General features: G+C 41.6%; 44 protein-coding genes, 3 pseudogenes and 1 other annotated feature. Of the genes and pseudogenes, 18 read left to right on the forward strand and 29 right to left on the reverse strand.

From position 1 onward, the window contains the following. Positions 1 to 121 precede the first annotated feature (121 nt). Positions 122 to 328: pseudogene (locus FTU91_RS03610) on the forward strand (type IV pili twitching motility protein PilT); the annotation flags it as partial. Positions 329 to 483: 155 nt separating this feature from the next. On the opposite strand, the gene gcvH reads toward FTU91_RS03610, so the two are convergent. The 13 genes and pseudogenes from gcvH to plsB form a co-directional block, all read right to left on the reverse strand. After that, positions 484 to 858 (reverse strand): glycine cleavage system protein GcvH, encoded by a 375-nt coding sequence (gcvH, locus tag FTU91_RS03615; protein WP_086196973.1) that lies wholly within the window; start codon positions 856 to 858, stop codon positions 484 to 486. Positions 859 to 929: 71 nt separating this feature from the next. After that, positions 930 to 1,958, reverse strand: coding sequence for an AraC family transcriptional regulator (locus tag FTU91_RS03620; RefSeq protein WP_180042582.1), 1,029 nt, complete (start codon positions 1,956 to 1,958; stop codon positions 930 to 932). Between the two features lie 108 nt (positions 1,959 to 2,066). Next, positions 2,067 to 2,516: a MaoC family dehydratase gene (locus FTU91_RS03625; RefSeq protein ID WP_180081005.1), complete on the reverse strand. Its 450-nt coding sequence runs from the start codon at positions 2,514 to 2,516 to the stop codon at positions 2,067 to 2,069. Then, on the reverse strand, positions 2,516 to 4,369 hold the full coding sequence (locus tag FTU91_RS03630; protein WP_180081007.1) for an ABC transporter ATP-binding protein: 1,854 nt from the start codon (positions 4,367 to 4,369) through the stop codon (positions 2,516 to 2,518). Before FTU91_RS03630 ends, FTU91_RS03625 begins: the two co-directional genes overlap by 1 nt. 201 nt (positions 4,370 to 4,570) lie before the next feature. Then, positions 4,571 to 4,833: pseudogene (locus FTU91_RS03635) on the reverse strand (IS5/IS1182 family transposase); the annotation flags it as partial. Positions 4,834 to 4,947: 114 nt separating this feature from the next. After that, complete coding sequence (locus FTU91_RS03640) at positions 4,948 to 6,369, reverse strand: deoxyribodipyrimidine photo-lyase (RefSeq protein WP_180081009.1); 1,422 nt, start codon at positions 6,367 to 6,369, stop codon at positions 4,948 to 4,950. Between the two features lie 92 nt (positions 6,370 to 6,461). After that, positions 6,462 to 7,718, reverse strand: coding sequence for a mechanosensitive ion channel family protein (locus FTU91_RS03645; protein WP_180081011.1), 1,257 nt, complete (start codon positions 7,716 to 7,718; stop codon positions 6,462 to 6,464). Between the two features lie 214 nt (positions 7,719 to 7,932). Further along, positions 7,933 to 8,469 carry a DUF2058 domain-containing protein gene (locus FTU91_RS03650; protein ID WP_180081013.1) on the reverse strand — a complete coding sequence of 179 codons (537 nt, stop codon included), beginning with the start codon at positions 8,467 to 8,469 and terminating at the stop codon, positions 7,933 to 7,935. Between the two features lie 14 nt (positions 8,470 to 8,483). Then, entirely contained in the window at positions 8,484 to 9,158 is a 675-nt protein-coding gene (locus FTU91_RS03655) for a YoaK family protein (protein WP_180042577.1), read from the reverse strand. A gap of 32 nt (positions 9,159 to 9,190) precedes the next feature. Next, on the reverse strand, positions 9,191 to 10,384 hold the full coding sequence (gene sstT, locus FTU91_RS03660) for a serine/threonine transporter SstT (RefSeq protein ID WP_180081015.1): 1,194 nt from the start codon (positions 10,382 to 10,384) through the stop codon (positions 9,191 to 9,193). Positions 10,385 to 10,697: 313 nt separating this feature from the next. Next, positions 10,698 to 12,422, reverse strand: coding sequence for a SulP family inorganic anion transporter (locus FTU91_RS03665; protein WP_180081017.1), 1,725 nt, complete (start codon positions 12,420 to 12,422; stop codon positions 10,698 to 10,700). Positions 12,423 to 12,523: 101 nt separating this feature from the next. Further along, positions 12,524 to 12,841 (reverse strand): metalloregulator ArsR/SmtB family transcription factor, encoded by a 318-nt coding sequence (locus FTU91_RS03670; RefSeq protein ID WP_086196964.1) that lies wholly within the window; start codon positions 12,839 to 12,841, stop codon positions 12,524 to 12,526. A gap of 184 nt (positions 12,842 to 13,025) precedes the next feature. Next, the gene (gene plsB, locus FTU91_RS03675) at positions 13,026 to 15,527 is read right to left on the reverse strand and encodes a glycerol-3-phosphate 1-O-acyltransferase PlsB (protein ID WP_180042574.1); all 2,502 of its coding nucleotides are present in this window, start codon (positions 15,525 to 15,527) and stop codon (positions 13,026 to 13,028) included. A gap of 266 nt (positions 15,528 to 15,793) precedes the next feature. Here plsB and cysK point away from each other — a divergent pair, with 266 nt between their 5' ends. Both cysK and FTU91_RS03685 read left to right on the forward strand, forming a co-directional pair. Then, complete coding sequence (cysK, locus tag FTU91_RS03680; protein ID WP_180042573.1) at positions 15,794 to 16,792, forward strand: cysteine synthase A; 999 nt, start codon at positions 15,794 to 15,796, stop codon at positions 16,790 to 16,792. A 350-nt stretch (positions 16,793 to 17,142) separates the two neighbouring features. Next, the gene (locus FTU91_RS03685; protein WP_086196961.1) at positions 17,143 to 18,078 is read left to right on the forward strand and encodes a LysR substrate-binding domain-containing protein; all 936 of its coding nucleotides are present in this window, start codon (positions 17,143 to 17,145) and stop codon (positions 18,076 to 18,078) included. A gap of 22 nt (positions 18,079 to 18,100) precedes the next feature. Here the strand turns inward: FTU91_RS03685 and FTU91_RS03690 are convergent, their stop codons facing one another. Then, a complete protein-coding gene (locus FTU91_RS03690; RefSeq protein ID WP_086196960.1) occupies positions 18,101 to 18,700 on the reverse strand; it encodes a TetR/AcrR family transcriptional regulator in 600 nt (199 codons plus the stop codon). 686 nt (positions 18,701 to 19,386) lie between these two features. On the opposite strand from FTU91_RS03690, the gene FTU91_RS03695 reads away from it, so the two are divergent. The 6 genes from FTU91_RS03695 (at position 19,387) to FTU91_RS03720 (ending at position 27,997) form a co-directional block, all read left to right on the forward strand. Next, positions 19,387 to 21,168, forward strand: a complete 1,782-nt coding sequence (locus FTU91_RS03695) for an acyl-CoA dehydrogenase C-terminal domain-containing protein (protein ID WP_086196959.1) — start codon at positions 19,387 to 19,389, stop codon at positions 21,166 to 21,168. A 105-nt stretch (positions 21,169 to 21,273) separates the two neighbouring features. Next, entirely contained in the window at positions 21,274 to 22,443 is a 1,170-nt protein-coding gene (locus FTU91_RS03700; RefSeq protein WP_086197079.1) for a thiolase family protein, read from the forward strand. A gap of 119 nt (positions 22,444 to 22,562) precedes the next feature. Continuing rightward, positions 22,563 to 24,062, forward strand: a complete 1,500-nt coding sequence (locus tag FTU91_RS03705) for an acetyl-CoA hydrolase/transferase family protein (RefSeq protein ID WP_180042572.1) — start codon at positions 22,563 to 22,565, stop codon at positions 24,060 to 24,062. Between the two features lie 226 nt (positions 24,063 to 24,288). Then, positions 24,289 to 24,630, forward strand: coding sequence for a hypothetical protein (locus FTU91_RS03710; protein ID WP_180042571.1), 342 nt, complete (start codon positions 24,289 to 24,291; stop codon positions 24,628 to 24,630). A 953-nt stretch (positions 24,631 to 25,583) separates the two neighbouring features. Further along, positions 25,584 to 26,084, forward strand: a complete 501-nt coding sequence (locus FTU91_RS03715) for a pyridoxamine 5'-phosphate oxidase family protein (RefSeq protein WP_166170009.1) — start codon at positions 25,584 to 25,586, stop codon at positions 26,082 to 26,084. Between the two features lie 722 nt (positions 26,085 to 26,806). Then, entirely contained in the window at positions 26,807 to 27,997 is a 1,191-nt protein-coding gene (locus FTU91_RS03720; RefSeq protein ID WP_180042570.1) for an MFS transporter, read from the forward strand. 89 nt (positions 27,998 to 28,086) lie between these two features. On the opposite strand, the gene FTU91_RS03725 is transcribed toward FTU91_RS03720, so the two are convergent. The 3 genes from FTU91_RS03725 to FTU91_RS03735 all read right to left on the reverse strand — a co-directional run bounded on the left by FTU91_RS03725 (position 28,087) and on the right by FTU91_RS03735 (position 31,748). Next, positions 28,087 to 29,529: a trehalose-6-phosphate synthase gene (locus FTU91_RS03725; RefSeq protein ID WP_180081019.1), complete on the reverse strand. Its 1,443-nt coding sequence runs from the start codon at positions 29,527 to 29,529 to the stop codon at positions 28,087 to 28,089. Beyond that, positions 29,517 to 30,365, reverse strand: coding sequence for a trehalose-phosphatase (gene otsB / locus FTU91_RS03730; RefSeq protein ID WP_180042568.1), 849 nt, complete (start codon positions 30,363 to 30,365; stop codon positions 29,517 to 29,519). Before otsB ends, FTU91_RS03725 begins: the two co-directional genes overlap by 13 nt. 942 nt (positions 30,366 to 31,307) lie before the next feature. Continuing rightward, positions 31,308 to 31,748, reverse strand: a complete 441-nt coding sequence (locus tag FTU91_RS03735) for a DUF2147 domain-containing protein (protein WP_180042603.1) — start codon at positions 31,746 to 31,748, stop codon at positions 31,308 to 31,310. A 583-nt stretch (positions 31,749 to 32,331) separates the two neighbouring features. On the opposite strand from FTU91_RS03735, the gene FTU91_RS03740 reads away from it, so the two are divergent. Together FTU91_RS03740 and FTU91_RS03745 are read left to right on the forward strand one after the other, a co-directional pair. Then, positions 32,332 to 34,530 carry an OsmC domain/YcaO domain-containing protein gene (locus tag FTU91_RS03740; RefSeq protein ID WP_180042567.1) on the forward strand — a complete coding sequence of 733 codons (2,199 nt, stop codon included), beginning with the start codon at positions 32,332 to 32,334 and terminating at the stop codon, positions 34,528 to 34,530. Between the two features lie 577 nt (positions 34,531 to 35,107). Then, a complete protein-coding gene (locus tag FTU91_RS03745; protein WP_180042566.1) occupies positions 35,108 to 35,995 on the forward strand; it encodes a DMT family transporter in 888 nt (295 codons plus the stop codon). 64 nt (positions 35,996 to 36,059) lie between these two features. Here FTU91_RS03745 and pcaD read toward each other — a convergent pair whose 3' ends face one another. The 12 genes from pcaD to FTU91_RS03805 all read right to left on the reverse strand — a co-directional run bounded on the left by pcaD (position 36,060) and on the right by FTU91_RS03805 (position 47,264). Further along, complete coding sequence (gene pcaD / locus FTU91_RS03750) at positions 36,060 to 36,839, reverse strand: 3-oxoadipate enol-lactonase (RefSeq protein ID WP_180081021.1); 780 nt, start codon at positions 36,837 to 36,839, stop codon at positions 36,060 to 36,062. A gap of 67 nt (positions 36,840 to 36,906) precedes the next feature. After that, positions 36,907 to 38,109, reverse strand: a complete 1,203-nt coding sequence (gene pcaF, locus FTU91_RS03755) for a 3-oxoadipyl-CoA thiolase (protein ID WP_180081023.1) — start codon at positions 38,107 to 38,109, stop codon at positions 36,907 to 36,909. 148 nt (positions 38,110 to 38,257) lie between these two features. Further along, a complete protein-coding gene (locus FTU91_RS03760; RefSeq protein ID WP_180081025.1) occupies positions 38,258 to 38,914 on the reverse strand; it encodes a 3-oxoacid CoA-transferase subunit B in 657 nt (218 codons plus the stop codon). A 19-nt stretch (positions 38,915 to 38,933) separates the two neighbouring features. Beyond that, on the reverse strand, positions 38,934 to 39,605 hold the full coding sequence (locus FTU91_RS03765) for a 3-oxoacid CoA-transferase subunit A (RefSeq protein ID WP_180081027.1): 672 nt from the start codon (positions 39,603 to 39,605) through the stop codon (positions 38,934 to 38,936). Positions 39,606 to 39,625: 20 nt separating this feature from the next. Further along, positions 39,626 to 40,855 (reverse strand): benzoate/H(+) symporter BenE, encoded by a 1,230-nt coding sequence (benE, locus tag FTU91_RS03770; protein ID WP_180081029.1) that lies wholly within the window; start codon positions 40,853 to 40,855, stop codon positions 39,626 to 39,628. Between the two features lie 56 nt (positions 40,856 to 40,911). Further along, positions 40,912 to 41,697 carry a benzoate diol dehydrogenase BenD gene (gene benD / locus FTU91_RS03775; RefSeq protein ID WP_180042561.1) on the reverse strand — a complete coding sequence of 262 codons (786 nt, stop codon included), beginning with the start codon at positions 41,695 to 41,697 and terminating at the stop codon, positions 40,912 to 40,914. 13 nt (positions 41,698 to 41,710) lie between these two features. Beyond that, positions 41,711 to 42,727, reverse strand: coding sequence for a benzoate 1,2-dioxygenase electron transfer component BenC (gene benC / locus FTU91_RS03780; protein WP_180081031.1), 1,017 nt, complete (start codon positions 42,725 to 42,727; stop codon positions 41,711 to 41,713). Positions 42,728 to 42,814: 87 nt separating this feature from the next. Next, positions 42,815 to 43,306 (reverse strand): benzoate 1,2-dioxygenase small subunit, encoded by a 492-nt coding sequence (benB, locus tag FTU91_RS03785; protein ID WP_180042559.1) that lies wholly within the window; start codon positions 43,304 to 43,306, stop codon positions 42,815 to 42,817. Beyond that, positions 43,303 to 44,685 carry a benzoate 1,2-dioxygenase large subunit gene (gene benA / locus FTU91_RS03790; RefSeq protein ID WP_166169983.1) on the reverse strand — a complete coding sequence of 461 codons (1,383 nt, stop codon included), beginning with the start codon at positions 44,683 to 44,685 and terminating at the stop codon, positions 43,303 to 43,305. The genes benB and benA overlap by 4 nt, the downstream gene beginning before the upstream one ends. A gap of 95 nt (positions 44,686 to 44,780) precedes the next feature. Further along, a complete protein-coding gene (gene catA, locus FTU91_RS03795; protein ID WP_180042558.1) occupies positions 44,781 to 45,701 on the reverse strand; it encodes a catechol 1,2-dioxygenase in 921 nt (306 codons plus the stop codon). A 149-nt stretch (positions 45,702 to 45,850) separates the two neighbouring features. Further along, entirely contained in the window at positions 45,851 to 46,141 is a 291-nt protein-coding gene (gene catC, locus FTU91_RS03800; RefSeq protein WP_180081033.1) for a muconolactone Delta-isomerase, read from the reverse strand. 13 nt (positions 46,142 to 46,154) lie between these two features. Beyond that, the gene (locus FTU91_RS03805) at positions 46,155 to 47,264 is read right to left on the reverse strand and encodes a muconate/chloromuconate family cycloisomerase (RefSeq protein WP_086196938.1); all 1,110 of its coding nucleotides are present in this window, start codon (positions 47,262 to 47,264) and stop codon (positions 46,155 to 46,157) included. A 115-nt stretch (positions 47,265 to 47,379) separates the two neighbouring features. Between FTU91_RS03805 and FTU91_RS03810 the strand changes: the two genes are divergently transcribed. From FTU91_RS03810 to FTU91_RS03840, 7 genes and pseudogenes are all read left to right on the forward strand, one after another. Continuing rightward, positions 47,380 to 48,291, forward strand: coding sequence for a LysR family transcriptional regulator (locus FTU91_RS03810; RefSeq protein ID WP_166169976.1), 912 nt, complete (start codon positions 47,380 to 47,382; stop codon positions 48,289 to 48,291). 257 nt (positions 48,292 to 48,548) lie between these two features. Next, positions 48,549 to 49,922, forward strand: a complete 1,374-nt coding sequence (locus FTU91_RS03815; RefSeq protein ID WP_180042556.1) for an MFS transporter — start codon at positions 48,549 to 48,551, stop codon at positions 49,920 to 49,922. A gap of 168 nt (positions 49,923 to 50,090) precedes the next feature. Continuing rightward, complete coding sequence (locus FTU91_RS03820; protein ID WP_180042602.1) at positions 50,091 to 51,359, forward strand: DcaP family trimeric outer membrane transporter; 1,269 nt, start codon at positions 50,091 to 50,093, stop codon at positions 51,357 to 51,359. Positions 51,360 to 51,974: 615 nt separating this feature from the next. Next, the gene (locus FTU91_RS03825; protein ID WP_180042555.1) at positions 51,975 to 53,201 is read left to right on the forward strand and encodes an efflux RND transporter periplasmic adaptor subunit; all 1,227 of its coding nucleotides are present in this window, start codon (positions 51,975 to 51,977) and stop codon (positions 53,199 to 53,201) included. Next, the gene (locus FTU91_RS03830) at positions 53,198 to 54,421 is read left to right on the forward strand and encodes an ABC transporter permease (protein ID WP_180042554.1); all 1,224 of its coding nucleotides are present in this window, start codon (positions 53,198 to 53,200) and stop codon (positions 54,419 to 54,421) included. Before FTU91_RS03825 ends, FTU91_RS03830 begins: the two co-directional genes overlap by 4 nt. Then, entirely contained in the window at positions 54,414 to 55,121 is a 708-nt protein-coding gene (locus tag FTU91_RS03835) for an ABC transporter ATP-binding protein (RefSeq protein ID WP_180042553.1), read from the forward strand. The genes FTU91_RS03830 and FTU91_RS03835 overlap by 8 nt, the downstream gene beginning before the upstream one ends. A gap of 868 nt (positions 55,122 to 55,989) precedes the next feature. Next, positions 55,990 to 56,723, forward strand: a pseudogene (locus FTU91_RS03840) (IS3 family transposase); the annotation flags it as partial. After that, positions 56,265 to 56,381: a sequence feature (AL1L pseudoknot), on the forward strand. Its footprint overlaps the pseudogene before it by 117 nt. Positions 56,724 to 57,253: the final 530 nt, after the last annotated feature.

Genomic DNA, 57,253 nt, shown 5'->3' on the forward strand with positions numbered 1-57,253 from the left:
GCCCGGACTTAAATCCTATAGAAAAAATGTGGTCACGAGTAAAAATGATTCGCAATAAGTTTAGAGTTAAAGATATTGATAAATTGTTTAAAGATTACTGTAATGATTTATTTGGTATTTAGCTATATATGATTTATATAATGAGGGTGCGATCAGTTATGAAGAAGCATTGCGTAATGCCGACTCCATGAATGAATTGCGCTTGCAGATTAAATTGAAAAGTAACCGACAGGATCAAACGGTTCCAGGTTCAGCTGCATCATTCAGTATGCTGCAAGATAAAGATCCGGAAGAGAATCAAGCTAAGACAGGCCCGGAAACACCTTAATCATAAATGTCTTAAGTCAGATACTTTTTTATTAAAAAATTTGAGCTTTCTTTTTCAATTTGCTTTTTCAAAGATTATTTTTTTAAAGAGTACTGCATTTTTCTGACGATAAAAAAAATCAGCCATACAGGCTGATTTTTTTATTTAAAGCAGTATTACAAACCTGCTTCATATTCACTACTGGAAAGCAGTTTCTCTACATCCGCCATGTTGTCTGGCTTGATTTTATAAATCCAGCCTTTGCCATAAGGGTCATCATTGACAAAATCAGGATCATCTTCAAGTGCTGAGTTTACTTCAACCACTTCACCTGAAACAGGTGCATGAATATCAGAAGCCGTTTTCACCGATTCAACTACGCCTGCCTGTTCACCGGCAGTGATTTTCTGACCCACTTCTGGCGCTTCAACATAGACCAGGTCGCCCAAAGCATCTTGTGCATGGTCGGAAATCCCAGTAATAACCAGATCACCTTCAATTTTGACCCATTCGTGTGTACTTGCGTACTTTAACTCTGAAGGGTGATTCATGGATGACTCCTTTAAAATATTCAAATCATTTTTGCCATGTTTTATACATGTTTTTTGATAAAAACAAAAGTTTATAGATAAGGATCTTTACGCCAATTGCTTGGACTACGCCCACTCCAACGCTTAAATGCACGGCTGAAATTGGCGACATCGCTATAACCAATTTCATCGGCAATCTGCTCAAGCGTGTAATCAGTACGTGACAGCAGGGAAGTGGCATGCCGATAACGTACTTCATCTACCAATGTAGAAAATGAGGTGCCTTCGGCTGCCAGTTGACGTTTTAAAGTGCGATCCGACATATGCAGCCGATCTGCCACATTTTCAATACTTAAATAATGCTGTTCAGAATTGGTCAAAATGTCACGCACCCGCATGGCTAGGCGGCGACGTTCGCCCAAGGCAGACAGTTCCGCTTCACACTGGTTAATCGCAATCTGGCTGGCAATTGGGTCAGCATTGACCATTTTCAAGCTCAGATATTTTTTATCAAAACTGCTTAATAGATGTGGCTGTTCGAAACGGAACTGATGCGATGGAAATTTTGCCATGTAACGTTCAAAACCGGACGGTTTGGGAAAATCAAAATCAATCTCCCCGGACAGGTCCTCACAACCGGTCAGGGCTTTGGCCATGGTAATAATGCCAAAGGTCAGGGCAATGGCAATTTCAGTACGTAAGGGTTCAATATCAAAATCACACTGCAACTGTAAGGTCGCTTTTTCACCAAAGGTGGAAAAATAAAGTTGTAAAAATGGCATACGTAGCTGGATAAACCGGTTCGCCAGTATCAGGGCATCAGTAATGTCATGTGCCGTCATAATGGCATAACCAATAAAACCATGAATCGAGATACGCATCTGGGTGCCCAAATGGAAACCCAGTGTCGGCTCGCCAGTTAAACGTAGTGCATGCTTGACCAGTTCATTGGCAACTGGTGTCGGAATACGAAAGTTGGGGTCTGCCAACTGTTCACTGTTTAAATGAAATGGGGTGAAGAGTGCTTCAGCAGTGTAACCCCAACGGGATACCACATCTAACAGCAGCAGTCCATAAACACCCGGTATGCCTTGATCCTGTCTTGGAGAAATCGTTTTCATGCGCCATCCATTGCATTCATTCGTTTTTCTATTTGTAGATGCCATATTGGCATGAGTTGAAACAGTATTCGATTAAAATTGTTGGACAATATTTTTAAAGCCTGAAAATTATTCAGGCTGAACATCTTTTTTAAAGACCACAATTTTAGTGGTTGAAATAAGTAATACATCATGGTTCTGATTGAATGCCTGAGTCACATAACTGACTATAGCTCGGTCATTTTTACTTTTTGATGGCGTAATTGCCACAATTTCGATCTCGACATGAATCTTATCGCCAGGACGGGTCGGACGCGGCCAGCGCAGGCTGGACTCTGAACCAATCAAACCATAAGCGACCGGAAAACACTCAGTCCATAAACGCATGGTAACTGCACAGGTGTGCCAGCCACTGGCAGCAATGCCATGAAAAACAGGATGTGCTTTGGCCTCATGTTCATCAGTATGAAAAACTTGAGGATCATAAGCATGTGCAAACTGTTTGATTTCTTCTAAGGTCATTTCATATTCACGGCTAATGAAACGATCACCCACTTTTATATCTTCTAAATACAGCATCAATACATATCCTTTTTCTTCAATGCCTGTTGTTCGATTAAAAAACTGCCCGTCTGTCTTTGCCACAAATGTGCATAAATACCACCCAGCGCAACCAGTTCTTCATGCGTGCCTTGCTCTACAATGTTACCTTCATCCAGCACAATCAAACGGTCCATTTGTGCAATGGTGGATAGTCGATGGGCAATCGCAATCACGGTTTTACCTTGCATCAATTCATCCAGACTGGATTGAATTGCCGCCTCTACTTCAGAATCTAAGGCACTGGTGGCTTCGTCTAAAATCAGAATTGGCGCATCTTTTAAAAACACCCGGGCAATGGCGATACGCTGGCGTTGACCACCCGATAGTTTAACACCGCGTTCCCCCACATAGGCTTCATAGCCAGTTTTGCCACGCAAATCAGTGAGCTGTGGAATAAAATCTTCCGCCTTGGCTTTGCGCACGGCTTCAAACATCTCTTCATCTGTTGCATCGGGACGGCCATATTTAATATTTTCAGCCACGGTACGATGTAACAAAGAGGTATCCTGAGTTACAAAAGCAATATTTTTACGCAAACTGTCCTGAGTCACATCTTGAATATTTTGACCATCGATCGAAATACGACCTTGGTTAATATTATAAAAATGCAATAACAGTTGAATCAGGGTCGATTTTCCTGCACCAGAGCGGCCGACAATGCCAATTTTTTCTCCCGGTTTAATGGTTAAATTAAAATGATCAATCACATTTTTATTCTGATAAGCAAAACTGACATCTTCAAATTTAATTTCACCATGCTGTACCTGTAAAGGTTGTGCATCCGGTTTGTCCTGAATGTGAATTGGCCGTCCCAAGGTTTTCATACCATCCTGAATGGTTCCGACATTTTCGAACAGTGCGGATGACTGCCACATCATAAATTCGGCAATACTGTTGAGTTTTAAAATCATGGCGGTCGTTGCAGCAATAATACCGAGTTCGGCCTGACCGTTGATCCATAACCAGATGGCGGTACCTAAAACGCCACCATATAAAACCACACTGAGTAAATTGATGCTGATCTCATACTGTGTGCCCAGGCGCATTTGTTTATATACCGTGATCATGAAATCTTGCATGGATGCTTTGGCATACTTGCTTTCACGCCCAGCATGTGCAAATAGTTTCACGGTTTGAATATTGGTGTAAGCGTCGGTAACACGACCAGTCATGACTGCACGGGCATCGGCCTGCTGGCTTGAAATCTGGCTTAAACGTGGAATAAAAAAGCAGGCAGCACAAATAAACAGTACCAGCCAAAGCAGCAGAGGCAAAATCAGCAACGGAGAAATTGCCCCCAGAACCAGACTGATCGTGACAAAGTAGATCAGAACATAGGCAAGCATATCACCCAAAATCACCCAAAATTCACGTACCGCCAGTGAAGTCTGCATTACTTTGGCAGATAAACGTCCGGCAAAGTCGTTGTGAAAAAAGTCTAGACTTTGCTGTAACAGTAAATTATGGAAACGCCAGCGTAAACGCATGGGAAAAGTACTGTATAAAATTTGATGCTTGATAATAGACTGTATATTGGCAAATAAGATATTGGCCAGCAGAATGCAGCTCAAGATCGTAAGATTTTGGCTATGTTCAGCCAAAAAAATGTCTGGTTGACTCTTGCTTAGCCAGTTCACCAAATCACCAATTTTAGAATAAAGAAAGGCTTCAAAACTTGCAGCAGCTGCGGTAAACAGCACCAGCAACAATAAATAAGGGCGCACACCTTGAGCGGCTTGCCAGACAAAAGGGAAAAAACGGGTAGGAAGTGGTTCGTTTAAACCTTTGGATGGATAAGGATCGACGAGTTTTTCAAACCACTGCAACATGCGAATTTCCTTGAGTAAATGGCTGTTAGGTTGAATATTATTGCAACTTCAATAGTATAAATAATAATTTAATGAATATCTAAAAGTCTGATTAAATCAGTAAACTTTTCATTTTAACGGCTTTGTTACATAAATATTTAAAAGCTGAATTTACTCCAAATCATTAAAATTTAGGAGATCACTTGGGTATGAAGGTCTACCTCACTGGGTAAATTTGTTCAGTACAGCCACACATACATGAATTTCATTAACCTGGCTTTGAAAATGTCTTGAAGTTAATTGATCACCTAACAATTTGATACAGTGCATTTTGGCGTCATCTAAACTTCGTCGATGATAGCCCCCGATCATTTTTTTCAGAAAGTTCTACCTGAGAAACACTGCTTCGCAAGATTAATGGTTTGAATTAATTCATTTCGATCAATTGAACTGATTTTAGAATTTTTTTAGGGCTTGGCATTCTTTTAGGTGGATTCTCCTCAGCACCTTAGAGCAGCATTCAACTGAAACGATTTGTAGATTGCAGTAGTTTTGGGTCTCGCCCTGATTGAACAGGGCGATTCTTTAATATTTCCAAGTCAGATTGCCTTAAACGCCTCTATGGCACGCTTGCGCGATAAGCTTAAATCCACAATTGCCCGTGGGTAATTTAATTTTCGCACCTGTGGGTAAGCATAAGGATCATGGATTTTTTTTGCATCCAGATGTGCCAGTTCCGGTACCCATGTTCGGATATAATCGCCGTTTTTATCAAACTTTTGCGATTGGGTGATTGGGTTGAAGATTCGGAAATAGGGTACTGAATCGGTTCCCGTTGAAGCACACCATTGCCAGCCACCATTATTTGCGGCCAAATTGCCATCAATTAAATGCTGCATAAACCATTTTTCACCCAGACGCCAGTCAATCAGCAGGTTCTTGGTTAAGAACATTGCTGTAATCATACGTACCCGGTTGTGCATCCAACCGGTTTGCAGCAACTGACGCATACCCGCATCTACAATGGGAATTCCAGTCTGACCTTGTTGCCAGGCATGCAGGTCTTGCTCAGCATTACGCCATTGAATCTTCTCAGTATTGCTTTTAAAAGGTTTATGTTTGGAAACGGCAGGAAACTGATAAAGAATGTGTTGATAGAACTCACGCCACAACAATTCATCCAGCCAGGTTTGTTGTCCCGCATTGTCTATATGAAAATGACCATTTTGTTTTCTAAACACGGCTCGTAAGCACTGCCTGATTGAAACCGCACCGATATTTAAGTAAGCAGACAATCGGCTGGTTGAATTAAGATCAGGAAAATCCCGTTCCTGTTGATACTGCTGTATTTTAGAGTCAACAAAATGATTCAAAATATTCAGTGCATAGTCTTCCGTTACCGGCCAAAGCTGCTGTAACTGATCTGATACAGAGCTTTGCATATATGTTGATGCACTGTTTTTCGTTTTTTCTGATTCCAGGTTCAGCGCTATTTTTTCCTGCTTTGCCACTGCTGGATAACATTGCTGTAGGCCAATGCCAAGTAATTCATAACAGCGTTTTTTAAACGCACTAAACACCTGATAAGGCTGATTAGATTTATTTGTGATTGAACCGACAGGAAAAATCGTCTGGTCATGATAAAGCTCAAGCGAAATCTGATGCTTTTCCAGATTTTGTTGCGTTTGGGCATCTCGTTTTAATTCATTCACTCCAATTTCAATATTGGCATGTACAGCGTCAATACCAAGTCGCAGACAAAGCTGTAGCATCTCGTTGGGGACATCTTTCCATAAAGGAATGTGCTTGATCAGCAGTGGAATATTTAGCTGATTGAGCTGTGATTTTAGCGTTTCCAGTTGGCGTAAATAAAATATTTGTTTGGCAGGGCTGTCATCATGTTGTTGCCATTGCTCAGGTGAGAGAATCACCAAGGCAACACAGTTTCCAGATTGAGCTGCATGCCAAAGTGCAGCATGGTCTTGTATACGCAAGTCCTGTCGAAACCATATTAATTGCATGAACGGGGGATGCCTTATTTTCAGTTGAATCATTCAAGTACAAATAAGAATAATAGCAATACGTTTTAACTATTGCATCAGCCCGTTTATTTTTAAAGTTCGGCTTGATCTGCTGAACGTGCCGTGAATTGCCTGAAATCGGCACCGGATGGTGCCTGATAAACTCTTAAACCAAATTCCGGGACAATTGCAATCAAATGATCAAAGATATCAGACTGTATCGCCTCATAATCTTTCCATACTGTCGTATTTGCAAAAGCATAAATTTCCAGGGGCAAACCTTCACTGGTCGGCTGTAATTGTCGAATAATCAGCGATTGATTTTGCGCGATACCTGAATGCTGTTTTAAGTAAAACTCAACATAGGCGCGGAAGGTACCTAAATTGGTTAAACGGCGCTGATTGTATAAAGATTGGTTCGATAGTTGCTGGTTAAAGCTTTCCAGCTCATCATGTTTGCTATTTAAATATTGATCCAGCAATAAAAAATCTTTTAGTTTTTGCTGCTCATCCGGTGTCATAAAATGCACACTACTTTGATCAATAAAGATGGACCTTTTGATGCGGCGCACTCCAGCATACGCCATACCGCGCCAGTTTTTAAAAGTATCTGTTACCAGCTTATTGGTTGGAATAGTAGTTAAGGTTTTGTCAAAATTTTGCACGGTAATGGTATGTAATGACATATCAATGACATCACCGTCGGCATTCAGTGAAGGCATTTCTATCCAGTCACCAATTCGCACCATGTCATAAGATGAAATTTGTACTGAGGCTACCAAGGAGAGAATGGTATTTTGAAATATCAACATCAATACTGCTGCCATGGCACCAAAACCTGCCAGCAAAGTAAAGACATCTTTTTTGAGGAAAGTACCTAAAATCATCAAGCCACAGACAATAAAGATAATCAGCTTAACCAGCTGTAAATAACCTTTAATCGGTTTATTTTTTGATTTGGGATTACGTTGATAAACCAGATTGAAAATACTTAAAAATTCACTGATGGCTAAAGCAAGTGTGAGAAAAATAAATGCCTGTGCCGCCATCTGAACCAAAACAGTTACTTTTTCTGAAAGATGCGGAACAGTGACAATACCGTTCATAATCACAATCGCTGGCACAATGTTTGAAACCCGGCGGATAACACTATGCTGGGCAAAAATGTCCTGATTGACAAATTTCATCTTGGAAATCAGTTGGCGGATACCACGAACCACTACTTGCTTGGCAATAAAATTTGCCAGGAATGCCAGTAAAATTAAAATACTGAGAGAGGTGAACATTTCTAGCCATGGATAGTGATCTGACCAGTCCTGAATATTTTGTATGAATGCCAATTGTTCCAAAAACTTACCTTGAATTTTTTAAATTATGGAATAGTGTATAGCGTTATTTTTTGATTATTATAAAGATAACGTTTTATATACACGAACTCAAATAAAATTCACCAGCTGGGCTGATGCTGAAATTACTTAATTTCTTATCATTATTCTGTTCTTGTTATCTATGCCAATACGAATACTGGCATAGTGAATTCCTTCAATAATTGATGAGCTGGACTTACCACATTAAATCATCTGGAATGACGTAGGCTGCATATGGATCGTCTTCATCGGTGGTCTGTTCATTCTTTTCAGAATTGTTGACAATAATGAAGCCTTCCATCTTGTCGTTAATGCGCTCTGCCAAGGCTTTAGGCAAAACGGCATAACTATCTGCTTCTTTGGCAATAATGAGTGAACCTGCAACCAGCGCATTGTAAATCTGCTGATTGAGATAAATCTTTTTGACTTTATTGTCATCAATAAACTGGTAGGCCACTTCGCCATCGGTATCTTTAATTTTGTGCTGATTGATCATTTGCACAATGGCAGCTTTTAATTCTTTACCCTGTAACAGGCGTTTTTTTTCTAAATCCAGCGCCTGATCGCGAGCCAGCTTTTCTTTCTGGTCTTGAGCAATTTTGGCCTTTAATTCAGCTTCATTGCTTTGTCCGGTACGTTGCTCATGTACGGCCTGTTTTGACAGTTTTTTAGCCTTTTTATTATCGACTAAACCCGCTTTTAGCAATTGAGCCTGTAATGCATTTTTGACCATAATAAATTCCGATATTACTCTTGAGTCTGCCGATAACGATAATAAATAACCCAATAAATCAAGCTAAGTGTCCAGCTTAACATCACTGGGACAAGGTAGGCATGCAATTTTAAATAAGGATAAATCACGCTGGCAAGTAGACCGCCAATGAAAAATCCAAATAAAATGAGCAAGTGCAGAATAATACGTCTACGTTCTACTTTTAGTCCCCGTAACCTGTAGCCTAAAGCCAAGCCTAAATCGGTCAAAACACCCGATAAGTGGGTTGTACGAATAATCGTACCTTTATAATGACTGACCATAGCATTCTGGATACCCATGGCACCACATGCCCAAAGTAAGGCATAACGCGGGAAATAGGGAAGTAAAAGCCAACATAACAGGATAAAAAAAGCCACCAGACTTAAGGGCAAACCGTAGCGGTGTCCTAACTTAAACTGACTATTTCCTAGTATAAATCCACTATAAAATGAGCCAATGACATAGCATAGAATAACCAGGATTAAGTAAAGGATGTGTTCAGGTTCCCACTTGAGTAAAGCCATGGCCAACATGCTGACATTTCCGGTCATATGGGAAACGGACTGATGCAGCACGGTCACCAGTCCGAGAACGTTAATCATTCCTGCATTGACTGCAAGAAAAAAAGCCCCTAATTGAACCCAGAGCGGTAAAGTTTGAAAAGGCATAACGTCACAAAAAAAACTTAATAATGACTATCTTAATCCAAACCGCGGTCAACGGCAGCAGTAAATAGCACATCTGTTGAAGAATTTAATGCAGTTTCTGTTGAATCCTGCAATACGCTAATCACCATACCAATAGCTACCACTTGCATGGCGACATCTGAACTGATCCCAAACAGGCCACAAGCGACAGGAATCAGCAATAAAGATCCCCCGGCAACACCGGAAGCACCACAGGCTGAAATGGTTGCCAGTACCGATAAAACCAGCATGGTGGTGAAATCCACCGAAATACCCAGTGTATTTACAGTGGCTAAGGTGAGGACGGTAATGGTAACAGCAGCCCCCGCCATATTAATCGTTGCTCCTAAAGGAATGGCAACGCTGGCTGTAGATTCAGCAACACCTAAACGTTTGGCCAAATCCAGATTCACAGGAATATTGGCTGCCGAACTGCGAGTAAAAAACGCCGTAATGCCACTTTCGCGTAAACATTGAAAAACCAGTGGATAGGGATTTGCACGGGTCACAAAGGCCACCATCATTGGATTGACTACCAATGCCACAAACAACATGGTGCCAATCAATACTGCTAACAATTGTGCATAGCTCTCACACGTACTTAATCCAGCTTCTGCAAAGGTCACGGCAACCAGACCAAAAATACCCACTGGGGCAAAATTGATGACTAAACGGATCACGGTATTTACGGCATTTGCAGCATCGGTGAGCAATACTTTTGTTGAGTCATGGGCATGACGGAATGCAACCCCCAAAGCAACAGCCCAGGCCAAAATACCAATAAAGTTGGCTTCACTAATCGCAACCACAGGATTGGCCACAAAACTTAAAAGCAGGTTTTTTAAGATTTCAATCAGACTACCGGGTGGTTGCAAGTCTGCATTTGCGGGAATATCCAAAAACAAGGTACTTGGAAAAATGATACTGGCAATTACGGCACTTAATGCAGCCAGTAACATTCCAATTGCATACATTAGTATGATGGGTTTAATTTTCGCGCTATGTCCGACTTTAAAATTAGCAATAGAGGCTAAAACCAGCACAAAAACTAAAATGGGTGCAACAGATTTAAGTGCTTTAATAAACAGGTCACCTAACAGGCTTAAATAAGGAGCCAGATTCGGGAACAAAACAGCAACACCAATACCCAGAATAATGGCGATAATAATTCGGGAGACTAAACTCAAACGCATTAAAGCAGAAAACATAAAGGTGCCTTGTTACAAATACGAGGACTAAAAAATCACAAAAAATATTCGGCATTTTATACCTAAAAGTGATATGGCTAAAAAATAATTTCCATATAAAAACTAACTGCTTATTTTTAAAGTTGATATTTTTAGTTTTTCATCAAATTTTTGCCATATTTTTTAAATATTCAAATAATACAAATGCTTCCGATTATTCTGCTGTGTTGTACTCTGTTAAAAGATTCTATTTTCAAGCTCTTAATAAAATATCAAAGGCAGTCTCAAAAAACCACAGCAGAAATTGAGTGAGATCATTTATATCTGATTTGTCTTAAAATACTTCCGGGGAAAGTTCTTGCATGGCCTGAAAATGAGACAGATAAATCCGGCCACTTAAGTGATGCAGCAGTTTTGAATGTTGTAATTTATCCATCACTGGACCCTTAATTTCGGAAAAATTCAGTTTAATGTTCAGTTTATTTAACTCGGCATTCAGGTCTTCCAGCATTTCCAGCGCGCTCAGATCGATGGCACTAATACTGGAGCAGTTAATGACCACATGCTCTAAATCTGTATACTGACTCACGGCATTAATCAGAAAACCTTTAAAGGTATTGGCATTTAGAAAGGTCAGATTTTCATCTATCCGCATGGACAGGACTGTGTCTGAGGTCAGTACCTGATGACGCTGTATATTTCTAAAATGCTGGGTTCCTTCAACCAGACCAATGACGGCAATATGCGGACGGCTGATCCGCCACAGCAGCAGAATAAAGGTAGAAACAATACCCAGTAGCAAACCAGTCGAGATATCGATGCAGAGCACACCAAAGAAGGTAATCCACATGGCAATACCATCAGCTTTGGAATAACGCCAGGTTTCAATAAAGGGCTTGAAATCAACCAGTTTCCAGATAGAAACGATGATGGTGGCGGCCAGAATACCTAAAGGCAAATCACGGAAAAAGCCGGTAAAATAAAGACTGACCACTACAATAAGCAGAGATGAAATGACCCCTGCCAGCGGAGTTTTGGCACCGGCATCTGCATTGACCACCGTGCGCGATAAGCTTCCGGTAACCGGAAATGCTGAGCTGAGCCCGGCACTTAAATTGGATAAACCCAATGCGATAAGTTCCTGGTTACTATTTAAATGACTGCGTTGCTGTAGGGCAGTCGCTTGAGCAATAGATAAAGACTCGACAAAGCTGATCATGGCGATCATTGCTGCACCGGGTAACAAGGTAATGACCAGATCCAGACTCCAGTAGGGCATACTCAGCGGGGGAAAACCTGAGGGGATTTCTCCTACTGTTTTAATGCCTACGGCTTTTAAATCCAGAAAATAGACCGCCGCAATTGAAATGACCACCAAACTTAAAGGTAAGGCTTTCGTCATAAATGCAGTCGACCCTATTCGGCTTTGCACAGCATTGGACTGTAAAACTTTAGGGAAATAAATCAGAAAAATGAGCGCAAGCATGCCAAACATCAAAGAGGCGAAATTGCTGTACCTTAGATATTGCCAAACGCTGACTACAAACTCAGGGATATTATTCGCCTTTAAAGGTACATCGACCAGAAATTTGAATTGACCCAAAGCAATCAGCAGCGCAGAAGCAATAATAAAACTCTTGATGACCGGATGACTAATCAGCTGAATCAGAAAGCCAAATCGAAATATCCCGAGCAATAAGGAAATGACACCCACCATTAGTGCAAGCAGGCAGGCAGCCTGTATATAAACTGGTGAGCCAACCTCAAATAACGGATTGAGTGTCGCGAAAGTCATCATGGAAATAATCGCGACCGGGCCAATAGAAAGCGTAGGACTGCTCCCGACCATGGCGTAAATGATCATGGGCAAAATACTGGCATACAGTCCCGTAATGGGCGGTAGTCCTGCCAGCATGGCATAGGCCATACCTTGCGGAACCAGCATTGCAATGACAATAAGAGCTGAAAGAAGGTCAGATTTAAACTTGGTCGGGTTGTAGGTACGCAGCCAGCGCCAAGAGGGTAATAGCGCCGTTAAGCGAGAATTTAAATCTGACATATCTAAAGCTAAATCACTATTTTAGATATATTATGCATAAAAAATGCTAAGAAGTCTTATCAGGACGATTACATCTTCTCAATTTTCTTTTATTTATATGATTAAATTAAATTTTTAGGACAATAGAGTTGATATAGGGTATTGAGTACCTGAACCAGTTTTTCATCTTTAATGGAATAAAAAATCTGTTTTCCATCGCGACGTGTGGTCACCATATCGCTTTTACGTAGCATCATCAGTTGCTGTGATAAGGTAGGCTGGCTTATTTTTGTCGTCTGTTCTATTTGGGAGACATTTAATTCTTGTTTGGCAAGATGACATAAAATAAGTAAACGATCTGTATTGGCTAATGATTTTAATATTGTGACAACAACATCAATAGACTCATGCATAGAAGCAATTTCAAGATCGGTGTTCATACAGCATTTCCATACTACGCAACAGTAACCTAGGCAGTATACTGCCTGATTAATCTCATATAGGATGAAAATGTAACATTTTCAATGGTTTTTTATGAAAGTAATTATCAGATATTCTTATATCCATTAAAATAAGGCATTTAATCCAGATTAAATGCCTGATAGCAATGCAGAATATGATTTATCAATTTTTATGGGTCTGTTTAAATCCTTTTAATTCTTTTTCATTAAAATGCACGGCTTCAGTGATTGCCTGACGCGTTTCAGGATTATACCAGTTAAAAATTGCAGACATTTTTTCTTCAAAATCATCGCTAATGACAAAATGATTTTCTTGAGTACTGAGCAGACCTTTTTCTTTTAAAATAGCAATAAAGCTTTTTAAGGTGGCGCTGTCAAAATAATAACCGGCCTGAATCTTTTTGGTTTGTGACAGTTTGTTTAGTACCGCTTTACCCATTTTCTCCAGTTCTTTCAGGCTCAGTGCTTGCAACGAAGCATATTGCTGAAGTAATGTAGCAATCATAGTCATGTTATTTAGGCTAGAAGCAGACAAATGGGCCAATGTTACAAACTGGTTTTGCATGTGTTCATCGGCTGGGATAGAAAGGGTTTGATCCTGACGAACAATCCAGCCTAAATGTTCTAAACCATCTATAATGATTGTGATTTCTTTTTCTAATTCATCCATAGACCATTTTAAGAAAAATTCTTCTTTAAAATAGGGATAAATATTTTTAAGGGTGTCGGTTAAATAACGTGTAGAGATTTTTTTATACGAATGCACCAGCATTGCAATTAATGCCGGTAAAATAAAACAGTGTAGAATATTATTACTAAAATAACTTAATAGAATTTTTTGACTTTCGGCAACGCGTACCCAGTTTTGGTTATTTTGGCTGAAGATTTCAACCTGTTTTAATTTTGCAGCATATTGAATAATCTCTGTGCTCGATAATTCTGTCATGATCATTTTTGCATCATATTTCATTATTTTTAATAAATGACGATATTGATCAATTTTACCGATTAAATCATGTTCAGTTAAAGCGTGATTATCTGCATTCAATAAAATAAGTGAAATTAAAGAGATGGGATTAATTACCACTGCTTTATTAATATTTTCCAAAATAGAATTTGCAACTTGGTTCACGGTTTGAATCACAGGCTGGGGTAATTCATCATGAATGTCGAGTTTAATATCCCTGGCTTGATGTTCAGCTAAAACCTGATCCAGAAAAACCGGTTCCCCAAAATTGACATGCACCTGGCCAAAGACTTTTTCAATTTTACGGACTGAACTCAAGATGCCCCAGATCGATTCGGCTTCTTTTGGTTTGCCATTTAGTTCATTTAAATAAGAGGTGCCTTCAATCAGTTTTTCATAACCAAAATAAGTGGGAATAAAGGCAATCGGCTTGGTTGCACCACGTAAATGGCTTTGTACCGTCATCGACAGCATGCCTTTTTTCGGTGGTAACAGCAGACCAGTCCGTGAACGGCCGCCTTCAATAAAGTATTCCAAAGGGGTGTTACGCGACAATAAACTATGTAAATATTCTTTAAAAACAGAGGTATATAACTCATTTCCGCTAAATGTGCGACGGATGAAATAAGCACCGCCACCACGCATGATCTGACCGACCACAGGCAGGTTGAGGTTAATGCCTGCCGCAATATGCGGAACCATCAAGCCGCGGTTAAAAATCACATAAGACAGCAATAAATAGTCAATATGACTGCGATGGCATGGGGTATAGACAATTTCGTAATCTTTGGCCAGCTCGCGAACGGTATCGAAATTATGCACTTCAATTCCATCATAAAGTTGCGTCCAGAGTTTGGTCAGCGCCAGTTCAGCAAAACGTAGGGTAGAATAGGAAAAGTCCGAAACCACTTCGGTTAAATAGCCTTTGGCACGGTTCTCTGCTTCGAACATGCTGATTTTGTTGTCAATACTTTCTTTACGAATGGCATCTTGCACCGTTTCGGTTTTCATTAACTTGTTAATGAGATTACGGCGGTCGGATAAGTCGGGACCTAAAATGGCTTCTTTGTATTTATTGAAATTGCTATTAAGTTCCTTGACCACAGAATGTGCCGGGGAAAAGTTTGGATATTCAATTTTAGATTTTTCTATAGCTGCTCTTAGGGAAATGGGTTTGTGAAATTCAATATAGTTTTCACGGCTATATAAAGAAATATTCAAGGCCTGCTTTAATTTGGATGGTGTCGCCCAGGCATCGGCAAATAAGGCTTTAAACCAGGAGTCTTCATATTCGGGTGAGCGGCCCCATAAAACCGTCACCGGAACCAGTTCTATTTCGTATTCGGGATATTTTTCCAGAGCTTCAATCAGCCGAATGAGCTTGGCCGAATAATGATAGGTTTGATTTTGTGAGTTAGGTAGGTTTAAAGCCAGAATAGAATCATCTTCCTGCAACTCCTGAATGCTGAAAGGTGTAAAAACAGAAGGCAGTTGGCGTGCTTTGGCTTCAGTATCAATCAGGACCGTGTTGCTTAAGGATGCATCTTGTAATACATAGCAAATTATTTTTTTATCTGTTTGATATTCTAAGGTTTTTTTTAATTTTTCAGTATTACCCAAGACTTGAGGAGTCACAATTTTATCTAAAATTTTCTGTGTAAATTGTCGATAGAACCGGCTATAACTCTTATGAGACATGTGATTCCCTAAATCAGTTTTCATTTGCTGGATATTGTGTGCAATTGCATGAATAAATACAAACTTTATTGATGACAATTACGTCATTTAAGTGGTAACTCTTTGGTCAATATTACAAGCTTATCGGTTTAAAAAGCATTGTTTTTTAGATTGAAATCACAACTTAAGTTGAATAAGCATAGCAATAGAAAAACTTATATTGAAGGTCTAAATGGCTTATGATGAGCGCATGACTTTAAAATCAAAAGACAGCTCAAGGAGTTAAAATGAGTACTGATTCTGCTTTTCCAGCACCGAACAATTTAGCCATAGCGGTTTATAGTGATAATGCTGAAGCGATTGGCAATACACCTTTAATTCGTATTAATCGTGCCATTTCATCCGATGCAACCGTATTGGCAAAAGTTGAAAGCCGTAATCCGGCATTCTCGGTGAAATGCCGGGTAGGTGCCGCTTTAATTGTAGATGCTGAAGAAAAAGGTTTGCTTAAACCGGGCATGCATATTGTCGAGCCAACCAGTGGTAATACCGGTATTGCACTGGCATTTGTTGCAGCTGCCAAAGGTTATGACATTACCTTAACCATGCCTGCAAGCATGAGTGTTGAGCGCCGTAAGGTGCTGAAGGCTTTTGGTGCAAATCTGGTACTGACTGAACCGGCCAAAGGCATGAAAGGTGCGGTCGATGAAGCAGTACGTTTAGCCACGGAACAACCGGATGTGTATTTTTTACCGCAACAGTTTGAAAACCCGGCCAACCCGAAAATCCATGAACAGACCACAGGCCCCGAAATTTGGGAAGCTACTGGCGGTAAAGTCGATATCCTAGTGTCTGGCGTCGGTACGGGTGGCACCATTTCCGGTATTTCACGTTATTTTGAACAGGTAAAAAATCAGCCGCTTTATTCGGTTGCTGTGGAACCTGCGGAATCACCGATTATTGGTCAGACGAAACGTGGCGAGCCATTGACTCCGGGACCGCATAAAATTCAGGGCATTGGCGCCAACTTTATTCCGAAAAACCTGGATCTGGATTTAGTGGATGAAGTCATTGCTATTGAAAGTGATACAGCTATTGAATGGGCACGCAAAACAGCAACCCATGACGGTATTCTGGTGGGTATTTCAAGTGGTGCAGCCATGGCAGCCGCAGCTCAATTGGCAGCACGTCCTGAAAATGCCGGTAAAAACATTGTGGTAATTTTACCGGATGCCGGTGAGCGCTATTTATCTTCAGTATTGTTTGAAGATATTTCAGCAGATTAATTGCTCACACGTTAAGGTTTGACTTAAATTTGAGGCAGTCAGGTTTAAGTCAAACCGTTTGAGTGATTTGCTTCTTTAGACCTCTTTCATCCATCCCTTTGATTTTTCTTACACAGACTTGAAATACATTTCAATTCTGCTTACGGAGAAAAATAAAAAGAGGGTGTCAACCATGATGAAAGCGGTCTGTTATGTTATTTTGATTTTTATTGATAGAATTTATTTTATAAGCTTCAGCCAAAGCTTATTCGTATGGCATGCTATTTCGGTATAAATGGACATTGGAAATAGCACTCAAAAGGCAGATGATGTATTGCCTCTACAAATTAAAGATTTAGGGATTTGAATCGGTGTTTGAGCTCGACTGTAAATTACTCAGCGTTTTTCTTTATATTTATAAATATAAAAGTGTTTCTGTCGCGGCTGAATATCTGGCCATGAGTCAGCCCACAGTCAGTAATATCCTGAATAAAATTCGTCAGCATTATAATGACCCGCTTTTCTTAAGAATCGGCAATGAAATGGTGCCGACTGAACTGTCGAAACAGCTGTTTCCACTGGTCAGTGAAGCCTTAAGTAAAGTTGAAATCATCAATAATTTCACCGTTGATTTTGACCAGACTACTTCACAGCAGAAATTTACTATTGCCATGACCGATGTGTCGCATTTGGTGTTATTGCCTAAAATTTCCCAATATTTAAAACAGCATGCTTCAAATATTCGTTTAAATGTTCGCGCCATTACTTCTGAAACCAGTTATCAAATGGCCAATGGAGAAATTGATCTGGCGATTGGTTTTTTACCCCATCTGGAAAATGGTTTTTATCAGCAAAAACTGTTTGAGCAATATTATGTGGTGATTGCATCCAAAAACCATCCGCGGCTGAGCGAAAACAGTCTAAGCACTGAACAATATATCAATGAACCCCATATCGATATTGATGCCGGAATGGGGCATTATCATATTGAAAATGAATTGTTAAATTTAGAACTGAAACGTAATATCTTGATGCGCTTGCCCAGTTATCTGGGCGTTGGGCTAGTGGTACAGGAAACCGATGCAATTGCGACCGTACCTTATTATTTAAGTGAAGTGTTATTGTCGCGCGGCAATTTACAGATCTTTGATGCACCGATTACTTTCCCCACCTATGCAGTCAAGCAATATTGGCATATGTCCTGCCATCACAAGACCAGCCATCAATGGCTGCGGCAGATGTGTTATGAATTGTTCTCGAAAATGAATGACCTGGATGACCCTATGCATAAAATCATTCATCAATAATTGATTTATTGAAACCCGGACATCAAGAAATTTTATCCGGGGTCATTAAGGCCTGGTTAATATACAGTTTAATCAGGCGTTCACGTGAACCAATGGCTTTCTGGTAATGGGTTGAATTGAGCAACAAGGAAGCACCATAGGTGACCGTCCAGATATAAGACAAATAGTCGCGAATCGACATGGCACTATTGAAGGATTTTAGATATTCGTCGGTCATGTCCTTAATTTCAATAATCCGCTCTTCACGTACCCGATAAAGCTGTTCAAATAATTCTTTCAGCTTGCGTTCATTATTGGTTAAGCGTTCTTCAATCACATGCAATAAAATGGTCCGGTTGGAATTTAACATGTTGTAGAGCATGTACTGTGAAACATAGGTTTTAATATTATTTTTATATTTTTTTGAAATTTCCAATAATCTTTTTTCATTCAAGATGATCAGTTCTAAATAGAGCTGATTCTTGCTTTTAAAATGTTTATAAATGGTCCCTTTGGCAATATCCAGCTCACACGCAAGTTCTGCCAGGGTAATGTCCTGATTATTATCCAGCAACAGTGTTTCTGCCATGGCTAAAATTTTCTCTTTGCGTAATTGAAAATTTTGTTGGCGTACCGTATTCATCGCAAGTCCCAGAAAGACATAAAAAAAGCCAATTTAAAATATACCGATATCAAGCCTATGACAACCCAACTAATGTCTGATATGAGCTAAAAACAAAGCACTGCTTTGTTTTTAGCATAAGAAAATAAAAAGCACTTTTTTGTTTTAATGCAAGAGAGGCAATATAAACTGATGGTTAACGAAGCACATTAAATCAGCTTAGATTTGCAATTGCATAGCACAAAATAAAAGTCAATCAGTGAGAACCTGAGAGGTCAATAATCATCAATAAAATTCCAATTACCGCATAATTATTTTATTGTCTTTTTGCGTTGAAAAAAGGGATTAACCCATAAAACGCAAAGAGCAGATATGCTGATTTAACCGTATTTCATTCACATATTTAAGCTTAGGCTTGATGGTGAGTGGTTCAGTTTAAAGTGATTTACAGAAACCATGTTTTATTCGTTGCTCATAATAGTAATGATGAAATGATTCTGAGCACTCGAGCTGATGAGTAAAGTTTTTAAACCTGATTCTCGCTACATTCATTTTTTTCTTCATGGATGTTGCAAACTGCGCGAATGGTCAAATTTTACTTAGAGAGATGTATGTGAGAATAAATCCGTTATTTCAGTATAGGTTCTTACAACTTTAAAAAGCACTTCACTATTTTTAATGCGAAGTCTTCACATAAGGAAAGCAATATGCCTATTTATAACGCACCCCTTAAAGACATGGAATTTATTTTAAATGATGTATTTAAGGCAGATGAATTCTGGCAGGGTAATGAAAACCTCGCTCATTTAGATATGGCAACGGCGAATGCGATTTTAGAGGAAATGGCCAAGTTTTCTAAAAACGTCATCCTTGATCTAAACCGCAGCAGTGATGAAGAAGGCGGCGCACAGTTTAATAATGGCGTGGTGACTACACCTAAAGGTTTTAAAGAAGCATTTAAACAGTTTGCCGAAGGTGGCTGGGTAGGTCTGGGGGCACCTGAAGAATGGGGCGGTCAGGGCATGCCTAAAATGCTGACGGTACTGGCTGATGAAATGATCTGGAGTACGAACCCCTCATTTATGCTCTACCCATTACTGACTGTGGGTGCAGGTATGGCGATTAATGACCGTGCTTCCCAAGAACAAAAAGAGACTTATCTACCAAAATTCTACACTGGTGAATGGTCAGGTACCATGTGTCTGACAGAACCGCATTCTGGTACAGATCTCGGACTGATCAAAACCAAAGCAGAACCGAATGAAGATGGCTCTTTCAATATTACCGGTACAAAAATCTTTATTACCAGTGGTGAACACGACCTGTCTGAAAACATCATTCACCTAGTTCTGGCAAAAACACCCAATGCACCAGCTGGCTCACGTGGTATTTCCTTATTCATCGTGCCGAAATTCCATGTCAATGCAGATGGATCGGTGGGTGAACGTAATGCCGTATCTGCCGGTTCTATCGAACATAAGATGGGGATTAAGGGATCTGCGACTTGCGTGATGAACTTTGATGGTGCCAAAGGTTATATCGTGGGTAAGGAAAATGAAGGTCTGGCGGCCATGTTCGTGATGATGAACTACGAACGCTTATCTATGGGGATCCAAGGGATTGGCGCGGCTGAGTTTGCCTACCAGAATGCTGCACAATATGCCACAGACCGTTTGCAGGGCCGTTCGGCAACCGGTGCAAAAGCGCCTGAAAAACCAGCCGATTCTATTTTAGTGCATGGCGATGTGCGTCGTATGTTGCTGAATGCTCGTGCCAACAATGAAGCATCACGTGCTTTTGCGGTTTATGTGGGACAACAGCTCGACATTACCAAATACTCCACCGATGCAGAAGCAGTACGTAAAGCGAATGACCGTGTTGCATTGCTTACCCCAATTGCAAAAGCTTATCTAACCGACAAGGCACTTGATTCAAGCCTGGAAGCACAAATGGTGTTTGGTGGTCACGGTTATATTCGTGAATGGGGCATGGAACAATGTATTCGTGACTTGCGTATTTCCCAAATTTACGAAGGCACCAACGGCGTTCAGGCGATTGACCTGATTGGCCGTAAGACCATCAAATGCGGTGGTGCATACCTTGCTGAATACATTGTGGAAATTCGTGAGTTTGCACAAGCTTTAGATGATGCCTTGCCAATTAAAGCCGCTACATTAAATGTGTGTACACAGGTTGAAGACATTACCGCTTTCATTGTGGATCAGGCAAAAACGGCGCCAGAGTTATCTAATGCTGTAGCAGTGGATTACTTGCATGTAGTGGGATTACTCAGTTTTGTCTATATGTATGCGCGTATTAGCCAGGCCGCTCAACCAAAAGCGGAAGCGTTCTTCCAGAACAAACTGGTGTTAGCGCAGTATTATGTAGCCAAAGTTTTACCTGACCTGGCTGCACGTGTACAACGTATTCAAGCCGGTCCCGATGTAGTGATGCAGTTACCAGAGGAATACTTTACTGCCCAATCTTAAGTTTGGCACGATGCTTTAATACAGGGTTTAATAAAGATGGAAATGACATGAGCTGAAGGTATAGCTCATGTCACACAACAAGATTGATAAATTAGGATGGAAAAAATGATTGTTATTGTAAATGGTGTTCGTACAGCAATGGGTGGCTTCCAAGGAGCACTGTCTCCATGTACAGCACCAGATTTAGGTGCAGCAGCTATTAAAGAAGCTATAGCGCGTTCGGGCTTGCAACCCACAGATATTAATGAAGTAATTTTTGGCTGTGTACTTCCGGCCGGTTTAAAACAGGGTCCGGCACGCCAAGCCATGCGTCAGGCAGGTTTACCTGACAGTACGGGTGCAACTACTATTAATAAAATTTGTGGTTCAGGCATGAAAGCGGTGATGCAGGCTGCTGATGCTATTAAAGCCGGTTCTGCTGAAATTGTAGTTGCAGGCGGTATGGAATCGATGAGTAATGCACCATATCTACTGGACAAGGCGCGTTCCGGTTATCGTATGGGACATGGCAAAATCACCGATCATATGTTTCAGGAAGGTCTGGAAGATGCTGAAACCGGTCTTTCTATGGGTATTCTTGCACAAGAAATGGCAGATAAAAAAGGTTATACCCGCGAACAGCAAGATGCCTTTGCAATCAGCTCGTTGAATAAAGCGGTCACTGCCATCAACAATGGTTATTTTAAAGAAGAAATCGTGCCTGTAACCGTGTCTTCACGTAAAGGTGATGTAGTTGTTGAGCAAGACGAACAACCGCTGAATGCCAAGGCCGATAAAATTCCAACTTTACGTCCTGCATTTAAAAAAGATGGCACCATTACTGCCGCCAATTCCAGTTCGATTTCAGATGGTGCATCGGCTTTAGTGCTGACTTCAGAGGAAATTGCGGCGCAACGGGGCTTAAAACCACTGGCAAAAATTGTCGCTTATGGCTCCAACTCACAACATCCTACAGAATTCAGTATTGCACCAGTCGGTGCGATTGAAAAAGTATTGAAAAAAGCCGGCTGGAATGCTCAGGAGGTTGATCTTTGGGAAATCAATGAAGCATTTGCCATGGTGGCGATGGCTGCGATAGATGCGTTCAATCTGGATGAAGCAAAAGTGAATATCAATGGTGGTGCTTGTGCATTGGGTCATCCACTCGGTTCATCAGGTTCACGTATTATCGTGACTTTAGTACATGCCCTAAAACGTACCGGTGGTAAAAAAGGCATTGCCAGTTTATGTATTGGTGGTGGTGAAGCAACTGCTGTTGCAGTCGAGCTGATCTAAAAAGTCTCTATCAGCGTAGAGCGATAAGTAACGAATTAGAATTTAATAAGCAATAACAACCACCATTCCAGCACGCCGGGATGGTGAAAAACAATATGTTTATTTTTGAGATTTTTATTATGAATGGTTTAGATCGCATTCGCTTAGTCTCCCTTCGCGACAAAGTTATGTCTGCTGAACAAGCGATTAAATTGATTCAAGACGGTGCTGTAGTCGGTTTAAGTGGTTTTGGTGGTGCAGGTGAGGCAAAAGCAGTACCGTTGGCGCTGGCTGAACATGCCAAAGAGCATCCCTTGAAAATTACCCTGGCGACAGGTGCCAGCCTGGGCAATAAAATTGATGGCCGTTTAAATGAAGCTCATGCAATTGAGCGCCGTTATCCTTATCAGGCTGATCCCGGTCTGCGTAAATCCATCAATGCTGGTGAGGTGATGTATATCGATCAGCATTTGTCTGAAATGGCCGATAACATCCGTCATCACAACTTGCCGTCGATTAATGTCGCGGTGATTGCAGCAACGGCGATTACTGAAGATGGGCAGATTATTCCAACCGGTTCATGCGGTAACTCGGCCAACTTTGTGGAAATGGCAGATCATGTGATTGTCGAAATTGACAATACCATTAATCCGGTGCTGGAAGGCGTACATGACATTTATGTACCGAAAGCCCGTCCGAACCGCGCACCGATTCCGTTGATTCATGTGGGTGACCGGATTGGTACCGTAGGAATTCAGGTCAGTCCGGAAAAAATTTCAGCGATTGTGCTGAATGACATTCCTGATACCTCTTTTAACATGGATGAACCGGATGAGGATACTTTGGCTATTGCCAAACATCTGATTCAGTTCTTTGAAGGCGAAGTGGCAGCTGGACGTTTACCGGAAAATCTGGGCCCATTACAGTCTGGAGTCGGTTCGATTGCCAATGCGGTTTTTTCAGGTTTTGAACATTCCAATTTTCATGACTTGGAAATGTATTCGGAAGTGTTACAGGACTGTACCTTTGAGTTGATTGATTCAGGTAAAATGACCTTTGCTTCAGGTTGTTCAATGACCTTGTCAGATTCTTGTGCACAACATGTGATGCAGAATTTTGAACAATACAAAGACAAGATTGTGCTGCGTCCGCAGGAAATTTCCAATAATCCTGAAATCATTCGCCGTTTGGGGATTATTGCCATCAATACCGCACTGGAGTTTGATATTTACGGAAACGTCAATTCTACCCATGTCACCGGCACTAAAATGATGAATGGTATCGGTGGTTCAGGTGATTTTACCCGGCATGCCCATATAGCAATTTTTGTGACCAAATCGGTCGCCAAAGGTGGGGCTATTTCATCTGTAGTTCCAATGGTTAGCCATACTGACCATACCGATCATGATGTTGATATTTTGGTGACAGAAAACGGTCTGGCAGATTTACGCGGTCTGGCTCCGCGTGAGCGTGCCCGCAAGATTATCGATTTATGTGCGCATCCTGATTATCGCGATGAACTGAATGATTATTTTGAACGTGCTTGCCAGCATGGTGGACAAACCCCACATCTTCTTGAAGAAGCCTTGTCTTGGCATGCAACATTTGAAGAGACTGGAAACATGCATAAAACTGCATAAAGATAGCTAAATGTATAAAACAAAACCCATCTTATGATGGGTTTTTTAATTTCTAATCTAATTCTAAATTAAGTTTTTATGAATGAAATGTGGAGAGAGTTTTCAAAAAAATGACGAAGACAAGACAGACTCATTACGGCTGAAACGCTTTGCCTACAAGATCTCGCTTAACCCTCAGAGGGTTCTTTTTATAATGACCGCGTCGTAACATTCAAGGTCTTAAGTTTTGAGATATCTTCAATATTTTTCAGGAATCTCATTAGCACTGTTGTTAACTGCTTGTACTACTGAAGCACCGGATTATCAGGGGAACTGGAAAAACACCCTGGAAAATCCAAAACTGGAAAATATCCTAGTCATTTCCAAGAATGGTGACAATTATTTCATTACCAATACTATTAAAGATAAAGCGACGGGTAAAACTGAAAAGAAAAATCCTGTACCTGCCTCAGTGGGCAAGAATGGTTTTCTTGAGGTCAATGCTGGTGCGGCTATGGTTGATTTTGCGATTGATGAGAAAACCGGCAATCTGGTGGGTTCAGGCTCGGTCTATAAGAAAGCAAAATAATCATATACACCTACGTCTACAGAAGATGTCATGAATATGAATGATTCATGACATTTTTTAGCTGAAAAAAATTAATAAGGCTTCAAAATCTTTAATGAAATATTCTACGTTCGCTCGAATTTCATCTATTTCATGCGCTGAATACTGATCAACGATGGCAATAACAATGATGCCTATGTTATTGAGAAAGGGGAAACGGTGAAAAACAGGGCAGGTGCTGTAATATACTTATAGCCATCACTGGGAGAAAAATGGCATTGTCTTGAGGGTAACCGTTTAATCCAACATTTTACAATTACAGATTTTTGGCCAAACCATCGTCAAAATTACCGTGTGACCTTTAATGAACCGGATCAGGTCAAAAATTTGTAAGACCAAAAACTAAGGGAACAATTTGGTGCAACAGCCTAATACCAAGATATGAACATTGAGTTCAAAAACGGGTTGATTCTACTAAAATGTCTCATCTTTTTATCTGGGATTTTTTATTTTTCAGAAATCATTCATTTTATTTTTTGGCATAGTTCCTGCTGTATTTAAATCACCATATTTATAGAGGAGAGCCATTCATTTGATCACTCAACAACAAGTATCGGTTAATTCAGTATGTATAAAAAACTGTACATACACTATAAAATAAAAGACATCAATAACTAAACCAAACTTAGTTTAAAGCAAGTTTCAAACGGCCCCGAGTGAGTTACAAGGGGCTTCTTTTTGCCTATATCTCATTTTTATTCTTATTTATCTCAAGAATCTGAAAACCTTTCCAGCTGAATGTAACAGAATTGGTCTTCGTTAATTCTTTTGATCATTGCTAACAGCTTTTATTATGCAAATGTATAAAATCAGTTAGATAGGATATTAAAACTGGAAAATATAATTAATCTTGAACAGAAGTTAAGCACAAAATTAGAGAGTTTATTTATTAGGTCTATTGCAGGAGAATAATGATGACAGATAATCAAGATCGTGAAAAATTATGGGAACTGATTAAAGAGATACGATTTTCAATGATCAGTCATAGTACTGAATCCCAGGAAATCCATGCACAACCCATGACTATGCTTAATTCTGAACGCATGAATGAAAGCCAGAACCTTTACTTTATTTTGAAAAATACCAATGATCTGGTGAATGCGATTGAATCTGGACGTAATCAGATTGGATTGTCCTTCGCTAAACCTTCAGATAGCATTTATGTGTCAATTAGTGCACATGCACATATCAGTACAAACTCAGCCCTGATTGATGAACTGTGGAACTCATCGGCTGAAAACTGGTTCGAAGGAAGAGATGATCCGAGTGTACGGGTTCTGGTTGCGGAAGCCGTCAGTGCCGAGTATTGGAATGTCACAGACAATAAAATGACCCAACTGTTTAAGGTGATGAAAGGAAGTCTTACCGGTAAAACGGATGAGCCCCATGCAGAGCATAAAAAAATGAATCTGTAGAAGGTTAAGATTGTCTCATTGAAGATCATTATTCTAAAAATAAATAAAATCTTGAAGTTTAAAAACCGGCTCTGTAGCGTAAAACTATAGGGCTTTTTTATCGGGTCATCGAGATAGTTGAATGATCATTTTACTTTTCAAAGGAAAGTTGAAATAGAGCCACTTCCTCATAAAAATGACTCGACAGGATTGCTGAAAAACGAACTAAAGCTAGCCTCATGCACTGAGGTAGAGGTCTGCTATGAAATTAAAATATTGAATCTTTGGCAGATTTCTGTAGTTAGTCATATATCTTATAAAAATATTAATGAATAACCATTTTAAATTTGGCTTTTCCTCTAAATAATTGCCATAAAAATCTTCGATGGAAAAGATCAGATAATCTTGAGAAAATTTTTATAATTATTTCAATGATATGATTATTTAGTGGAAATTTTAAAAAACATAAAATATTGTTTTATATTAATTTATTTTAAAATAATTGAAGTTTTAAATTATTTGTTGTTCTTTTACCTAAAGAGATTAGATATTTGCAGCAGTTACAAAATATTTTTTAAAACTCCTAAAAAATCGGCTTGATTTGCTCTTTTTTTGTGTATAATTTCGCCAAATTAAAACCCTGGTTGATTTATAGAAAATATCTATAATTCTTCCGGGGTTTTTCTCTGGAAATTATCCTGAAAGGGACGGCCAAAAAACCTATTTCTTGTGGTGGCACACATATGTTTTTAACTAAAACAGCACATCTGGATCATGCAACTCAGCACTCTGCACAGCGCTTATCTACATTACTGAGCTTCTTTAGTTTAGGTCTCAGTACAGCAGCATGGGCTCCGCTGATTCCTTATGCACAGCAGCGACTTCATTTGAATCATGCCGATTTTGGTACCTTATTGCTATGTATCGGTGCAGGTTCCATGCTGGCAATGCCTGCAACAGGTTTACTGATCCAGAAAGTGGGGTGTCGTGCCATTATTTCCGTAGCCGTTTTATTGTTGCTCATGGTTTTACCCACCTTTGCCTTAAGCAGTAGTATTTTGATCATGGCCATTGCTTTGTTCCTGTTTGGTACAGCTGCGGGTAGCCTGGGTGTGGCAATTAATTTACAAGCTGTGATTGTGGAAAAAAACAGTGCCAAAAGCATGATGTCGCAGTTTCATGGCATGTGTAGTTTAGGTGGTCTGGCCGGAGTCATGACTGTTACTGCCTTACTTGCAGCGGGTGTGAGCCCCTTGATGAGTGCTTTGGCAATTTGTCTTTTATTGATGGTTTTGAGCGTCATGGCTGTGCCTAACAGTTTAGCGGTCATTGAAAAGGAAGCAAAAAACGATACTACTGAAGTTGAAAGCAAGACCAAAAAATTCCCCAGTCCGTTAATCATTTTAATGGGTCTGGTGTGTTTTATTGCTTTTCTTTCAGAAGGTTCGGCAATGGATTGGAGCGGAATTTATCTGATCAATGAATACGGCGTAAAACCTGCTTTAGCTGGTCTGGCGTATACCTGCTTTGCAATTGCCATGACTTCGGGGCGTTTTGCAGGTCATTATTTAATTAAGGCTCTGGGTGAAAAAAATATCATCATCTACAGTGCAGTTTGTGCAGCGCTTGGACTGTTTACGGTGGTGGTTGCTCCACACTGGATTGTGGTTTTATTAGGCTATGCTTTACTGGGCTGGGGTTGTTCGAATATTGTTCCGGTGATGTTTTCACGTGTGGGCCGTCAAAGTGTCATGTCTAAAGCAGCCGCATTGTCATGTGTCTCTACCATGGCGTATACAGGCTCTTTATTGGGACCTGCTTTGGTTGGGATTAGCAGTGAAATGATGGGCTTGTCTGTCGTCTTTGGGTTTATTGCGACTTTGCTTTTAACCATTGCTTTTTTAAACCGTTTTACTCAGGTCAAAGCTTCTTAATATCTTGATTTAATTTATTAAAATAGAACGAGCATATTCAAGAGTTGATATGCTCGTTTTTTATCACTAAAAAATATAAAATTCTTGTTTTAAATACTTAATAATTCGCAATTTTCTGACAAGATTTTTTTAGTCAATGAGGGGAGGATATTCACTTTTTCAGCGCCTTTCAGATCGGCTAAAAATGCATTACGCCAGTCATTGATATCAAAACTTTTTAAGCCATTCATTAATTGCTGATAACGTTCCAAACGTTCCGATTTTGCCATGGTTAAGGCTTTTTTTAATGCATGAATCATGCTGCTGCAATTTTCAGGATCGACCATTAATGCTTCAGACATCTGTGCTGCTGCACCGGTATATTTTGAAAGAATTAGTACTCCCGGATTTTCCGGGTCCTGGGCCGCGATAAACTCTTTGGCTACCAGATTCATCCCGTCACGCAAAGAATTTACCCAGCAAATATTGGCTTGCCGATAAATTTTCATTAATACATCATGTGAAATGGTGGCATGGGTGCAGTTAATCGGTAACCAGTCATCTTGAGAAAATTCCTGATTAATCAAATCCACCTTGGACTGTAAATGCTCAAATAAATCTTTATACGCGGCAATTTCCATACGGCAGGGACAGGCAATTTGTATGTCGGTAAGATGCTTATGGTATTCAGGATTGCTCTGTAAAAATGCTTCCAGGGCATTAAACCGTTCGATTAACCCTTTGGAATAATCAATGCGATCGACACTAATAATGGTTTGCTGATCACTTAGACTCTCAAATTCAAATATAGTGGAAGTATTTTCATCTTTTTGCTCGGCGACTTTTTGTATCAGTTCGGGGTTAACCCCAATCGGATAACATTGCACAGTGACCTGATGATGATTAAAGCTCAACATGTGAGTATTGATAGGCTGAGTAGCCAGATAATGACTGCACACTTGCATACATTGCTGCTGGTCATGTTCAGTTTGTAAACCCACAACATCATACTGGCAAAGGTCTTGAATCAATGATTGTGCGGTAGGAATTAAATTCCAGATCTTTAGGCCAGCAAAGGGAATATGCAGGAAAAATCCAATTCTATTTTTCATGCCCATTTCCCGACAATAACGCGCCACACTTAAAAAATGGTAATCATGTACCCAGATCAAATCGTCGGGCTCGGCCATTTGTTTGAGCTGTCTGGCGAATAGCTGATTAACCTGTTGATAGGTCGTGTATTGCTGAGCTTGGTATTCAATTAAATCGGCGCGATCATGCATTACTGGCCATAAAGTATTATTGGCAAAATCACAGTAATAGTTTTGGTACTGCTCTTCAGTTAAAGGACATGTAACGTATTCCACATCTTTATATTCAGTTTGATTAAAGAGCGGCTCTTGATGGTTGGCGATTTTTTCACCATTCCAACCTAGCCAGATTCCACCAATATCAGCAAGTGCATCTTGCAAGGCCACGGCTAATCCCCCAGCGGTAGATTTATCGGGATTGGGTAAACTGACACGGTTCGATAATACGATTAATCTAGACATGCTTTTTCTCCCTCTGATACTTGAGACAGTCTCAAACAATGTTCTTCTAAGAATTGTGAAAATAAATCAAGAAAATCAGTAACATCTTCAATATTTTTTAGTCGGTAATGCGCCTGGGTAGGTTCTGGTCCAACTTTTATACTGATACCTTCTAACTGATTGATAACTTTGAAGCCAGATTCGTCGGTTTTGTCATCCCCAATGAAAATAGCGAATACATCATTAAGATTTAAATACTCCAACATCGTTTGAATCGCTTGTCCCTTATCTGCCTGTTGAGGGAGCAATTCAAATACATATTTCCCTTCATTTATTTTCAGTTCTGGGTAGGTTTCTAGAGTTTCTTCAGTAATTTGTTTTGCAATATCAGCAAGTTCAGGATGTTGACGATAATGTATGGCAACAGAATAGGTTTTGTTTTCAATCAACAATTGAGGATAGGGCTGACAGCGTTTTAGAATATCGTCTTGTAATGAAGAAAAATGAATTGCATTTGTAGCAATACTGAATTGAGTGTCGTCATCGATTTTTATTTCCAGGCCATGCGTACCTGCTATGGGCATTTTTAAAGGAAACAGGAGTTTTGAGGCAACCTTGACTGAACGACCGGTAAGAAAGATGATCAAAACATTCAAATGACTTAACTGCTGTAAAGTATTTAAGGTGGTGAATGAAATAAAACTTTGAGAGGGATCAGGATGAAATTCTGAGATTGTTCCATCAATATCCAGAAATAAACAATACTTTTTATCTCGGGATAAATAAGGAATTATAAATTGTAGCAAGTTATGAGCATAATGTTGATCGGAGTGATAATAAGAACTTGAGTCACACATATTTACTGCCTATTAGTTATTTGATTCATTCATAAATATCATTAAAAAAATAATTGAGGGATAAAAATATTATTAAAGCTACATAAAATAAATAAATTTTACATAGTTTATGCTTATTTTATTTTTGTCTAATTTGAAATATGTACCTGAGTGAGATTAAAAAAATATAGATTTTAAGGTGTTAGAATGTAGATAAAGTCTCATTCCAAGTATTTTTTTACATTTAAAATCCGATTAAAAATACTTGCAAAATCAGCCAAAAAATAAATTGTAATTATTGATATTTAATGAATATATAGTTAAAAAATAAGGTATTAAACTTGCTAATTAAATATTTTTGCATAACATGGTTACATTTTATATAACTTTGATTACACGAATGTACATTGACGTATATTTGTCACAATGCAATATTTTTTCTATGAAAAAATATTGCATTTATAATTCAAGTGGATATTCACTTGGAGTGTTTATTAGACATGATCTTGAAATGATATTTAAAAAGATTAATAACGTCATCTTCTTGATTATAAATTTGAATTGAAAATTATTATCCTTTTTTAAGGAGGAAGTATAAGCCTTATTGTTATCGATTATCCTTGTAAGCAAAAAATGATTTATTAATTTCTTTAGTTTGTAGAAAATTTAACCATAATTACTTTATAAAAAATATTGTTATAGAATTTAATTTGTAATTTGGTTAAATCAATCTAAAAATATTTATATAGGTGGATAAGCATGAATATGCAAAATGAATTATGTACTCTGGAACAAATTTATAATTTTTTACTTATGCGTCCTTATTTTCATAAGAACACCCAGTTCGAGAAGTTAAAAGAATTTTTTTATGAAATCCATGGCGGTTTTTTTGAAGTTAAAAATTCTTATAGCAATTAAAAGCGACTGATTAAAGTCGCTTTTAATTGATTCAATCTGATGTTGTTAATGGATACGTACCCAAGTCTGGCTTCGACCAAGGGCAGATATACCAATGTAGCCTCGACCATTTAAAGTTTTGCCATCTTCAGAGAGTTTGGCATTAAAGCTATAAGTTTTACCATTTTTAGGATCGGTAATTTTTCCGCCATCATAGCTATTGTTCCCCGCTTTTTTCAGTCCAGATACGATCTGTACGCCTTGAAGCGGTTTATTATAAAATTTACCCTTACACTTGGTACATTTTTCTCCTTCAGTGCCTTCCAATACATCTACAATCTTTGCTGAAAGCACACCCTTCGATGTTTCAGTAAATTGAACCACAGATAAGGGTTTCTTGGTCACATCATCAATCGTTTTCCATTTGCTTCCATGTAAGGGGTCGGCAGCCAGAGCCAGTGTGGAAACGAGCGACAGTCCGATTATGCTTAGCGTTGTTTTTATCATCATTTGACCTCAACTGATTTGAGTAAACCTTTTTTGTAGAAATGCTTGAAGTCGTAGTTCGAGTTCAGACTTCTAACAGGCACAAAATGCAGGTTTGCAGTTTGTAGCTAAAATCTTATTAAAAGATTTGGTATCTATTGTGGAAATTTTTATGAGCTTATGTGTGGAACCCTTTAATTCAGTGTAATTTTTATTTTCTTTTTCTACATAATTTGATTGAAATTTACTTTATTTCACAATTCATGATGAAGCTCCACATGATGTCTAGTCGTGACTTATACCTGAGTAAGACCTACATATTTAGTAAAGTGTCTGGAAATATTGTCTTGATACTGCCAGATCTAAGTTATCCTATTTTAAGCATTTCTAATGAATAGGCGACAACAGCAGACAAAAGTTATCAATCAGGCAAAATCCCTCTATAATACCGTCCATCATTTCTAGGGTCAGTCGTTTGCTTTGTTATACGAATGACGCTAGTCACACTATTTTTTAAGTCAGTTTCTTATCTGTAATTCGGCTTATATTTTATTTTCTGGTTTTTATGTGTTGCACTGACACATAAGAATATTTAGGTGCTCGCATGGAAATTAAGGTCAATTATCTTGACAACCTTCGACAAGAAGCCAAGTTCGATGATTTCACGGTAATCGCCGATCAACCCATCCGCTATAAAGGTGACGGTTCAGCGCCGGGTCCCTTCGACTATTTTCTCGCATCATCTGCATTATGTGCCGCTTACTTTGTAAAGGTGTACTGTGCAGCGCGTGACATTCCAACCGATAATATCCGTTTGTCGCAAAACAATATTGTCGACCCGGAAAACCGTTACAAGCAGATTTTTAAAATTCAGGTTGAATTACCGGCTGATATTTCCGAAAAAGACCGCCAAGGTATTTTGCGCTCCATTGATCGCTGTACGGTAAAGAAAGTGATTCAAACTGGTCCGGAATTCGTAATCGAAGAAGTGGAAAGTATTGATGCCGATGCTCAAGCTTTGCTGATGCCGAGCTTGACTTCGGAAAGCAGTACTTATATTCCGGGTAAAGACCTGCCATTAGAAGAAACCATCGCCAATATGTCCGGCATTATGGCGAATCTGGGCATGAAGATTGAAATCGCATCATGGCGCAACATTGTACCGAATGTGTGGTCTTTACATATTCGTGATGCACAATCGCCGATGTGCTTTACCAACGGTAAAGGTTCGACCAAAGAAAGTGCTTTGGCTTCCGCTTTGGGCGAATTCATTGAACGATTGAACTGTAATTTCTTCTATAACGACCAGTTCTGGGGGCAAGAAATTGCCAATGCTGAATTTGTGCATTACCCGGATGAAAAATGGTTCCAGCCAGGTCCAAATGGGGAATTGCCAAAAGAAATTCTGGATGAATACACTTTAGAAATTTATAACCCTGAAGATGAACTGCTCGGCACACATTTGTATGATACCAACTCGGGCAATACTGCGCGTGGTATCTGTTCATTGCCATTTGTGCGTCATTCTGATGGTGAAACAGTTTATTTCCCATCCAACCTGATCGAAAACCTGTATCTTTCCAATGGTATGAGTGCGGGGAATACCTTGGCCGAAGCCCAGGTCCAGTGTTTATCTGAAATTTTTGAACGTGCCGTTAAACGCGAAATTTTAGAAGGTGAGCTTGCACTTCCGGATGTGCCTGAACATGTACTGGCAAAATATCCAAAAATTGTTGAAGGGATCAAAGGTCTGGAAGAGCAAGGCTTTCCGGTACTGGTTAAAGATGCGTCTTTAGGCGGCCAGTATCCGGTAATGTGTGTGACTTTGATGAACCCACGTACCGGTGGTGTATTTGCCTCTTTTGGTGCACATCCGAACTTTGAAGTCGCTTTGGAACGGAGTTTGACTGAACTGCTCCAAGGTCGCAGTTTTGAAGGCCTGAATGATCTGCCTAAACCGACATTCAGCAGTAACGCGGTAACCGAGCCGAATAACTTTGTCGAGCACTTTATTGATTCCAGCGGTGTCGTGTCATGGCGTTTCTTTAGTACCCAGTCTGACTACGCGTTTGTAGAGTGGGACTTTACCAACCAAGGTCAAAACTCCAATGCTGAAGAAGCGGCAATGTTGTTCGGCATTCTGGAAGATATGGGCAAGGAAGTGTACATGGCCGTGTACGAGCATTTAGGTGCAACCGCTTGCCGTATTTTAGTACCGGGTTATTCGGAAATTTATCTGGTTGAAGATTTAATCTGGGATAACACCAACAAAGCCTTATTGTTCCGTGAAGATATCCTTAACTTGCACCGTTTGGATGAAGACCAGCTGGTCGCTCTGGTTGAACGTCTAGAAGATGTTGAAGTAGATGATTACACTGAAATTAGTACCTTGATTGGTATCGAGTTTGACGACAATACGGTATGGGGCCAGCTCACCATTCTGGAATTAAAACTGCTGATTTATATAGCTTTGCAAGAGTTTGAAGAAGCCAAAGAGCTGGTGGAAACTTTCCTGCAATACAATACCAATACCGTTGAGCGTGGCTTGTTCTATCAGTGTATGAATGTAGTGCTCGAAGTAGAACTTAACGATGACATGGATCTGAATGATTACGAAGCCAATTTCCGCCGTATGTTTGGTGATGAGCGTATGGATGCGGTGATCGGCTCGATGGACGGCAGTATCCGCTTCTATGGTTTAACTGAAACCAGCATGAAGCTTGAAGGTTTGGACCGTCATTTACGTCTGATCGATAGCTACAAAAAACTGCATGCAGCACGGGGCAAAACTTTGTCAAAGTAAACTCTTATTGAGGAGGACTCAGGTTTTCCTCTAATGCGAATATAAGCAAGAAAACGGTTTGTTCATAATGAATAAGCCGTTTTTTATTTTGAAAACCGCTTCAATTATTTCCTGATGTTTTTTTAAATTAACTTTTATGGGATAGAGAGGTGTAGATGAACCATTGGTAGTATTCCTGGTCTCTAACAAAATATTTATCCTTTGGGTTGATTTCAGATCATCATAAGCAACTTTTATCTACTAAATACAGATTCATCCTTATATTTTCAAGTCATGTTTCAAGTCTAAATGAAGTCCTCGAATTGAAAGTGTTAAGCCGCTGCAAATAAAATTTTAGCAGCCTATAAAGGCTGTAAAAAGTAAGTAAATATATGAAATTATTAGTATTAACTATAAGCCTGATAAGCTGTTTAAGATTATTTTTTTGAAACTAAAAATAGCCAGTGCTTAATATTTTTTTATGGTTCAGGGTATCAAGCCAAACTTTGCGCTATCAAAGCCCATCCCATTTTTAATTAGTCATGCCTTCGACTAGAGCATAGAATGAGTTCACTTTTGTTGTACTGGCGTTAGGCATATGGCAGTAAGCTGGATTTTCTTCACTTTAATGGCAGCATTTATGCAGGCCTGGCGTAATGCCTTTCAAAAACAGCTGAGTACTACAGTCGATGTCTGGGGAGTCACGCTGGCTCGGTTTATTTTTGGATTGCCATTTGCTGCTCTTTACCTCGGCAGTCTGTATTATTTCAAGCCGGTTGAAAATATCGTCCACTTCACGCCAAAGTTCTGGGTCTACATTGTGATTGCAGCTTCTAGCCAGATTTTAGCCACTGCATTGATGGTACAGCTGTTTAAGCAAAAAAATTACGCGATTGGGGTAGGGCTGGCTAAAAGTGAAGCGATACTGGCCGCGATTATTGGCGTAACTTTTCTGGCTGACCATTTGTCCTTTCTGGCCTGGATTGGGGTGGCACTGGGTGGTTATGCGGTATTTTTGCTGAGTAAAGGCCAGCAGATAGCAGGGTTCTCAGCCAAAACACTGGCTATTGGCATCGGAAGCGGTTTAAGTTTTGCCATTACTTCACTACTGGTACGAGAAGCCAGTTTAGAGCTCACAAATTTACCAAATTTACACCGTGCAGGATGGGTATTACTGCTGGTGATCAGTTTCCAGTGTATCAGTATGCTGCTTTATCTGGGGCTGTTTAGTCGCCGTACTTTAATTGCCATGTGGCAACGTCTGGGCCTAACCTTTAAGGTAAGTGTGTGCAGTTTTATGGCATCGCTCGGCTGGTTTACTGCCATGAGCATGATGAGTGTACCGGTGGTGAAAACCTTAGGCCAAATCGAGATTCTGTTTAGTATGCTGATCTCGGCGTATTTTTTTAAAGATAAATTGGCCCGCTCGGAACATTGGGGATTGGTCTTGGTGGTGATTGCTGCAATTTTAGTGATCTGGGCCTGATGTTGAATGAATCTTTAGAATGTAAAAAAGCCACTTCGAAAAGTGGCTTTTTGTTTGCATCTATTTAAGCTGCAATAAATTTCTGAACTGCCTGATTGAAGGCTTCAGGTTGCTCCACGTTGGAAATATGCGAGGCATTGATTTCAAACAGTTGGCTATGAGCAATGCTGTCTTGCATTGATTGACCATCTGCAACCGTAGTCACCGGGTCTTGCTGACCCGCAATAATCAGTACCGGCATAGGAATATCTTTCAGCTGTTCACGTAAATCCGCTTTAGCCAAAGCTTCACAACAGCTTGCATAACCTTCGCTGCTGCCAGCTTCCAAGTCGTTTTGAAGATTTTCAACTACTGTTGGGTTGCTTTGGATAAAGGGTTCGGTAAACCAGCGTGATGCTGCGGTAGATGCAATTGGTTGTAGGCCTTGTTCACGCACCAGCGCGGCACGCTCATTCCAGGCCTGTTCCTGACCAATTTTGGCTGCCGTGTTGCAGACAATCACGTGGCTAAAACGTTCGGGCTTATTAATTGCTAACCATTGACCGGTTAAACCACCCATTGAAATACCACAGAATGCAGCTTTTTCAATTTTTAAATGATCAAGCAGGTTGATAACATCTTGACCCAGTTGATCAAGGCTATACGGACCTTGTGGCGCAGATGAAGCCCCATGACCACGGGTGTCATAGCAAATCACAAAATAATCCTGTTTGAAGTGATTAAATTGTTTTTGCCACATCCCATAATTGGTGCCGAGTGAATTAGAAAAAATCAAGGCTGGCTTAGATGCATCACCAAAGGTCTGGTAGTTGATCTGGGCATCGTTAGATGTAAAAGTTGGCATTTTTTAAATCCTTAATCCTCCCTCGATCCCTCCTTTACGAAAGGAGGATCGAGCGAGCATTTAATAATTAAACACGTTCAATAATCAAAGCAATGCCTTGACCGACACCAATACACATTGAACAAAGACCGTATTTACCACCTGTTTGTTCAAGCTGGTTCAGTGCAGTCATCACAAGACGCGCGCCAGATGCACCAAGTGGATGACCTAAAGCAATTGCACCACCATTTGGATTGACTTTCTCTGAACCATCTTCAATGCCCAAGTCACGAGTACAAGCCAAAGCTTGTGCTGCAAAGGCTTCGTTCAGTTCAATCACGTCCATCTGTTCAATGGTCAAACCTGTTTGTGCCAATAATTTCTTGATTGCAGGTGCAGGACCAAAGCCCATAATGCGTGGTTCAACACCCACGACGGTTGAGCCAATAATTTTGGCACGTGGTTTTAAGCCGTGTTGAGCAACTGCTTCGTCAGATGCAATTAATAGGGCAGCCGCACCATCATTGATCCCGGAAGCATTACCTGCAGTTACGGTACCATCGGCTTTCACGACTGGCTTGAGTTTTGCCAAAGCTTCTGGTGTTGTTGCACGTGGATGTTCGTCTTTATCCACTACAACAGCATCGCCTTTACGTTGTGGAATCACCACAGGAATAATTTCTTTGGCAAAGAAACCACGTGCTTGTGCTGCCGCTGTACGTTGCTGGCTGGTTAAAGCAAACTGGTCCTGATCTGCACGGTTAATATTGAACTGTTCCGCCAGGTTTTCAGCAGTTTGCGGCATGGTTTCTACGCTGTACATTTCTTTCAGTTTCGGGTTAATGAAACGCCAGCCCATGGTGGTGTCTTCAATTTTTTGACTACGACCATAGGCAGATTCAGATTTACCCATGACAAATGGCGCACGACTCATTGACTCGACACCGCCAGCAATAATCAGTTCAGCTTCACCGGCTTTAATGGTACGCGCAGCCATGGCAATGGCATCCAGTGATGAACCGCAAAGACGGTTAATCGTCGTTGCTGGTACTTGGTAGGGTAAACCGGCTAAAAGTGCAGACATACGCCCCACGTTACGGTTATCTTCACCGGCCTGGTTGGCACAGCCATAAATCACGTCATCAACCTGTTCCCAATTGACTGATGGGTTGCGTTCCATTAAAGCTTTGATTGGAAGTGCACCCAAGTCATCGGTACGAACAGGAGCAAGGCCACCGGCATAACGGCCAAATGGGGTACGGATGGCATCTACGATATAGGCATTTTTCATTGTGTATTTCTCACATATTTAAAAGAAGAAAACTCCTCCCTTTTTTAAAGGGTGAGAAGCATTGCTTCGCAAGGGAGGGATTTAATGAAGTAGTTTTATTCCTCAAATCCTCCCTAAATCCCTCCTTTAATAAAGGAGGGACTTCCCCTTAATTTGATTGAGTTGCATCAATCAGTTTGGCACCGGTCATCGACTGTAATTCTTCAAATGACAGACCTTCAACTTTCTCAATCACTTTCATGCCTTCAGGAGTGACATCAATCACACACAGGTCGGTATATATTCGGTCAACACATTTCAGGCCAGTCGCAGGGTAAGCCAACTCAGCGACAATTTTTGGCTCGCCTTTTTTAGTCACATGCTCGGTGGTAATAAAGACTTTTTTCGCACCAACGGCTAAGTCCATTGCCCCGCCCACCGCAGGAATCGCATCCGGTGCACCGGTATGCCAGTTGGCCAAGTCCCCATTTTCAGCGACCTGGAAAGCACCCAATACCGCGATGTCCAGGTGACCACCACGCATCATGGCGAATGAATCACCGTGGTGGAAGAAGGCACCACCTTCAAGTAAGGTCACAAATTCTTTACCGGCATTGATCAGCTCAGGATCACGGTCTTCTTCAGCAGGAGGAGGACCGAAAGCCAACAGGCCATTTTCAGAATGTAAAAACACGTCTTTGTCTGAAGGCAGGTAGCTGGAAATTTTGGTGGGTAAGCCAATGCCGAGGTTAACATAGGCGCCATCAGGAATATCTTGTGCCACACGTTCAGCGATCTGGTCACGGGTCAGTTTGCTATAGCTCATTGTTTCTCTCCGATACCAATTATTGTGCAGGTTTAACTTGAACAACGTGTTGAACAAAAATTCCCGGGGTGATGATATGTTCAGGATCTAGTGCACCCAGTTCAACCACTTCAGATACCTGGGCAATGGTCACGTCAGCTGCCATCGCCATAATCGGACCGAAGTTACGCGCAGATTTACGGTACACCAGGTTGCCCCAACGGTCGCCTTTATGCGCTTTAATCAAAGTGAAATCTGCCTTGATCGGGTTTTCTAAAACGAAGTCTTTGCCTTCATAGTTCAGGGTCGGTTTACCTTCAGCCAGCAATGTTCCGAAACCTGTAGGCGTGTAGATTGGACCCAAGCCCATACCAGCAGCCTGAATACGGCAAGCCAGGTTACCTTGAGGAACCAGTTCCAGTTCGATTTTTCCGGCACGATACAGTTCGTCAAACACCCAAGAGTCAGACTGACGCGGGAAAGAACAGATGATCTTGCGCACTGCACCCGTCTTTAAAAGTTTGGCCAGACCGTAATCGCCATTACCAGCGTTGTTATTCACAATAACCAGATCCTTGATGCCAAGCTCAATCAGGCCATCAATCAGCTCTGCCGGCTGACCCGCTGTACCAAAACCGCCAATCATGATGGTCGAACCATCTTTAATTTGAGAGAGGACTTCCGTTAATGAAGCCACGCTTTTATCGATCATAATCGTTCCTAACGCTAAAATTATTTAGTTTCAGTTTGGGAGAGGGAAACAGTGTTGGACACTGCGGGACCTGTTTTGGGTTTGCTTAATAAAAGATGGGCGACGAGACCGATACAAATGCCCCAAAACACCGAACTCAATCCGAGGAAATGCATACCGGATGCCGTAGCTAAAAAAGTGATTAAGGCTGCATCACGTTCGCTTTCATCTTTCATGGCCACTGAAACATTGGTGGCAATGGCACCCAATAAGGCAAGGCCTGCAAGCGCTGCCACCAGTTCTTTCGGCAGCAGGCTGAACAGCATGACAATACTGCCGGCAAATAAACCGCCTAAAATGTAAAACACACCATTGGCGATTCCTGCGATATACCGTTTATCTTTAAGTTCATGTGCATCCTTACCCATACATAAGGCAGCGGTAATGGATGCCAAAACAATGGTGATACCACCCACGCAAGCCACAGCAAGCGATGCAATACTGGTGGTGGTGATAATCGGTTTTGCAGGTGTGTCATAACCACTGAGTTTCATAATCGCCATGCCAGGCAAAAACTGCCCGCTAAGACTGACCAAGATTAGTGGAATCGCCAGATTCAGCATGCCATTAATTGACCATTCAGGGTTAATCCACTGCGGAATGGCAAGACTGAAATCGACAGTGACTGGATTCATTTTGCCGAGGATTAAACTGAGTAAAACTCCTGCAAACAGTACCCAAACCATGCTGTAGCGTGGACTTACGCGCTTGGATACTAGAAAAACCAGTAGCATGCCAAACACGATCAGGGGCATGCTGTTTGTAGCGGTGAACAGTCCCAAGCCAAATTGAAATAAAATCCCGGCCATCATGCCCGCTGCAATGGATTGGGGAATCCACTTCAGCAGCTTGTCAAAATAGCCTGTCAAACCAATAAAAAGAATCACCAAAGCAGCCGTGATATAGGCAGCGACCGCTTCATTTAAAGAAATATTGGGGAAGAGCGTGACCAACAGTGCCGTGCCGGGCGCTGACCAGGCGGTGATAACCGGGACTTTGTACTTGATTGATAAAAAAATCCCAGCAACTGCTGCACCAATGGAGATGCCCCAGATCCATGAAATCATCATGCTGGGGTTAACATTGGCTTTTTGTGCCGCCTGGAAAAAGATGATCAACGGCCCGGAATAGGAAATCAGCACGGCTAGAAATCCTGCAACCGTTGCTGACACAGACCAGTCATCTTTTAAGCTTTTAAACAGGGTCGTCATTGCTACTGCCTCCATGCTGATAAATCAATGATCCTGTACCACGCCTATGATCAGGGTTAGCCCTGATCACCACCACCAACGGGAACCACTGTTCCTGTCATATAAGACGATTCGTCAGATGCCAGGAAAGTAATGGCATTGACTTGTTCCTGAATCGTGCCGTAGCGTCCCAGGAAGGTACGGTCAATGGTTTGATCAACCACTTGCTGCATCCATTCTTTTTCAGATTCAGTCAGTGGATTGGCATTACGCGGTACTTTACGTGGTGGGGCTTCGGTTCCACCTGTCGCAACTGCATTGACACGAATACCATCTTTGGCATGTTCAAAGGCGAGGGAAGCAGTTAAACCATTCACACCACCTTTTGAAGCCGAATAAGGCACACGGTTAATACCACGTGTTGCAATTGAAGAGACGTTGACAATGGTACCTTGCTGATTCTTGATCATTTCAGGCAACACTGCGCGGCAGCACCACATGGTTGGAAACAGTGAACGATTCACTTCCTTGATAATTTCTTCTTCAGAAAATTCTTCAAAGGGTTTCATCCAGATGGCACCACCGACGTTGTTGATGAGCACATCAACACGGCCATAGGTCTCAATTGCTTGGGCAACCACAGATTCTGCACCTGCAAAGGTTTCCAGGTTAGCCTTGACGATAATTGCATCACCTTCTTGTGCTTCAATTTCCGCTAATGTCTCATCGACGTAATCAGATATATCTGCTAGAACAACTTGAGCACCTTCGCTAGCCACTTGTAGCGCTACACCGCGACCGATGCCTTGAGCGGCACCTGTCACGATCACAACTTTGTTTTCAAATCTTTTTGCGCGATTCATTTGATTCTCCAACTTAGTTTGCAGAGAATTTTTCGAACAGGAAGTTTGCTGGTTTAACACCTTCAGCTTCTAACCAGCCACGAACCGCTTCGACCATAAGGACTGGACCACATAAGTAGATGTCTACGTCACCACCGTTTAACCATTCATTATCAATATGGCCTGTGACATAACCTTTACGCTCATGTGCAGATTCCGGGTTTGCCACAACGGTACGGTATTCGAACCATGGTAATTTCGCCTGAAGTTCGTTAAGGCGCTCTAATGCAACCAGGTCAAAGTCGTTGGTTACACCAAATACCAGACGTACAGGCTGTTCTGAACCTTTTTCTTCCAGAACGGATAACATGGACAAGAATGGTGCAATACCTGTACCACCTGCCAGCATCACGACAGGGCGTGCAACATTACGTAAATAGAAGCTACCGAAAGGACCTATAAAAGTCATTTTGTCGCCCACTTTAGCCGTTTGGCTCAGGAAGCTGCTCATTTTGCCGTTCGGAACGTTACGAACAACGAAACCGGTTTTACGGTCACCCGGTTTAGAGCTGAAAGAGTAAGAGCGGGTTTCAGATGTACCAGGAATACCGACATTGACATATTGGCCTGCCAGGAAATTAATTTCTAGCTCAGCAGCGTCAAGTTCGATTTCAAAAGTAATCGTTGATTCAGAGAGGTTCTCAACAGAAGTTAGAGTACCTTGATAAGTATGAATTTGAGTTTTACAAACATCAGAAGTTGCCTGAATCTGGAATACAGCATCAGACGTCGGGTGGCACTGGCAAGCCAGTACATAGCCTTCAGCCGCTTCTTCAGGTGTTAAAGCATCTTCGATATAAGTTTCTTCCGGCATATCATAAGTGCCTGATTCACAAAATGCACGACACGTACCACATGCACCATCACGGCAATCTAGCGGAATATTGATCTTTTGGCGATATGCTGCGTCAGAAAGAGTTTCACCGTCAACAACAGTAATAAAACGCGTTACGCCATCTTCAAATTGAAGTGCAACATTATGGTTTGACATGGCAAGTATCCTACAAATGAGTTAAAACATCAGGTGGCCCGGGCCAACATTCCATTGGGCCAAGGCCGGTTTTTAAATCTAATCAGCTTAGATGTGGTAAACATCAATAACTTGGTTGATATAGTCGTTTTTCAGTACCACGTACTTGTTCAGGATTTTTGGCTGTTCGCCAGAGAAATCGATCACATAACGCGACATACCGAAGTAGCTGTAGTTTTTCTTGTAACGGAAACTCAAAGTATTCCAGTTAAAACGTACAGTCACCTGGTCACCGTTTTGTTCCACAATTTCAATGTTGCTGATGTTGTGGCTGGTACGGGTATCCGGCATGGTTGCTGAAGAACGTTCAGTCTTGATACGGAATACACGGTCTTCCAAACCTTGACGGTCCGGATAGAAAATCAGGGAGATTTCAGACTGAGGATCTTCGGTCAAGGTGTCATTGTCATCCCAGGCTGGCATCCAGAACTGTGCATTCGGAGCGTAGCACGCTAACCAGTTATCCCATTGCTCGTCGTCCAGGAAGCGCGCTTCGCGGTAAAGGAATTGAGCAATATTTTCTAAAGTAATCGCGCTCATGCTTGTTCTCCTGCAGCAGCAATCTCTTTTTCAGCAGCAATTGCTTTTTTCATCAGTTTCAACCAGAACTCGTGTTGAGCCAGGTATAGACCTTCGTCTTCAGTTTTAACGCCAGAAAGTTTTGGTTTTAAACCGATTTCATTGGCAGCCTCATCTGGACCTTGGATCCAGTGTTTAGAACCGCGGCTCATATCATTCCATTCAAGCGCGATACCCTGGTAGCCTGCTTGACATGCGCGGAATTCTTCCAGGTCATCCGGAGTTGCCATACCAGACGCGTTGAAGAAGTCTTCGTATTGACGGATACGACGTGCACGTGCTTCAGGTGCTTCACCTTTAGGCGCGATACAGTAGATGGTTACTTCAGTCTTATCGACAGAGATCGGGCGCAGTACACGGATTTGTGAACCGAACTGATCCATGAAGTAAACGTTTGGATAGATACACAGGTTACGAGAACGCTCGATCATCCATTTCGCCATGGCTGCACCGTATTTCTCGGTGTATTCGTCTTTTTTCGGGAAGTTTGGACGGTCTTCCGGGTTTGCCCATTGCGTCCAAAGGAGCATGTGGCCATTTTCGAAACCGTAAGAACCACCGCCTTGTTTACCCCAAGAACCAGCACTCATCGCACGGATGTTGTCGCCGCCTTGTTTTTCTTTGCGTTGCTGAGTTGTCGCAGCATAGTTCCAGTGAACTGCAGAAACGTGATAACCATCAGCACCGTTTTCAGCAGTCAGTTTCCAGTTACCTTCGTAGGTATAGGTAGACGCACCACGCAGAACTTCAAGACCTTCTTCAGACTGACCAACGATCATGTCGATGATTTTAGTTGCTTCACCAAGATATTCTTCAAGAGAAGGAACGTCTGGATTCAAGCTACCGAACAGGAAGCCTTTGTAGTTTTCAAAACGTGCAACTTTTTTCAGGTCGTGTGAACCTTCTTTGTTGAAGCAGTCAGAATAACCGGCATCAGAAGGATCTTTAACTTTTAACAACTTACCAGAGTTGTTGAATGTCCAGCCGTGGAAAGGGCAGGTATAAGTTGCTTTGTTACCGCGTTTGTAACGGCAAAGCTCTGCACCACGGTGTGAACAGGCATTGATCATGGCATTCAGTTCGCCATTACGGTTACGCGCAATGATGATTGGCTGACGGCCAATGTTCGTGGTGTAGTAATCGTTGATATTCGGAATTTGGCTTTCATGTGCCAAGTAAACCCAATTGCCTTCAAAGATATATTTCATCTCTAAGTCAAATAAGGCTTCATCAGTAAATACTGAACGATGGAGTTTGAATTCACCTGTTTCATAATTTTCAACAAGTAATTCATCGATACGATCTAGATGGCTGGTATTGATTACAGGAATACGTGGCATGTCCGTTCTCCGACTTTCCAAATTTTAGGGAAGTCACCACAGCGCTTCATTGCCCTTCTTTGGGGAATGAAGCGTTGCAGTTCCTTGTTTGCTAATTAAGCGCTTGCGCGACGACGTTCAACTTCAGTAGAAGGTGCACCTTCTTTGTCTTTTTGAAGTACAACGTCGAACTGGATATGTTTGAAAGGACCTTTCAAGCCGCGACGCGCAATTTCAGCTTCGTCAGTAACGTCAACCGCAGTTGCTACCAGACCTTCGCGAGTACCGAATGCGAAGTCATCCCAAAGGTATTTGTCGCCTTCGATGTTGAACTGAGTTGTCAACTTGCGGTGACCTGGTGCAGAGATAAAGTAATGCACGTGTGCAGGACGCTGACCGTGACGAGAAAGCTTGTTCAACATGTGTTGTAACGGACCTTCAGGGTTCAAACCGTAACCTACAGGCATAGTGGTTTGCGCAGTGTAGTTACCGTTTTCATCACTCAGGATGGTACGACGAAGGTTGAAGTGCGACTGAGATTTGTCGAAGTAAGAGTAGTTACCGTTGCTGTTGGCATGCCACATTTCTACTTTAGCACCAGAAAGAACTTCACCATCAGTGTCAGTTACTTTACCTTCGATGATAAGTGTCGGGATTTTACCTTCTTCAGTACCATCGTCCATGCGAGCGAAACCTGTTGATTCAGGTGCACCAGCAACATATAGAGGGCCTTCGATTGTACGTGGTGTACCACCCGTTAAACCTGCTTTTGCATCAGCTTCATCAGCACGCAAGTCCAGGAAGTGTTCCAGGCCGATTGCTGAACCTAACAGTGCAAACTCATCAGCTTTTGCCATGTCGATCAGCGCTTCTACACCTTTCCAAACTTCAGACTGGCTCAGATCAAGATCTTCAATGGCTTGGTAAAAGTCTGTAACCAGACGAACAACAACTTGTTGTAAACGGGCATCTACTGGACCTTCAGAAGTGTCTACGTTACAAGCTTTAACTACATTTTCAATGGTTTGACGATCCATTTTATTACTCCTTGGAGGGGTGCTTTGGTGGCGAATATCTCTGCTTAAAGAGATAGATGGCTGCCACTTTCCTTGTTTGCTACTTGGTATGTTAAATATGTTTTTTTGTGAAACTGGAACAAAGGTTTATTCCAGTTTTCAGGGTTAAATCAGGTGTCATCTTCACGAACAGATGAGGGGTGACGGTTTAATGCCATCACTTCAATGTTCATGTAAGGGTAGAGTGGAAGACCCTGTAAAATGTCATGCAGTTCTTCATTGCTCTCGACATCAAAAATACTGATGTTTGAGTATTGGCCAGTAATGCGCCAGATATGACGCCATTTGCCTTGACGCTGCAATTCCTGTGAATAAACCTTTTCAACGGCTTTAATTTCATTGGCCTGTTCAACGGGCATATCACGTGGAATATTTACATCCATACGTACATGGAAAAGCATGGGTTTCTCCTGATTACTGACGACGCAAGTTGTCAATCTTGTTTTCATCCAGCTCAATACCCAGACCTGGACCGTTCGGAATCTCAAGTTCAAAGTTCTGATAGTTGAGCGGGGTTTTCAAAATATTTTCGGTAAGCAGCAATGGACCAAACAGTTCGGTTCCATACGCCAGATTTTCAAAGGTAGAGAAGACATGAGCAGAGGCAATCGTACCCACCGGGCCTTCCAGCATGGTGCCGCCGTACAGGTCGATACCTGCCAGTTTAGCGACTTTTCCAACCTCACAGCCTTCAACCAAACCGCCTGATTGGGCCACTTTTACTGCAAAAACTGATGCACCATTGTTACGTGCAATTTGATAAGCTGAGTGAGGACCCATCAAGGATTCATCCGCCATGATGGCCACATCAAAACGGCGAGTCAGGCGTCGCATTGCATCCAGATTGTCAATTGCACATGGCTGTTCAATCAGATCAACACCACCATCTTGTAACAACTGAATACCCTTGATCGCTTCAAGCTCAGACCAGGCACGGTTTACATCGACACGAATCGAGATGTCTTTGCCCAAGGCTTTCTTGATCGCCAGTACATGTTCAACATCTTCTTCAACCGGGCGTGAACCAATTTTCAGTTTGAACACATTGTGGCGTTTTGCCTCAATCATTTTCTGCGCTTCAGCAATATCTTTCTCGGTATTACCTGAAGCCAATACCCAAAGTACCGGAATACTGTTTCGTAAACGTCCACCTAATACTTCACTGAGTGGCAGGTTGAGACGTTGTGCCTTAATATCCAGTAGGGCAGTCTGAATGGCACATTTGGCAAAGCGGTTGCCATTAATATTTTTTTTGATTACCTGTAATGTTTGTGCAACATTTAAACCGGATAATGTTTTTAAAAGCGGTGCGAAATAAGTATCAATATTAACTTTGACACTTTCCGGGCTTTCTTCACCATAGCCTAATCCACCAATAGTGGTTGCTTCGCCCCAGCCTACATAACCATCTTCTGTGGTAATTTTAACCAACACCAGTGTCTGGGTTTGCATGGTTGCGACAGCCATCTTGTGGGGACGGATGGTTGGAATTTCCACCAGCAACGTTTCTATAGACTTATACATCTTTAAAATTCTCGATCTTGCTTTATGCCTGTCTTGTGATATACCTTAAAGGAATAGTTTTAATTGGTCGAAGATCAATTTTGCATTTTTTTATACTTTAAAGGTATTTTTAACTATGGAACTTAGACATTTACGCTACTTCGTTGCAGTGGTTGAAGAGCAAAGTTTTACCAAAGCGGCTGAAAAACTCTTTATTGCTCAACCTCCTTTAAGCCGACAGATCCAAAATTTAGAGCAAGAGCTAGATATTCAGCTGTTTGAGCGGGGTAGTCGTCCACTTAAGACTACGGAAGCAGGACAATTTTTTTATCAGCATGCGGTTAAACTTTTGTCTAATGCTGAAGAAATAAAATCGATGACGAAACGTATCGGGATTGCCGATCGGACCATTACCATTGGTTTTGTCGGTTCTTTATTATTCGGTTTGCTATCGCGCATTATGTTTCTTTTTAAACAGCAGCATCCTTATCTCAAGATTGAAATGATGGAAATGAATACCTATGAGCAGATTCAGGCGCTTAAAGAAGGAAAGATTGATGTCGGCTTTGGCCGTTTAAGAATTTCCGACCCTGCGATTAAACGTGTACTACTTCGTGAAGAGCCTCTTGTCGCGGCAGTGCATGCCAGCCATCCTTTAGGACAGCGTTCTGGTGTGAACCTGTCGGAACTGGTAGATCACCAGTTATTCTTGTATCCCAATACCGGTAAGGCCAATTTTGCCAGTCAGGTCCGTGGTATATTTTCCGAGTATGGACTGGAACCCAAAAATGTTCGTGAAGTACGTGAACTGCAGCTTGCACTCGGTTTTGTTGCAGCAGGAGAGGGCATTTGCCTGGTGCCGGAAAGTGCCAAAAACATTAAATTGGCGCATTTAAACTTTATTCCTATATTAGACAGTTTTGCGGTGAGTCCAGTCTTCATGGCCATTCGTAATATGGATGAAAGTGAATACATCCAGTTCCTGTTTGATGCGGTATATCAGGTTTATGACCTGGAAGCGGTGCAATATGATCGTGCCGTGTTCTGATCAGGCACAGTAAAAAACAACCCTAAAAACCTTAAATATAGAAAATTTCTCCAAATAATGAGACTCAATAAAATATTTTTATATAAAAAGGTGATGGGTCTCATGGTCTTTAATATATCTAAAGCATAGTAAATACAGGATTTTGACCTAAAGCAGACTTTATAGGTATAGAAACATGCCTATTCAGTTTTGGACATTTTTTCGCATCTTCTGCATTGTGAGCACCAGAAACTGAACTTCACAATTAGGAGGTGGAGATGTCTACAAATAAAGTGAATATTAATACGCTGATCGATGAGGCAAAATTTACGCCATTTCACTGGGGTGTGTTGCTTTGGTGTCTGTTGATCATTATCTTTGACGGTTATGACCTGGTAATTTATGGGGTAGCTTTACCACTCCTGATGCAGGAATGGGCACTCAGTACCGTACAGGCAGGTTTGCTGGCCAGTACTGCATTATTTGGCATGATGTTCGGTGCCATGAGCTTTGGTACTCTCTCTGACAAGATTGGCCGTAAAAAAACCATCATGATCTGTGTTGCACTTTTCAGTGGTTTTACCTTTTTAGGTTCTTTTGCCAGTAACCCTACTGAGTTCGGTATTCTTCGCTTCTTAGCCGGTTTGGGAATTGGTGGCGTAATGCCAAACGTGGTTGCCCTCATGACCGAATATGCACCAAAACGTATCCGCAGCACGCTGGTTGCCCTGATGTTTAGTGGTTATGCGATTGGTGGAATGTCATCTGCATTATTGGGCGCATGGTTGGTTCCACAGTTTGGCTGGAAAATCATGTTCCTTCTTGCCGGTACTCCATTATTACTTTTGCCGGTTATCTGGAAATTCCTGCCAGAATCGCTGATGTACCTGACTGTTAAAAAAGAAACAGAAAAGGCCCACGTCATTATCCAAAAATTGTCACCAGAACAGCAGATTACAGCTCAAACTGAATTTGTCCTGAATGAGGTGAAAAAAGGTGATGAAGCGCCACTCAAAGCATTGTTCCAGCAAGGCCGTAGCTTTAGTACCTTCATGTTCTGGCTGGCTTTCTTCATGTGCCTGTTGATGGTATATGCTTTAGGCAGCTGGTTACCAAAACTAATGATTCAGGCAGGTTATTCACTGGGCGCAAGTATGATCTTCCTGTTTGCCCTGAACATTGGCGGCATGATTGGCGCGATTGGCGGTGGCTACCTGGCAGACAAGTTCCACATCAAAAAAGTATTGACCATCATGTTTATATGCGGTGCATCGGCTCTGGTTCTGCTTGGTTTTAACAGTCCACAGTTTGTATTGTATGCCCTGATTGCCTTGGCAGGTGCCTCGACTATCGGTTCACAAATTCTGCTATATACCTTCGTCGCACAATATTACCCATCGACTGTACGTTCTACCGGCATGGGTTGGGCTTCAGGGATTGGCCGTATCGGAGCGATCGTAGGACCAGTACTGACCGGAACTTTATTAACTTTTGAATTGCCACACCAAATGAACTTCTTTGCCATCGCTATTCCGGGTGTGATCGCTGCGCTGGCTGTTTTCATGGTTAATCTAAAATCTTCTGTAGAAGGCCAAGCCCTTGCAGAATCTGCTGTCAAAAGCAGTCCTGTTGCACAAAAAGTCACCCAATAATTTCTTTACCTTTCCATTAATCTACTATCATCAATGATATAGATCGCCATCGTAAGCGATGGTGATCTGTTGCTAGAATTTGACGGCACAATAACAAGCGAGTTTAGGATGAACGCGAAAACATTAACCCAAACAACTGATTTACAAGCAACAACGGTTCGACCAAATATGCAGCGTACGCTCATGATAAGCATGATTGCATTAAGCATGGGAGGAATGAGTGTTGCAGCGCAAGCACAAACCCAGCAGCAAAATGAAATTGAACAGCTTAGACAGGAAGTTCAAGCTTTACGTAGTTTGGTGGAGCAGCAAAAAGTACAGAATGCACAAACTGCAACAGCAATTGCTAACATACAACGTACTGCAGCAACTGTGCCAGCGAACCCTGTATTAAAAACTGCCAAAGGCGCCGAGTTTAATTTATATGGTAATGTGCGTTTAGATGCCTCTTATAAGGTTGATGGCGGTCCTATCGATTGGCCATATAACCAGATCAATAACGTGGCACTGGAAGGTACTGCCGGAAATAGCGACCGTTTAAGCTCGACTTTATCTGCAACGCGTTTAGGCCTTGATTTTAAAACTCAGGCTTCTGAGCAAGAGGTCAAAGGTAAAATTGAAGTCGACTTTTTGGGTGGAGCTAACTTCGATAATCTGCGTATCCGTCATGCCTATGTAAATTATGGTAACTGGCTGTTGGGGCAAACCTGGTCAAACTTTGCAGTACCGGATTATATGCCAGAAACTATTGATGCAAATGCATACGTTGGTGGTGCTGTGAAACGTACACCACAAGTGCGTTATACCACCAAATTTAATCCACAAACCAATTTGGTATTAGCTGCTGAAGATCCTAAAGATAAATTGGTCACTGATAAGGTGATCACTCAGCGTTTACCGGCGTTAACCGCACGTTTAAATCATCAATTTGCAGATAACTTAAATGTCAGCGTACGTGCCATGGGTCATGAAAAGCGTATCAATTCTGAAGAAGAAATGGCATGGGGAGTAGGTGTAGGTGCAAAGTATGATGTCGTACCTGGTACCACCTTAAAAGCAGATTATTACCATGTTAAAGGCGATAGCAGCTTCGTATCATTTGCCAATAAAGGTGTTGTTGTAGAAGCAGATGGTAGTCTTGTACAAAACGAATTTGATTCTATTATGCTAGGTGTTACCCAAAAATTTAGTGACAAATTACATGGCACTTTGGGCTACGGCTATATGACTTTTGATAAAGATCAAAATTATCTGGATGCTCCAGGAAGTGCAGCTACAGCCAATAAAGACCTCTGGCAAGCCTGGGCAAATGTTTTTTATAGCCCAACCAAGCCTTTGAGTTTTGGTCTTGAATATGTCTATGGTGAACGTGAAACTTTTGCTAGCAAGACAGGTGAAGACAACCGCTTAAATGCAGTTGCAATCTATAACTTCTAATAGTCCCCTAAATAAAGACCTCTTATTATGCACTACATAGTAAGGGGTCTATTTTTATATGTATATTGTGATCATTTGAGAATCAAAACCTGAGCCAGAACAAAGCACAGCCATGGACTAGATCTTTTTTGCTATTACCTCATTGTGAACCACTCGTTTAGAATGACTAAATTTAGTATTTCTTGCCTCACATCCTCTAAAAAATACTTGCACTCGCAAATATAGACGAATTATCAACAGATCCTCATTTTCTATTATTGAATTTCGCATAGTGAAAATTAGTGCATAGCCACAATAAGGTCTATCAAAAGATCAATAGAGATATCTTGAATTTGGGCGACCCTTCCGTTTAAGTTAAACTGGCTTATGAATTTTAAAGTAGTAAAAATACGGAAATAGGTGTAAGCGGGGTTATTTTTCGTTTATCTTTATATGACTCATTTGAATCCTAGCCAATTCACAACAGGCCGATCGCTACCATAGTGTAATGGTTTAATTTCATGAGGCTTTTCAAAAAATCTTATTGTCAATAACAAGTTGAAGCATACAATTCTACAGAGCAACAGTACTTGCTGTTAGATGTACCAAGCTCTTAAGCTGAACTGGAGAGATTCATTGCGCGTTGTTCGCTATAAATTTGTGATTATCATCCTGCTGCTTATACTTGCAGCAAGCTATGCTCTATTTCGATGGTGGCAGGGACCTGTGTTACCAGGATATACCCTGACATACAGGCCTCTGGTGCAAAATGTAGTAGCGACTGGCCGTGTAGCAACCGTATCACGTGCTCAGGTGGGCAGCGAAATTACCGGTGTCGTTCTTGAGCGGTTTGTGCAGGAAGGTGATCAGGTGGTGCCGGGTGATTTACTGCTCGTCTTAAAATCGGATGAACTGCGTGCACAGGTACGACAAGCTGAAGTGGCTCTGACCGAACTCGCAACCAGCCGGCGTCCACAGGCAGTAGCAGAACTGGCCACTGCCAAAGCCCAGCTGGAACAGGCCAGTCGGGAAGCAGCACGTAGACGTAATCTAGAAGCTGGCATACTCTCAGCAGAAGAAATAGAACAGGCCGTGGAAGCGGAAAGAGTCGCCCGCAATAATTTTGAAACAGTACGTCTAAAAACAGCAGCATTGGCACCTGGTCAAGTCGAGGAAGCCAAGCTTCGTGAGCAACTTGCTGCAGCCCAGGCTCAACTGGCCAAAACTAAAATTCGCTCTACAGTCACCGGTACGGTACTCACTCTGGATGTGGAACCGGGTGATCTGATCCAACCGGGTCAGACTTTATTTAGCATCGCATTGAAGGGCAATACAGAAATTCGTGTGCCTTTAGATGAGCGAAATTTACCGCAACTTGCTTTACAGCAAAAGGCAATGGTCATTTCTGATGCCTATCCGGATCAAGCTTTTCCGGCCCGGATCAATTTTATAGCGCCAAGCATTGATCCGCAGCGTGGTACGGTAGAGGTTCGCTTAGCCGTCGATCCGGTGCCTGATTTTCTGCGTCAGGATATGACGGTGTCGGTGAATGTCGAGACCAACAGACGAGAGCGGGCATTGGCTATTCCAAACGATGCTTTAAGCAGTATCAAAGGCGATAAGGCCAGTGTGCTATTGGTACGTGATGGAAAAATAAAATATCAGCAAGTCAGCTTAGGTTTACGTGGCCTGGCCATGTCAGAAGTGGTTTCAGGTTTGAGTGATGGTGATCAGGTGCTGGCCAATGCCGAAGCACCCTTAACAGAGGGTGAGAGGGTACGCTTAAAACAGCAAAAAACACCCTGGAATCATCAGGCTGATGATACAAATAGTAAAAATGAATTACCGGTGAAATTCGATTGAAAAACTTTTTCGGGCGGCTCTGGACAGAATGGACAATCGCAATCAGTTTTTTGCGTGAAGGCCGTGCACAGTCCATCATGATTACTGTGGGTGTTGCAGTGGGTGTGGCTGTCATCATTTTTATCAGTGCTTTAATTCAAGGATTGCAGTCGAATATTGTCGAACGTACTTTGGGTACTCAGGCGCATATCCGTTTGCTGTCACCGGATGAGGTGAATCAGATTGTGCAGCCTGCTGCAGGAACGGTGCAATTATTGCAGGAAGACAAGCGGGCACAGCGCCTGCGCTCAATTAACAACTGGCAGCAGATTACTGAGACTTTAGATCAGTTGCCGGTACTGACCGCCGTATCTCCGGTGGTATCCGGGCCGGCCTTTGTGCAAAGGGGTGATGCCATTCAATCTGTCGCCTTGGTGGGTATTAATCTTGAACGTTATCAACAGATTATCCCACTGAGAGAATATCTGTTAAGCGGTCAGTTGCGCATCGGTGCAGACGATGTAATGATTGGCAGTCAGCTCGCCAAAGATCTGGGTGTGCAGGTGGGAAGCAAGTTACGGCTGGATACGGGGCGGGAGAACAGTGCATTGGTCAATGTGGCCGGGATCTTTGAACTTGGGGTACGCGAACTGGATGCGCGCTATGTGTATCTGGACTTGAAACAGGCACAGTCCTTACTCAGTTTACCTGGTGGAGTTACAGTGATTGACCTGACTATTTCAGATATTTTTGAGGCAGACAATATTGCTGCACAGATAGGACGCTTGACCTCATTAAAAGCCGAAAGCTGGATTAAAACCAATGCTCAGCTGATGAATGCAATTACCGCTCAGAGCCTGTCAACCAATATGATTATTATCTTTGTGGCAATTTCCGTGGCATTTGGAATTGCCAGCGTTATGTCGGTCAGCGTGGTGCAGCGTACCCGGGAAATCGGTATTTTACGCGCGACTGGCGCGACCCAATTGCAAATTTTACGAATTTTCCTGTTTCAGGGCGCAATATTTGGCCTGCTGGGTTCAGTTTTAGGCAGTGCGGTCAGTTATGGTCTGGTGTGGATATTCAACACCTTTGGCCCGGGTCTGTTTTACATTCCTCTTTCGATCAATCTGGTAATACTGGCCTTGTTACTGGCTACGCTGACTGGCGTACTGGCTGCTGCGATACCATCGCGCCGGGCAGCAGCATTGGACCCTGTGGAGGCGATTCGTCATGTCTGACCAGTCTCAGGAAGTACTGCGCCTAGAAGCGCTGCATAAATCTTATAATATCGGGCAGCCCAATGAAGTTGAAGTATTACATGGAATCGATTTGCGTATCGCCCGCAATGATTTTGCTGCGCTGATTGGTCCATCCGGTTCCGGTAAAAGTACCTTATTGAATATTTTAGGTTTGCTGGATAAACCTAGCAGCGGTGAGCTGTATTTGCTGGGTCAGCCAACCAGTCGCATGGATGATGCCGGACGTACTGCGCTACGCGGCAACAGTATCGGTTTCGTGTTTCAGTTTCATCATCTTATTCAGGCTTTTACTGCCTTAAACAATGTACTTATGCCGTTAATGCTGACACATGGCAAGCCGGACAAACAGGCACTGGAGCGAGCGCGTGAACTGCTTGCAGCAGTCGGTCTTGAACAGTTTGCGGATCGTAAACCGAATGAACTTTCGGGAGGGCAGCAACAGCGGGTGGCGATTGCCCGGGCACTGATTACAGAACCAGCGCTATTATTAGCTGATGAACCTACAGGGAATCTGGATACCCAGACGGCTGCAGAAATGTTTGAACTGTTCCGTAAAGTGCATCGCGAACGTGATTGTGCTGTACTGCTGGTAACGCACGATCCACGTCTGTCTGCGACCTGTGATCGCACCATCAATCTGGTCGATGGCCGTATTCAAAGTGATTCATCAAATCATTAAACCAGCTCCTTTATTTTAAAATTCTAATCTTGATCTTAGCTACCCACTGAACAGCGATATGCAGATCTCTATAAGAAAACAAACGCTGAATTAAAAGAAGAAATGGGTGATTGCTGATGTATAGGATCATTGAGTTAATCTTTATTTCTATTTGCATTTGTCTTGTTTCTTACGCTTTTTTCACTGTCATTTTCTATGTTTCAGGTTGGGGGATGGCTAAATGAAAATTAATGCAATTCACCAGATCGACCTTGCTGAATGTCCTCGTTGTCATTCAATCATGTTCAAAGGTCTTATTTCATTCCATTTAACTAGTTGCTTGGGGTGATCTTCATGTCTAATAAATCTGATCAAAAAAAACATCAAAACCCGTAAAAACACGGGGGAAAGTACCCTAAATAAGCAATTCCATAGTCCTGAGTCTAGTCTCCGGACTGATTTTTCTATCCCCATTTATAACATGCGGGTTACGATTGACTAAAAATGAATCAAAATAGGGCTGATTTAGATGATTACAAAAGATGATTTAATTTATTTGTTTATGCTGATTCAAATTTTAATTGTTGCTTTGATCTTGGCTTTTAAAGTGTTTGTTTGGTCAGGTTGGTATCAGTTCATTTTTGGCTAAAGTTCTTTGTGATCCGATAGGTTGTTGCTACTGAAATTAGTTTGGACGTTTATAAATTAACTTCCACAATAAAAATACAAACGTCCAAAGCTCACGGATTTCGGCATAACGTGTATTATGTTCATTAAGATGCTTCACTGGAGAGATTAATATGTTGGTGAATCTCTCCAGTGAAGTTGTGCAATGACTATGAACCGTACCGGGTTTGTCGGAGACCAAACTTTCTGAGAGAATGTCCCGATGAAAAAAGTAAAATATACCCCTGAAATCAGAGATAGAGCGGTTCAATTATTGATTGAATCCGAAAAAGATTATCCATCGAATTGGGCTGCAATCACAGCAATTGCGCCTAAGATTGGTTGTACTCCTGAAACACTTCGTGCCTGGCATCAAAAGCATTTAGATCAGCAAAATCCTATTAAAGTACAACAGATATCTGATCAAGAAAAAATGAAGCAAATGGAACGTGAAATTAAAGAATTAAAGCGTGCCAATGAAATTCTACGTAAAGCAGCCGCTTTTTTCGCCCAGGCGGAGCTCGACCGCCCACACAAATAATGGTGGATTTCATCCATAACAATAAAGACTTATATGGTGTTGATGCGATTTGTAGGATTTTACCGATCGCAGCTTCAACCTATTACCGAACTTTAGATCTCGCTGACAATCCAGAACATCGAGCGAAACGAGATCTACATGATGAGCATCATGCTGAACAAATTAAACGAATTTGGAAGGAAAGTTTAGGTCGATATGGTGTACGTAAAGTTTGGCAAAAATTGAAACGTGAAGGCTATGTTATTGCACGTTGTACAGTTGCTCGATTGATGCAGAAGCTAGATATACAAGGTGTTTGGCGTGGTAAGAATAAACAAACCACCCGTAGCCGAGATGATCAAAAAAGAGCAGATGATTTAGTGAAACGTAATTTTACTGCTGATCATCCAAACCAACTATGGGTCGGTGACTTTAGTGTGCCGCAGCAAGCGGCGTAAGAGATGAGGGTATGGCCCCTCGCTATCGGCTTGCAGGAGCAGGTAGCAAACCACCATAAGCGGCTTGGATCAAAAGTCCCGGTCGTGAGCGTTATGGAAAAGGCATCGTAGAGATGTCAGGTAAGAATTAGGAAGGCGAACAACAGTGAACTGCCGTTCAAGTGTCGAAAGTACTCAAATGACATCAAAACCGGGGATGGAAGTTACCCCGCGATTAGTTTGGCCGTTACCTGCTTACGGGCCATTCGGTGTCCGGCGTAGAGGCAGCGCGATCCTAATTCAGGCTCTTACGTTGAACTGCGGGAACCTTCGGTGGCGATGTCAAGCGAAAGGCACAAGCTCAAAAGGCAAGGCTGATAATAGCAATGCGTCACCAAGGGGCGGAGCAACTCGTAGTAGTGTTGAAGTTACTGTAATGGTAATGGAGCGAAGGGGTTGCATTATCCAGGTCTACGGATTTGTCAACTGTGCAAGCAGGAGGAGCAAAACTTTATGACCAAACCATTTAA

This window comes from Acinetobacter sp. YH12201 (assembly GCF_013418145.1).
In the GTDB taxonomy this organism is placed as follows: Bacteria; Pseudomonadota; Gammaproteobacteria; order Pseudomonadales; family Moraxellaceae; genus Acinetobacter.

What these genes read in the sequence shown, in the direction of transcription:
- FTU91_RS03740 (WP_180042567.1), top strand. Translation starts at nt 32,332, where the DNA reads ATGGAAATTAAGGTCAATTATCTTGACAACCTTCGACAAGAAGCCAAG.
- FTU91_RS03625 (WP_180081005.1), bottom strand. Translation starts at nt 2,516, where the DNA reads ATGCTGTATTTAGAAGATATAAAAGTGGGTGATCGTTTCATTAGCCGT.
- FTU91_RS03620 (WP_180042582.1), bottom strand. Translation starts at nt 1,958, where the DNA reads ATGAAAACGATTTCTCCAAGACAGGATCAAGGCATACCGGGTGTTTAT.
- FTU91_RS03745 (WP_180042566.1), top strand. Translation starts at nt 35,108, where the DNA reads ATGGCAGTAAGCTGGATTTTCTTCACTTTAATGGCAGCATTTATGCAG.
- pcaF (WP_180081023.1), bottom strand. Translation starts at nt 38,109, where the DNA reads ATGAAAAATGCCTATATCGTAGATGCCATCCGTACCCCATTTGGCCGT.
- catA (WP_180042558.1), bottom strand. Translation starts at nt 45,701, where the DNA reads ATGGATCGTCAAACCATTGAAAATGTAGTTAAAGCTTGTAACGTAGAC.
- cysK (WP_180042573.1), top strand. Translation starts at nt 15,794, where the DNA reads ATGAGTACTGATTCTGCTTTTCCAGCACCGAACAATTTAGCCATAGCG.
- FTU91_RS03650 (WP_180081013.1), bottom strand. Translation starts at nt 8,469, where the DNA reads ATGGTCAAAAATGCATTACAGGCTCAATTGCTAAAAGCGGGTTTAGTC.
- benA (WP_166169983.1), bottom strand. Translation starts at nt 44,685, where the DNA reads ATGCCACGTATTCCTGTAATCAATACCAGCCATCTAGATCGTATCGAT.
- benD (WP_180042561.1), bottom strand. Translation starts at nt 41,697, where the DNA reads ATGAATCGCGCAAAAAGATTTGAAAACAAAGTTGTGATCGTGACAGGT.
- FTU91_RS03640 (WP_180081009.1), bottom strand. Translation starts at nt 6,369, where the DNA reads ATGCAATTAATATGGTTTCGACAGGACTTGCGTATACAAGACCATGCT.
- FTU91_RS03810 (WP_166169976.1), top strand. Translation starts at nt 47,380, where the DNA reads ATGGAACTTAGACATTTACGCTACTTCGTTGCAGTGGTTGAAGAGCAA.
- FTU91_RS03720 (WP_180042570.1), top strand. Translation starts at nt 26,807, where the DNA reads ATGTTTTTAACTAAAACAGCACATCTGGATCATGCAACTCAGCACTCT.
- pcaD (WP_180081021.1), bottom strand. Translation starts at nt 36,839, where the DNA reads ATGCCAACTTTTACATCTAACGATGCCCAGATCAACTACCAGACCTTT.
- FTU91_RS03735 (WP_180042603.1), bottom strand. Translation starts at nt 31,748, where the DNA reads ATGATAAAAACAACGCTAAGCATAATCGGACTGTCGCTCGTTTCCACA.
- FTU91_RS03765 (WP_180081027.1), bottom strand. Translation starts at nt 39,605, where the DNA reads ATGATCGATAAAAGCGTGGCTTCATTAACGGAAGTCCTCTCTCAAATT.
- FTU91_RS03665 (WP_180081017.1), bottom strand. Translation starts at nt 12,422, where the DNA reads ATGTCAGATTTAAATTCTCGCTTAACGGCGCTATTACCCTCTTGGCGC.
- benB (WP_180042559.1), bottom strand. Translation starts at nt 43,306, where the DNA reads ATGAGCGCGATTACTTTAGAAAATATTGCTCAATTCCTTTACCGCGAA.
- FTU91_RS03695 (WP_086196959.1), top strand. Translation starts at nt 19,387, where the DNA reads ATGCCTATTTATAACGCACCCCTTAAAGACATGGAATTTATTTTAAAT.
- FTU91_RS03630 (WP_180081007.1), bottom strand. Translation starts at nt 4,369, where the DNA reads ATGTTGCAGTGGTTTGAAAAACTCGTCGATCCTTATCCATCCAAAGGT.
- FTU91_RS03670 (WP_086196964.1), bottom strand. Translation starts at nt 12,841, where the DNA reads ATGAACACCGATCTTGAAATTGCTTCTATGCATGAGTCTATTGATGTT.
- benE (WP_180081029.1), bottom strand. Translation starts at nt 40,855, where the DNA reads ATGACGACCCTGTTTAAAAGCTTAAAAGATGACTGGTCTGTGTCAGCA.
- FTU91_RS03690 (WP_086196960.1), bottom strand. Translation starts at nt 18,700, where the DNA reads ATGAATACGGTACGCCAACAAAATTTTCAATTACGCAAAGAGAAAATT.
- FTU91_RS03725 (WP_180081019.1), bottom strand. Translation starts at nt 29,529, where the DNA reads ATGTCTAGATTAATCGTATTATCGAACCGTGTCAGTTTACCCAATCCC.
- otsB (WP_180042568.1), bottom strand. Translation starts at nt 30,365, where the DNA reads ATGTGTGACTCAAGTTCTTATTATCACTCCGATCAACATTATGCTCAT.
- FTU91_RS03715 (WP_166170009.1), top strand. Translation starts at nt 25,584, where the DNA reads ATGACAGATAATCAAGATCGTGAAAAATTATGGGAACTGATTAAAGAG.
- FTU91_RS03805 (WP_086196938.1), bottom strand. Translation starts at nt 47,264, where the DNA reads ATGTATAAGTCTATAGAAACGTTGCTGGTGGAAATTCCAACCATCCGT.
- sstT (WP_180081015.1), bottom strand. Translation starts at nt 10,384, where the DNA reads ATGTTTTCTGCTTTAATGCGTTTGAGTTTAGTCTCCCGAATTATTATC.
- FTU91_RS03820 (WP_180042602.1), top strand. Translation starts at nt 50,091, where the DNA reads ATGCAGCGTACGCTCATGATAAGCATGATTGCATTAAGCATGGGAGGA.
- FTU91_RS03815 (WP_180042556.1), top strand. Translation starts at nt 48,549, where the DNA reads ATGTCTACAAATAAAGTGAATATTAATACGCTGATCGATGAGGCAAAA.
- plsB (WP_180042574.1), bottom strand. Translation starts at nt 15,527, where the DNA reads ATGTCTCATAAGAGTTATAGCCGGTTCTATCGACAATTTACACAGAAA.
- FTU91_RS03655 (WP_180042577.1), bottom strand. Translation starts at nt 9,158, where the DNA reads ATGCCTTTTCAAACTTTACCGCTCTGGGTTCAATTAGGGGCTTTTTTT.
- FTU91_RS03760 (WP_180081025.1), bottom strand. Translation starts at nt 38,914, where the DNA reads ATGAGCTATAGCAAACTGACCCGTGACCAGATCGCTGAACGTGTGGCA.
- gcvH (WP_086196973.1), bottom strand. Translation starts at nt 858, where the DNA reads ATGAATCACCCTTCAGAGTTAAAGTACGCAAGTACACACGAATGGGTC.
- FTU91_RS03835 (WP_180042553.1), top strand. Translation starts at nt 54,414, where the DNA reads ATGTCTGACCAGTCTCAGGAAGTACTGCGCCTAGAAGCGCTGCATAAA.
- benC (WP_180081031.1), bottom strand. Translation starts at nt 42,727, where the DNA reads ATGTCAAACCATAATGTTGCACTTCAATTTGAAGATGGCGTAACGCGT.
- FTU91_RS03705 (WP_180042572.1), top strand. Translation starts at nt 22,563, where the DNA reads ATGAATGGTTTAGATCGCATTCGCTTAGTCTCCCTTCGCGACAAAGTT.
- FTU91_RS03700 (WP_086197079.1), top strand. Translation starts at nt 21,274, where the DNA reads ATGATTGTTATTGTAAATGGTGTTCGTACAGCAATGGGTGGCTTCCAA.
- catC (WP_180081033.1), bottom strand. Translation starts at nt 46,141, where the DNA reads ATGCTTTTCCATGTACGTATGGATGTAAATATTCCACGTGATATGCCC.